General features: G+C 38.9%; 49 protein-coding genes, 4 tRNA genes and 1 riboswitch (1 of these 54 running past the window's edge). Of the genes, 14 read left to right on the top strand and 39 right to left on the bottom strand.

The genetic code is table 11. The features are described from left to right. The 24 genes from V6256_RS05715 to V6256_RS05600 all read right to left on the bottom strand — a co-directional run. Positions 1-1,453: the 5' portion of a type I secretion system permease/ATPase gene (locus V6256_RS05715; protein WP_341597112.1), read on the bottom strand. It extends 680 nt beyond the left edge of the window; 1,453 of the gene's 2,133 nt are visible here — the first part of the coding sequence; it begins with the start codon at positions 1,451-1,453; its stop codon lies off the left edge, out of view. 59 nt (positions 1,454-1,512) lie between these two features. Beyond that, on the bottom strand, positions 1,513-3,339 hold the full coding sequence (locus V6256_RS05710; RefSeq protein WP_341597111.1) for a TolC family outer membrane protein: 1,827 nt from the start codon (positions 3,337-3,339) through the stop codon (positions 1,513-1,515). A gap of 417 nt (positions 3,340-3,756) precedes the next feature. Further along, positions 3,757-4,776 (bottom strand): threonine-phosphate decarboxylase, encoded by a 1,020-nt coding sequence (locus V6256_RS05705; RefSeq protein WP_341597110.1) that lies wholly within the window; start codon positions 4,774-4,776, stop codon positions 3,757-3,759. Between the two features lie 123 nt (positions 4,777-4,899). Then, complete coding sequence (cbiB, locus tag V6256_RS05700; protein WP_341597109.1) at positions 4,900-5,817, bottom strand: adenosylcobinamide-phosphate synthase CbiB; 918 nt, start codon at positions 5,815-5,817, stop codon at positions 4,900-4,902. 5 nt (positions 5,818-5,822) lie between these two features. Beyond that, positions 5,823-6,431 (bottom strand): histidine phosphatase family protein, encoded by a 609-nt coding sequence (locus V6256_RS05695; protein WP_341597108.1) that lies wholly within the window; start codon positions 6,429-6,431, stop codon positions 5,823-5,825. A 196-nt stretch (positions 6,432-6,627) separates the two neighbouring features. Further along, positions 6,628-7,794, bottom strand: a complete 1,167-nt coding sequence (locus tag V6256_RS05690; RefSeq protein WP_341597107.1) for a sirohydrochlorin chelatase — start codon at positions 7,792-7,794, stop codon at positions 6,628-6,630. A 79-nt stretch (positions 7,795-7,873) separates the two neighbouring features. After that, positions 7,874-8,533, bottom strand: a complete 660-nt coding sequence (gene bluB / locus V6256_RS05685) for a 5,6-dimethylbenzimidazole synthase (RefSeq protein ID WP_341597106.1) — start codon at positions 8,531-8,533, stop codon at positions 7,874-7,876. Next, on the bottom strand, positions 8,530-12,351 hold the full coding sequence (gene cobN / locus V6256_RS05680) for a cobaltochelatase subunit CobN (RefSeq protein WP_341597105.1): 3,822 nt from the start codon (positions 12,349-12,351) through the stop codon (positions 8,530-8,532). Before cobN ends, bluB begins: the two co-directional genes overlap by 4 nt. A gap of 6 nt (positions 12,352-12,357) precedes the next feature. Next, positions 12,358-13,449, bottom strand: a complete 1,092-nt coding sequence (gene cobW, locus V6256_RS05675; RefSeq protein WP_341597104.1) for a cobalamin biosynthesis protein CobW — start codon at positions 13,447-13,449, stop codon at positions 12,358-12,360. Then, a complete protein-coding gene (cobM, locus tag V6256_RS05670) occupies positions 13,436-14,239 on the bottom strand; it encodes a precorrin-4 C(11)-methyltransferase (RefSeq protein ID WP_341597103.1) in 804 nt (267 codons plus the stop codon). Before cobM ends, cobW begins: the two co-directional genes overlap by 14 nt. A 108-nt stretch (positions 14,240-14,347) precedes the next feature. Further along, positions 14,348-15,133 (bottom strand): precorrin-3B C(17)-methyltransferase, encoded by a 786-nt coding sequence (gene cobJ, locus V6256_RS05665; RefSeq protein WP_341597102.1) that lies wholly within the window; start codon positions 15,131-15,133, stop codon positions 14,348-14,350. A gap of 23 nt (positions 15,134-15,156) precedes the next feature. Beyond that, a complete protein-coding gene (locus tag V6256_RS05660; RefSeq protein ID WP_341597101.1) occupies positions 15,157-15,957 on the bottom strand; it encodes a cobalt-precorrin 5A hydrolase in 801 nt (266 codons plus the stop codon). After that, positions 15,954-16,691 (bottom strand): precorrin-2 C(20)-methyltransferase, encoded by a 738-nt coding sequence (cobI, locus tag V6256_RS05655; RefSeq protein ID WP_341597100.1) that lies wholly within the window; start codon positions 16,689-16,691, stop codon positions 15,954-15,956. Before cobI ends, V6256_RS05660 begins: the two co-directional genes overlap by 4 nt. Next, entirely contained in the window at positions 16,691-18,094 is a 1,404-nt protein-coding gene (cbiE, locus tag V6256_RS05650) for a precorrin-6y C5,15-methyltransferase (decarboxylating) subunit CbiE (protein ID WP_341597099.1), read from the bottom strand. Before cbiE ends, cobI begins: the two co-directional genes overlap by 1 nt. Further along, positions 18,094-18,735 (bottom strand): precorrin-8X methylmutase, encoded by a 642-nt coding sequence (locus tag V6256_RS05645; protein ID WP_341597098.1) that lies wholly within the window; start codon positions 18,733-18,735, stop codon positions 18,094-18,096. The genes cbiE and V6256_RS05645 overlap by 1 nt, the downstream gene beginning before the upstream one ends. Before the next feature lie 17 nt (positions 18,736-18,752). Next, positions 18,753-19,493 (bottom strand): precorrin-6A reductase, encoded by a 741-nt coding sequence (cobK, locus tag V6256_RS05640; protein WP_341597097.1) that lies wholly within the window; start codon positions 19,491-19,493, stop codon positions 18,753-18,755. Then, positions 19,490-20,656 carry a cobalt-precorrin-5B (C(1))-methyltransferase gene (locus V6256_RS05635; RefSeq protein ID WP_341597096.1) on the bottom strand — a complete coding sequence of 389 codons (1,167 nt, stop codon included), beginning with the start codon at positions 20,654-20,656 and terminating at the stop codon, positions 19,490-19,492. Before V6256_RS05635 ends, cobK begins: the two co-directional genes overlap by 4 nt. Positions 20,657-20,669: 13 nt before the next feature. Next, the gene (locus V6256_RS05630) at positions 20,670-22,109 is read right to left on the bottom strand and encodes a cobyrinic acid a,c-diamide synthase CobB (protein WP_341597095.1); all 1,440 of its coding nucleotides are present in this window, start codon (positions 22,107-22,109) and stop codon (positions 20,670-20,672) included. A gap of 35 nt (positions 22,110-22,144) precedes the next feature. After that, positions 22,145-23,986, bottom strand: a complete 1,842-nt coding sequence (locus tag V6256_RS05625; protein WP_341597094.1) for an AAA family ATPase — start codon at positions 23,984-23,986, stop codon at positions 22,145-22,147. A gap of 5 nt (positions 23,987-23,991) precedes the next feature. Then, positions 23,992-24,690: an energy-coupling factor ABC transporter ATP-binding protein gene (locus V6256_RS05620; protein ID WP_341597093.1), complete on the bottom strand. Its 699-nt coding sequence runs from the start codon at positions 24,688-24,690 to the stop codon at positions 23,992-23,994. Continuing rightward, the gene (gene cbiQ, locus V6256_RS05615; protein WP_341597092.1) at positions 24,677-25,468 is read right to left on the bottom strand and encodes a cobalt ECF transporter T component CbiQ; all 792 of its coding nucleotides are present in this window, start codon (positions 25,466-25,468) and stop codon (positions 24,677-24,679) included. The genes V6256_RS05620 and cbiQ overlap by 14 nt, the downstream gene beginning before the upstream one ends. Then, on the bottom strand, positions 25,468-26,067 hold the full coding sequence (locus V6256_RS05610; RefSeq protein WP_341597091.1) for a hypothetical protein: 600 nt from the start codon (positions 26,065-26,067) through the stop codon (positions 25,468-25,470). Before V6256_RS05610 ends, cbiQ begins: the two co-directional genes overlap by 1 nt. Next, complete coding sequence (cbiM, locus tag V6256_RS05605; RefSeq protein WP_341597090.1) at positions 26,067-26,675, bottom strand: cobalt transporter CbiM; 609 nt, start codon at positions 26,673-26,675, stop codon at positions 26,067-26,069. The genes V6256_RS05610 and cbiM overlap by 1 nt, the downstream gene beginning before the upstream one ends. A gap of 62 nt (positions 26,676-26,737) precedes the next feature. Further along, positions 26,738-27,574 (bottom strand): DUF4198 domain-containing protein, encoded by an 837-nt coding sequence (locus V6256_RS05600; protein ID WP_341597089.1) that lies wholly within the window; start codon positions 27,572-27,574, stop codon positions 26,738-26,740. Between the two features lie 128 nt (positions 27,575-27,702). Continuing rightward, positions 27,703-27,842: riboswitch (cobalamin riboswitch) on the bottom strand. Positions 27,843-28,023: 181 nt separating this feature from the next. On the opposite strand from V6256_RS05600, the gene V6256_RS05595 reads away from it, so the two are divergent. Genes V6256_RS05595 through V6256_RS05585 form a run of 3 tightly spaced genes read left to right on the top strand, consistent with a single transcriptional unit; the run spans position 28,024 to position 29,260 of the window. Then, on the top strand, positions 28,024-28,443 hold the full coding sequence (locus V6256_RS05595) for a VOC family protein (protein ID WP_341597088.1): 420 nt from the start codon (positions 28,024-28,026) through the stop codon (positions 28,441-28,443). A gap of 9 nt (positions 28,444-28,452) precedes the next feature. Beyond that, positions 28,453-28,770: an antibiotic biosynthesis monooxygenase family protein gene (locus V6256_RS05590; protein WP_341597087.1), complete on the top strand. Its 318-nt coding sequence runs from the start codon at positions 28,453-28,455 to the stop codon at positions 28,768-28,770. After that, entirely contained in the window at positions 28,760-29,260 is a 501-nt protein-coding gene (locus tag V6256_RS05585; protein WP_341597086.1) for an HAD family hydrolase, read from the top strand. Before V6256_RS05590 ends, V6256_RS05585 begins: the two co-directional genes overlap by 11 nt. A gap of 141 nt (positions 29,261-29,401) precedes the next feature. On the opposite strand, the gene rpsO is transcribed toward V6256_RS05585, so the two are convergent. The 3 genes from rpsO to V6256_RS05570 form a co-directional block, all read right to left on the bottom strand. Continuing rightward, entirely contained in the window at positions 29,402-29,671 is a 270-nt protein-coding gene (gene rpsO / locus V6256_RS05580) for a 30S ribosomal protein S15 (RefSeq protein ID WP_028870486.1), read from the bottom strand. A 237-nt stretch (positions 29,672-29,908) separates the two neighbouring features. Then, positions 29,909-32,323 (bottom strand): ABC transporter permease, encoded by a 2,415-nt coding sequence (locus V6256_RS05575; RefSeq protein WP_341597085.1) that lies wholly within the window; start codon positions 32,321-32,323, stop codon positions 29,909-29,911. Beyond that, on the bottom strand, positions 32,323-33,006 hold the full coding sequence (locus V6256_RS05570; RefSeq protein ID WP_341597084.1) for an ABC transporter ATP-binding protein: 684 nt from the start codon (positions 33,004-33,006) through the stop codon (positions 32,323-32,325). Before V6256_RS05570 ends, V6256_RS05575 begins: the two co-directional genes overlap by 1 nt. Here V6256_RS05570 and V6256_RS05565 point away from each other — a divergent pair. Together V6256_RS05565 and V6256_RS05560 are read left to right on the top strand one after the other, a co-directional pair. Then, the gene (locus tag V6256_RS05565) at positions 33,005-33,610 is read left to right on the top strand and encodes an arylesterase (protein ID WP_341597083.1); all 606 of its coding nucleotides are present in this window, start codon (positions 33,005-33,007) and stop codon (positions 33,608-33,610) included. The two genes, V6256_RS05570 and V6256_RS05565, sit on opposite strands and share 2 nt — an antisense overlap. Before the next feature lie 189 nt (positions 33,611-33,799). Further along, positions 33,800-34,675 carry a DMT family transporter gene (locus tag V6256_RS05560; protein ID WP_341597082.1) on the top strand — a complete coding sequence of 292 codons (876 nt, stop codon included), beginning with the start codon at positions 33,800-33,802 and terminating at the stop codon, positions 34,673-34,675. A gap of 239 nt (positions 34,676-34,914) precedes the next feature. Here the strand turns inward: V6256_RS05560 and V6256_RS05555 are convergent. From V6256_RS05555 to grpE, 9 genes are all read right to left on the bottom strand, one after another. Further along, a tRNA-Leu gene (locus tag V6256_RS05555) sits at positions 34,915-35,000 on the bottom strand. Between the two features lie 10 nt (positions 35,001-35,010). Further along, positions 35,011-35,084, bottom strand: a tRNA-Cys gene (locus V6256_RS05550). Between the two features lie 8 nt (positions 35,085-35,092). Continuing rightward, positions 35,093-35,168, bottom strand: a tRNA-Gly gene (locus V6256_RS05545). Between the two features lie 185 nt (positions 35,169-35,353). Further along, the gene (pgsA, locus tag V6256_RS05540) at positions 35,354-35,905 is read right to left on the bottom strand and encodes a CDP-diacylglycerol--glycerol-3-phosphate 3-phosphatidyltransferase (protein ID WP_341597081.1); all 552 of its coding nucleotides are present in this window, start codon (positions 35,903-35,905) and stop codon (positions 35,354-35,356) included. A 183-nt stretch (positions 35,906-36,088) separates the two neighbouring features. Beyond that, a complete protein-coding gene (gene uvrC / locus V6256_RS05535; protein WP_341597080.1) occupies positions 36,089-37,921 on the bottom strand; it encodes an excinuclease ABC subunit UvrC in 1,833 nt (610 codons plus the stop codon). A 91-nt stretch (positions 37,922-38,012) separates the two neighbouring features. Beyond that, a complete protein-coding gene (uvrY, locus tag V6256_RS05530; protein ID WP_341597079.1) occupies positions 38,013-38,657 on the bottom strand; it encodes a UvrY/SirA/GacA family response regulator transcription factor in 645 nt (214 codons plus the stop codon). A gap of 567 nt (positions 38,658-39,224) precedes the next feature. Then, the gene (gene dnaJ / locus V6256_RS05525; RefSeq protein WP_341597078.1) at positions 39,225-40,349 is read right to left on the bottom strand and encodes a molecular chaperone DnaJ; all 1,125 of its coding nucleotides are present in this window, start codon (positions 40,347-40,349) and stop codon (positions 39,225-39,227) included. Positions 40,350-40,494: 145 nt separating this feature from the next. Then, positions 40,495-42,402 (bottom strand): molecular chaperone DnaK, encoded by a 1,908-nt coding sequence (dnaK, locus tag V6256_RS05520; RefSeq protein WP_341597077.1) that lies wholly within the window; start codon positions 42,400-42,402, stop codon positions 40,495-40,497. A 297-nt stretch (positions 42,403-42,699) separates the two neighbouring features. Then, positions 42,700-43,284 carry a nucleotide exchange factor GrpE gene (gene grpE, locus V6256_RS05515; RefSeq protein ID WP_341597076.1) on the bottom strand — a complete coding sequence of 195 codons (585 nt, stop codon included), beginning with the start codon at positions 43,282-43,284 and terminating at the stop codon, positions 42,700-42,702. Between the two features lie 140 nt (positions 43,285-43,424). Here grpE and nadK point away from each other — a divergent pair, with 140 nt between their 5' ends. The 8 genes from nadK to ychF all read left to right on the top strand — a co-directional run bounded on the left by nadK (position 43,425) and on the right by ychF (position 51,415). After that, the gene (gene nadK / locus V6256_RS05510; protein WP_341597075.1) at positions 43,425-44,324 is read left to right on the top strand and encodes an NAD(+) kinase; all 900 of its coding nucleotides are present in this window, start codon (positions 43,425-43,427) and stop codon (positions 44,322-44,324) included. A 143-nt stretch (positions 44,325-44,467) separates the two neighbouring features. Next, complete coding sequence (gene recN, locus V6256_RS05505) at positions 44,468-46,147, top strand: DNA repair protein RecN (protein ID WP_341597074.1); 1,680 nt, start codon at positions 44,468-44,470, stop codon at positions 46,145-46,147. Between the two features lie 194 nt (positions 46,148-46,341). After that, positions 46,342-46,950, top strand: coding sequence for a lipoprotein insertase outer membrane protein LolB (lolB, locus tag V6256_RS05500; protein WP_341597073.1), 609 nt, complete (start codon positions 46,342-46,344; stop codon positions 46,948-46,950). A gap of 10 nt (positions 46,951-46,960) precedes the next feature. Beyond that, positions 46,961-47,815 carry a 4-(cytidine 5'-diphospho)-2-C-methyl-D-erythritol kinase gene (ispE, locus tag V6256_RS05495; protein ID WP_341597072.1) on the top strand — a complete coding sequence of 285 codons (855 nt, stop codon included), beginning with the start codon at positions 46,961-46,963 and terminating at the stop codon, positions 47,813-47,815. 80 nt (positions 47,816-47,895) lie between these two features. Then, positions 47,896-48,843 (top strand): ribose-phosphate pyrophosphokinase, encoded by a 948-nt coding sequence (locus tag V6256_RS05490; protein WP_341597071.1) that lies wholly within the window; start codon positions 47,896-47,898, stop codon positions 48,841-48,843. Between the two features lie 231 nt (positions 48,844-49,074). Continuing rightward, positions 49,075-49,707 (top strand): 50S ribosomal protein L25/general stress protein Ctc, encoded by a 633-nt coding sequence (locus V6256_RS05485; RefSeq protein WP_341597070.1) that lies wholly within the window; start codon positions 49,075-49,077, stop codon positions 49,705-49,707. A gap of 2 nt (positions 49,708-49,709) precedes the next feature. Then, entirely contained in the window at positions 49,710-50,300 is a 591-nt protein-coding gene (gene pth / locus V6256_RS05480) for an aminoacyl-tRNA hydrolase (protein ID WP_341597069.1), read from the top strand. 23 nt (positions 50,301-50,323) lie between these two features. Beyond that, positions 50,324-51,415: a redox-regulated ATPase YchF gene (gene ychF / locus V6256_RS05475; RefSeq protein WP_341597068.1), complete on the top strand. Its 1,092-nt coding sequence runs from the start codon at positions 50,324-50,326 to the stop codon at positions 51,413-51,415. 69 nt (positions 51,416-51,484) lie between these two features. Here the strand turns inward: ychF and V6256_RS05470 are convergent, their stop codons facing one another. The 3 genes from V6256_RS05470 to sbcD all read right to left on the bottom strand — a co-directional run bounded on the left by V6256_RS05470 (position 51,485) and on the right by sbcD (position 57,285). Then, positions 51,485-52,249 carry a DeoR/GlpR family DNA-binding transcription regulator gene (locus tag V6256_RS05470; RefSeq protein ID WP_341597067.1) on the bottom strand — a complete coding sequence of 255 codons (765 nt, stop codon included), beginning with the start codon at positions 52,247-52,249 and terminating at the stop codon, positions 51,485-51,487. A gap of 105 nt (positions 52,250-52,354) precedes the next feature. Beyond that, entirely contained in the window at positions 52,355-56,062 is a 3,708-nt protein-coding gene (locus tag V6256_RS05465; RefSeq protein WP_341597066.1) for an AAA family ATPase, read from the bottom strand. After that, the gene (gene sbcD / locus V6256_RS05460; protein ID WP_341597065.1) at positions 56,059-57,285 is read right to left on the bottom strand and encodes an exonuclease subunit SbcD; all 1,227 of its coding nucleotides are present in this window, start codon (positions 57,283-57,285) and stop codon (positions 56,059-56,061) included. The genes V6256_RS05465 and sbcD overlap by 4 nt, the downstream gene beginning before the upstream one ends. 246 nt (positions 57,286-57,531) lie before the next feature. Here sbcD and V6256_RS05455 point away from each other — a divergent pair. Further along, positions 57,532-57,608: transfer RNA gene (locus V6256_RS05455), tRNA-Met, on the top strand. Positions 57,609-57,671 lie beyond the last annotated feature (63 nt).

The following is a 57,671-nucleotide window of genomic DNA, read 5'->3' as shown; positions in this document are numbered from 1 at the left end:
CTGGATAAGTAAAGCTCACGCCTTTAAATTCAATATCTCCACGAATAACTGAGTGACTAACAATTTGCTTTTCAGTATCGCGTTCTTGCTCATTTTCCATAATAGTTTGCAAAGAATCTAGCGCCGTGGCAGCTTGATGATATTGCGTTAAAAGAGAAGCAACTTGAGAGACAGGAGCCAATGCGCGAGACGATAACATGTAAGCAGCGATCAACGCTCCTTGACTCATATTACCGTTTATAATTTCATAGACACCGATGATAATCATCAAGATCGCGACTGTTTGTTGTACCCAAGAAGCGGCAACGCCAACAGAACCACCAAGTAAACGTTGTTTACCAGAACATCCAGATAAATAAACGGTTGCCTGCTCCCATAAAGCCTGCATTCTTCCTGTTGCATTAAAACTTTTTAATGTTTGTGCTGTAGATAAGCTTTCAATCAATCCAGAGTTACGTTGAGAGCTAGCTTGGCTTGAAAGATCGGCCAACTCCTTCATACGCCCATGTACAGAAAGCGCATAGATTAAAACAACAATTGCACCAACCAATACCGGTATGGCCATATAAACAGAAATGATGGAGATAATTAAAATAAACAATAAAAAGAAAGGTAAATCAATCAAGGAAACTACAATCATAGAACCAATAAATGATCTAACAGATTCAAAGGATTGAACATTTGAAGCAAAAGATCCAATTGAACCAGGCGCTTTTTCCATTCTCATGCCTAAGATATGTTCCATAATATCTGCAGACATAATGGTATCGGCTCTTTGAGCAGCTAACTCAACAAACCAACTACGTAAAACACGTAAGGCTAAATCAGCACAAACAATAGTAAAAGCACCAACAGCAAGTGCCCATAATGTATCCGTAGCAAAGTTTGGCACAACCCTATCATAAACATTCATCACAAATAGCGGCATTGTCATGGCTAATATATTAATGAATAAAGCAGCGATCAAAACATCACGATAGACGCGTCGATTAGCAAAAATAACGCCCCAAAACCAATGCTTATTATTACGAGTTTTATCTTCTGTTTCTTTAGATGAATTAACTTTAAATTCTAAAGAGCAAAAAATAGCTGTTCCAATGAAATTAGCATTTAACTCTTCTAAAGAAACTTCCTGCAGCTCCATCCCCAATTCAGGGATACGAACAAATGCTTTTTTTGCACTCAGATCAACTTTTTCAAGTAAACAAGCACTGTTATTATTCTGCAACAAAATGCAGGGTAAAAGACTTTCATTTACCCTGTTCAAGGATTTGTGCATGATATTGGCATTAATACCAATACGCTTTGCAGCTCTTTTTATTAAAGCAGGCGTTAACTTATTATCGACTAAAGGTAAACCATCTAATAATGCATCTCGACTTGTTGCAATACCATGAGAGTCAGCTATATATAATAAACAACTACTCAGTGGATCATCTAAGTTAATCTCCATACGATTAATTTACCCTTTAATCTATTTTTAGCCTATCCTGCATTAATTACAGAGCGTTTTTATTTACGTTTAATATCTAGCTTAATTTCTACACGTCTATTCTGACTTCTTCCTTGAGCTGTATTATTGGAGGCAATAGGTTGGTTTGCTCCAACGCCCATTGCACTAATTATTTTACTTTCGATACCAGAATCAATGAACAAATCTTTAACGACTGTTGCACGATCCATTGATAGAGAACGATTAAACTCATCACTACCTGTTGAATCAGTATGCCCAGTAATATAAATAGCATTAACATTCGCTTGGTTTAATAATATTTTATCAGTTAACTGCTTGATTTGACTGTAAGCAGTCCCCTTAAGCTCTGAACTAGAAACATCAAATAAAGCATCACCAGATAAAATTATCGGTTTAGATAATTCAGCTGGTTGAGTATATTTAACTAGATCCAATTCGCTCTTAGGATCAATTGCACAATAGATACTTTTATCTTCGATTGTTTGTTCAGAGAAAGCATCGTCTAAATTAGGAATTTTTTCCGTTGATTCAGATAAACTAGACAGTAATAATCCCATGCTTTCTAACGTTTCAAGCTTAGCGACCTCTAAATCAAATTGCGCATTAACATAAGATCTCTCTGATTGATAAGCTTCATTTTCCGAATCTAATACATCTAATAAAGCACGACGTCCGATAGTGTATTGTTGATAATAAGCTTCTAATACCTCATTTGAAGATAGGTAATGTTTATACAAAGAGTTAATGCGTGTAGAAACATTGATTATGTCAGTGTAAGCAATAGTTGCGGTTTGACGTAAATTAACACAAACATTATCTCTGATACTTTTTGCTTGATCGATACGATCATATGCTGCTTTTTCACCAGCTCGATCGCTACCGCCATTATATAAGTTATAATTCATTCTTAACTCAATAACGCTTTCTTTACCGTAATCTCGTGGGTCGGTACGCTCATCAAAACTATTATCATTTTTATAAATAGCATGGCTAGCCCCCAACTCTATTGTTGGATAACGGTTGGCCTTGCTTGCATCAAATGATGCTTTTGCAGAGTGGATACTTTCATATGCAGAATATAATTCAGGATTATTATCGTAAGTCGTACTTAATACATACTCTAAGTTTTCAGGAAAAAGGTTATTTGGTAACTTAAATTCAGCCATTTCATCAAGTGGTAGCCTGCCAACCAATCTTAAGAATCGAGAAGTTACACTTTGAAGATTTGCTGCTTCTGTTATCAAGTTTGATTGAGCAAGTGCGACACGCCCATCAACTTGTTCCTTATCAGCTCCATTACCAACACCGCTAGCAGTTCTCTGGCTAACAAGTTTTTGAATTTCAATTGTTTTCGCTAGGTTTTTCTTACCAAGCTCGACCATCTTTCTATAACGTAATACATCTAGGTAAGCTAAACTAGACTCAAGAGCTTTGTCTTCAGCTTCGGCTAAAACATCATAGTACAAGGCTCTACTTTCGTGCTCAGCCTTTCTTAGGTTATTTCGGACACTAAAGCCATCGAACAACATTTGTGTTAGCGAGATTTCAGCACTATTTCTATCATAACTACCTCGGCTGTCGAACTCTCTATCAGCGATACCAACAGCACCAGTTAAATCTAATGAAGGTAAATACCCACCAAAAACCGCTCTTGCATCATCTTGAGATGCTAAAAATGCTTTTAATTGACTATTGATTGCAGGATTCGTATCTAATGCTTGTTTGACAGCCGCTCTTAAAGTATCAGTTTCAGCAATCGCGTTACTGGCATAACCAAACATTAAAAAAGAAGATGCAACTCCTACCAATAGGTCTCGTTTAATTAAACCAATAAATTTAGTTTTAAAAATAGAACGCTTTTCCATGCAAATTAACTCCATACAAATTTTATTAATAACAAGCAAACCTCAAAACCTACTTAAATAGCAAAGTAGATAATCGAAGTTAATTTAATTGACAATAATTTACCTAGCTTTCCTGTCCTAACTAATTCAACTAACTAGAACAATATTATTGACTGCATAAACTTAATTAGATGTTAAATAAAAGCGAATACTTCAGCCAACTTATTGTTTCTATTATATAATTAGACTCTTTTTAATACGAGCCTTTATTTCCCTGACATTTATTTGTCACAAAAATACCCCTAAGTAGATAGCTACAAATCAATTGTGCGATATGAATCACAAAATATTCAGTATTATAATAAATAATATTGATATTAATTTAATAATTGCAGTTTTTAAGGCAGCACCTTGCATCAGGAAAATAGCAATTTAAAGTCACAAACTGATAATTAAAATACTTTTTAGTTCTATAAATTGCTTAGGCTCGGCAATACCAATACGCAATGCATCTTGTTCATCAGTCAAGCGAACATAGACAGCACTTTCACAAAGTCGTTGGTAGATTTGCTTAGCATTTTCCATGAATACAGTTACAAATAAGGCATTGGTTTTGATACGAGCGGTAGGGAAATAGGTTAATAATAGTTGATGCATTTTTTCACTTTGGCTTTGTAATCTATCCTTTTGTAGGATTTGCCAACTTATATCCTGTAAGGCTTGCTCGGCAATAAATAATGCAGGGCCATTAATTGACCAAGGGCCAATACTTTCTTTAATGATATCTCGCCATATTTCAGTGGTGCATACAAAGCCAATACGGATCCCAGCTAAACCAAAGAACTTACCAAAGGAACGAAGTACGATCAGATCCTCATATTCATTGTTAATATGAGGAATAAAACTAAACTCAGGAGGGAAAATATCAGCAAAGGCTTCATCAATAATCAGTAATGCTTGCTGCTGCTGACAATGTTTTCTTAATTGAGTTAATTGCTGAATAGAAAAAGTATCAGTAAGTGGATTATTTGGATTAATCACTACTACAACACTATTTTTTTCGATGTTATCTGGTAATACACCTTGATAAAAATGTAATTGATACCCGGCTAGAGACCAAGCTCGTTGATGCTCTTTATAACCGACTTTAGGCAAGTAAGCATGCTTTACTTGAGCTGATTTAATCGCACTATTTTTGTCATTCCAAAGTGAAGGTAGTTTTTCGATTAATTGTTGACTGCCAGCAACCGGCCAGCAGAATTCGGCTTGGTAATAACCTTGTGCAGCAGTGATCAAAGACGGTGAAATAGTAGGAAGGTCTTGCCATATTTTTTCTGGAATTTCAGGAATAGTGTAACTAAATGGCGCTATCCCTGTTGAAAGGTCTAACCATTCTTGTTCAGGAATTCCGAACTGCTTTGCGACTTTACTTAGTTGCCCCCCATGGATAATTGCCATTCTTTCAATCAACCTTATATACGTATTTTATGTCATATTAATCAGGATAATTAACTGATCTATTTTACTGGTTAAAATAACTTATTTCTTCGTTGTAATTTTCACAAATAGAACAAGTATAAATCACACTAAACATAGCCACAAAGCAACAACCACTAGCCAAAGCAATACAGCTTGCTTCACTAAGGTTAGACTCAATGCGATATGTTTACCTTGCACAACTTCACCTTCACCTAGCTGAGGAGAAACCACTGTTTTACCAAAATAAACCGCACTGCCGCCTAAACAAACTTGTAAAACTGTTGCACCTGCCGCCATCACCCAACCACCGTTATGGCTTTTATAGTCTCGACTCTGTTGATAAGCGTTATTTAATGCCTGTCGTGCAGTCCCATTAAATAACCCTATGATGACGAATAATAAGGCTGTGATTTTAGCGCTAATAAAACCTAATAAATCGTCAATACGCGCACTGCATTTACCAAAGTAGTTAAACTGTTCATTTCGGTATCCCCACATTGCATCAAGCGTGTTACTTAAACGATGCACAATAACCAATGGCGCTCCGCCTAATACAAAATAAATTAAGGTAGCCGTTACCCCATCATGTCCATTTTCTAACATGGATTCAGTGGTTGCTCGGCTAATCGCTTGAGCGTCAAGTTCGCTGGTATCACGACTTACAATGTAAGAGCAAAAATGCTGTGCTTGTGGTAGATCACCTTGACTTAAAGGAAAGTATATTTGCATACCGTGCTGGTTCAAACTATTTAATGCCACGGCCCAATACACAATATAAATATTAATCAGAAATATCAGATAAACCGGTAAAGTCCAGATTAAAATAAAGTAAATGAACGGCACGGGTAAGACTAATATCGCCCATCCAAGTATGCCTTTGATAAAACGTTGTTTTGAGGTGCCTTTATTTAATTTTTTCTCAATTAAATTTGCTAAATTACCAAATAATATTAATGGATGATAACGATTAGGTTCACCAATAAAGTGATCGATAAGCAAAGCCATTATCAGTGTAGACAACACGCTCATAAGCTTGAAAAAGTACCTGATTCTGGATCGTAACTTAATGCAATAAGCTCTGCATTTTTGTAGTCATAGCCAGTGCTTGCGATCTCTTGAGACTGTGAATTTGGAGTGAGGCTAGGAACAAATTGTGCCATGAAACAACGTAAAATATCACCATGAATAATAATTAAACTAACGTCTTTCGCTGCGCTTGTTAGTTCTTTTCTTAATGTGTTCTCAAAGCGCGCTAATAGCTGCTTTGAGCTTTCGCCTTGTTGCGGCTTACAGTCAGTAATCTGAGAAGTGATCTCATTATAATCACTTAACGTGTTGACCTGATAGGTGTATTTACCTTGCCAATCACCAAAATGGCGTTCTTCGAAGCCTTTTATTTGTATCGGTGACAGCTGTAAAATTTGCCCACAAATATCAGCAGTTTGTACTGCTCTGCCTAATGGAGAAGTTAAGATTTGTGTGATATTTAATGTACGGCATTGCTCAGCTAATAATCTAGCTTGTTGTTTACCTTGAGCTGTAAGAAGACTGTCTAGTTGACCTTGAATACGCTTTGCAACATTCCATTCAGTCTGTCCATGACGGGCAAGATAAAAAATAGTTTTGTTATTCAATGTGAACTCTTATATTGATAAAGGTAAAAGGTTGAGACAATTATAATGGTATTTAATTCAACGAGCTTAGCAAATATAAGCTGTTAAAATAAGAGCATAATATACATGGCTTATTGAGGAGTAAACAGTTATCAAAAATTGTTGATAACTGTTTATTATTAAGCGTAAGTGGTGACTCAATTATTTATTGAGGCCACTACTTGCGATGTGCTAATGCTTCACCTTTAAAGCCATTTTCGATACGCTCTTTTTCCTCATCTAATAACTCTTGAGGGAATTGGCTCATAAAGCAATTACAAATACCTTCACCGATCATCGTTCTTGGGCCTAAAGGATGAGCAATGTGCTTATACACGCCATGGCTATGTGGTTCTGCATGACTGTGACCATGTGCATGGCCGTGATCATGTGAATGGCTATGGTCATGTGCATGACTGTGATCGTGCGAATGACTATGGTCATGTGAATGCTCATGGTTGTGCGCTTCAGGATCTTGGTACTCAGCATGGTGATGATGAACATCCACTTCGCCTGCCGCTAAACGACGCTTGAAGGTTGCCATTAAGTCTTCACCCTGTACTTGTTGTTTTTCCATAATATTACGTACACGAACCTCAAAGGCATCAATCACTTTATCGTGATCACGTAGGTACGGTGTGTTAATGAATTCAACTTCTGGGTTTTCTTTAGCTACTTTATCAATATATCCAGAAATACGTTTAATTAAACGCCCCGTGAACAAGAAGTAAGGCGCAACAACAATACGCTTAAAGCCAAGTTTTAATAGCTTCTCAAGCCCAACACCTACTGATGGATAAGTCACACCAGAGTAAACGGTATCAGCCCAACCAAAGCCCATGTTTTCACTAACAATACGCGTTAATTTAGCCGCTTCTGCATTTGCTTCAGTATCTGAAGTACCACGTCCCACAACCACCAGCATCGTATCGTAAAGTTCTTTAGGTGGATTATCTGCATCCAATCCTAATGACTCATAAATACGCGCTTGAAAGGCATTGATCATAGGTTGTTGTAAACCTAACTCTTGACCGTAGGTTACTTGTAAACCCGCATTTTTTTCTTCAAAAGTGGTTAATACAGATGGAATGTCATTTTTAGCATGAGTCGCCGCAAATAACATACCTGGTACTGCGTATATATGGTTAACACCTTGCGCGATTAGACTATTTAATCCCATGTGGATATTGGGTGCTGAATACTCTAAAAAACCATATTCAATAGGCATATCAGGAAAACGTTTTTTTAACCCTTCTGCGACTAATGAAAATTCAACTTCAGCATCTTTATCACGACTACCGTGACCACATACCATAATACCTTTTTTAACTACTTGTTCATTCATTTTACATCTCTTTTCTTGTCTATATTTATGCTGAGCTGATTCGGCTGCCATGGTACCAATAGCCATAAAAACAGCAACGTTAACTTTTACTTTTTTCTTGCCATTTATTTTCAAATAAAAAGCTTTCTATTGGCGCTGCTTCACCCCATTTTTGTTCAATTAGCATTGGTTTTTCATAAAACTTTTCAACATGTCCGATACACAAAATTGCAATCGGTCGGCTGTCGCCAGGCATATCTAATAAATTGGCTAATTGAACTGGTTCAAATAAAGAAACCCAACCCAAACCAATGCCTTCTGCTCGAGCGGCTAACCACATATTTTGAATGGCACATGATACCGATGCTAAATCCATATCTGGCATGGTGCGTCGTCCAAACACATGCTTTTCACGGCCGTCAGGTAATGCAACAACAATCAATTCTGCACATTCAGCAATTCCTTCTACTTTTAACTTTAAGAATTCACTTTTGCGGTCATCTAATAAGTCAGCAGTAGCAGTTCGCTCTGCGGCTACCAGTTGTTGAATATCAGTTTTTAGCGCAGCGTTAGTCACACGTATAAAACGCCACGGCTGCATTAAGCCGACACTCGGGGCTTGATTTGCGACGGTTAATAAACGTAACAATAAGCCTTCTTCCAATGGTTCTGGGCTAAAGTGACGCATATCACGGCGTTCTTTGATTACTTTATAAATTGCCTGCTTTTCACTTTCTTGATAACTGTGCTGGCTCTTCATGACTTACTCTCTTGCATTTCATCACACTGTAACAATAAGTCTTGTAGCTTTTCTTGATACTCATCAGGTGCTTGCCATAAACCACGTTGCGCCGCTTCCATTAACCTTTCTGCCATTTCTTCCATTATTTGTGGATTATTATCTTTCAAAAACTGTTGGTTCTCTTGATCCATCAATAGCGTATCGGTCACTTGCTGATATTGATAATCGGCTATCAAATCAGTAGTAGCATCGTAAGCGAACAAATAATCGACTGTTGCCCCCATCTCGAAAGCACCTTTATAACCATGCTCTCGCATTGCCTCAATCCATTTCGGGTTCAATACGCGTGAACGTAACACTCGGTTTAATTCTTCTTTTAAAGTACGAATAATCGGCTTACTTGGGTTGCTATGATCACTGTGATAAATAGTTGGCGCTTTGCCAGAATAAACTTGAGCTGCGTTACTCATACCGCCTTGAAATTGATAATAATCATCAGAGTCGAGTAGATCGTGTTCGCGGTTATCTTGGTTTTGTACCACCACTTCAATATTGCTTAGCCTATCTAAAAAGGCTTCTTTGGCCTGCACGCCATCTTTATCGCTGTTGCCATAGGCGTAACCGCCCCAGTTTAAATATGCTTCTGCTAGGTCACTTTTTTCTTCCCAGCAACGCTCATCAATTAAACCTTGTAAACCGGCACCATAAGCACCTGGTTTAGAGCCAAAGACACGATAACTTGCTTGTCGCTTTGCTTGTTCAACAGCCATGCCGTCAGCAATTAATTGTGCTTCACGCTGTTGAATATTATGCTGAATTAAGTTGCCATTACCCGGCTCTTTAAGTTCACTAATCGCTACTACAGCAGCATCAAAAAGTGCCATGACATTGGCAAAGGCATCACGGAAAAACCCAGAGACACGTAAGGTTACGTCAACGCGAGGTCGGCTCAGTAATTGGAAGGGAATGATTTCAAAATCTACCACGCGATGGCTCCCTTCAGCCCAGATCGGTTTAACCCCCATTAGCGCAAAGGCTTGCGCGATATCATCACCACCAGTGCGCATTGTTGCCGTTCCCCACACCGATAACCCCAGTTGTTTAGGATAATCACCTTCTTCTTGTAAGTGACGATTAATCAGTGCTTGTGCTGATTGTTGGCCTAATATCCAAGCCGCTTTTGACGGAATGGCTCGGTTATCCACTGAGTAAAAATTACGTCCTGTCGGTAAGGTGTCTAATCGGCCACGAGTAGGTGCGCCACTTGGGCCAGCTTCAATAAACTTACCGTCAAGTCCATCTATAATCGCACTCAATTCATTTTCAACACTTTGTTGTAAGGCTTTATGGATAGTTTGCTGCGCATAAGTGAGTAAGGCATGCGTTGCGGGAAACTCAATTAACTCAGCGAGATCATTATCTGCTAATAAATTGTCTGTTAATAAACTATCTGCTAATAAGTATTGTTGTACCCACTTCAAAGCCAGCAGTTCTAAACGCTCGCGGGTATCAGCCGTGCTTCGCCATAATGAATCACAGACAGTCGCCAATAAATCAGGCTTAGGGCCAGTCCAATTTTCACGACCTGCGCTTAATGGGTCAAACAATTCTCCATCAAGCAACAATGAAAAATCACTGACTAAACAGTGTAAAATACCTTGGTTAATGTGCCCTTCCCCACGTGGTAAACGTAATAAGGCAATTAAGGTATTTGCGATTTTATGGTTCTCGGGTAATTCCCCTAAAATATGCAAGCCATGGCGAATTTGTGACTCTTTAATATCACACAAATAAGTATCTAATTCTTCTAATACTTGGTTATCATCACCACGTGCTGCTTCATTTAATTCATCTAAGATATTGGTGCTTTGTACTTTCTCTAAAATTTGTTCTCTAAGCCATACTTCACGTCGAGTATCTAATCCTTGCGCTTGATAATATTCATCCACCAAGCCTTCTAATTCTGCCATGTCACCATAGGTTTCGGCACGTGCCATCGGCGGCATAAGGTGATCGACAATTACAGCTTGCGTACGACGTTTAGCTTGCGCCCCTTCCCCGGGATCATTGACGATAAATGGATAGAAATGTGGCATTGGACCTAATACCGCATCTGGCCAACACTCGTTAGACAATGCTAAGCCTTTACCGGGTAACCATTCTAAATTACCGTGTTTTCCCACATGAATAACTGCATTCACTTGGTAAGTAAAACGTAACCAAAAGTAGAAGGCTAAGTAGTTATGCGGCGGAACTAAATCAGGATCGTGATAGTTGGCTAATAAGTCGATATTAAAACCACGCGCAGGTTGAATACCTATAAAGGTTTCACCTAAACGGATACCGGCGATCATTAATCGCCCATCACGACATTTAAGATCATCTTCTGGTTGCCCCCAACGTTCGGTAATCGCTTGTTGGCTGGCTAACGGTAGTTCAGCAAAATACTTTTTGTATTCGAACAGAGAGAGGCTTTGCCAACAGGCCAAATGATGTAAGGTATTTGGGTTATTTGTAACGGATTGTAATAGTTGTTCAATCAGTTTATTTCCGTTCTCAGGCACCTCGCTAATCGGATAACCTGCTGTTTTTAAATTGGTTAATATATTAACTGTTGAATTCGGGGTATCTAACCCTACGCCATTGCCTATTCGCCCATCTTTTGTGGGGTAGTTTGCTAAAATTAAAGCAATGCGTTTATCTTGATTAGCCGTTTGAGATAACTGAATATATTTTTTAGCTAGCTCAATTACAAATAGCGCACGCTCTTGATGTAATTGATATTGCACTAAGGAGATCTGTGTTTTTTCATCATAAAATGCTTCACTTTTGAAGCTAATCGCACGTGTTAATACTTTACCATCCATTTCCGGTAAAACCACTTGCATGGCGATATCACGACTGCGTAAACCTTGTTTATAATCTTGCCAATCTTCTAAAGTACTACTTGATAACACTACCTGCAGAATAGGAATATCAAGGTCAAATATACGTGTAAAGCTATTTGGCTGAGAACTTAATCCGGGTGTGCTTACTGTGTTTGATGCAAACCCTGTAGAGTTTAAAATCAGACGACAATCATGCTCAACCAACAACGTATTAACGACTTTCATGGCCTGTGGATCTTTTAGTGAGCTGATCACGATTGGGAGCGGATTTAAGCCCTTTTCTGACATTAATTCGATCAATTGATCGAACATTTTACAGTTTGCAGACTGTAAGTGACTACGATAAAACAGTAATGCGGTAACTTGTTGCCCCGCTTTCCATTGTATCTTTTGTTGATTGTAAAATTGCGCGACAGGTAAAAAATCTGCTTCTGAAGATACGACCGATAAATCAAAAAACTGCTGATTTAAAAAGGTAAATAATTGCGCACTATTTTCAATGCCACCCGCTCGACAGTATCGCCAAACCTGATGTTGAACTTGTCCTGACACAGTTGATAATTCGATTAACTCGGGATCGATATTATCGTCGCCAGGCACTAAAATAAGATGGCGATTAGGTGCTTCTTTTGACCAACGAATAAGCCCTTCCACACCGTATTGCCAATAAGCTTTGCCACCTAATAGCGACACCACCACCACCTGCGTTTGCCCAAGGACTTTATCTTCATAAAGGTCGAAGGCTGCTGGCTTTAATAAGTTAGTCCAATTCACTAAACGCGTTTCTACTAAAGCATGAGCTTCAGTCGCTGTTTGGTATCCAGCAGAAAGAGCAGTTAATTGACTATCGGCGGCGCTGAACACCACTAAAGGCGCTGGAGATTGTGCTAAATCGACAATCCCCTCTTGTTCAACAAACCCACCTGGTTGTGCTGCTAATAGGTGCATTAACGATTAAACCTCAGCGCTTTTTAGAATAGCTGTTACAGTCGCTTCATCTAAGCCTTTACCGATTAATACTAATTCTGTTTTTGGCGTTTCTGCTGCTTCCCATAAGCGGTCAAAATGCACATCTAAACGTTTACCAACCGCTTGTAACACTTGACGCATTGGTTTATTTTCAACGGCTGCAAAACCTTTAATGCGAAATAGATTAAATTCATTTAACAGCCTTTCTACGTTAGCTTTCAGTTTGTCAGCATCCACTTTACCCAAGCTGATCACCATTGAGTCAAAGTGATCATGCGCGTGGTCATGATGTGCTCCGTGAGCATGGTGATGATCGTGGTGATTATGTACTTTATCGATGTTCTTCTCAGAGCCAGCATTGATACCGATTAATACTTCTAATGGCACGTCACCGTTATTGATGTAAGCCGTTTTTACTGAGCTTGGTAGACGTTTTTGTACAACGTCTTTTACACGTGCTTGCTCTTCTTCATTTAATAGGTCACTTTTACTCACAACAACCAGATCTGCAGAGTTTAACTGATCATCTAATAGCTCTTGTAAACTTGGATCGTGATCTAGGCTTTCATCCATTGCACGTTGTTTTAATACTTTCTCTTCGTCAGCAGCAAAGCGTCCTGCAGCAATAGCCGGGCCATCTACCACAGTGATAACGGCATCCACTGTGCAGTGCTCTTTAATACCCGGCCAGTTAAAGGCTTGTACTAATGGTTTTGGTAAGGCTAAACCAGACGTTTCAATCAGGATATGGTCGATTTGATCACGGCGCTCAACCAATTTTTCCATTACAGGTAAAAACTCTTCTTCTACCGTACAACAGATGCAACCATTGGCTAGTTCGTAAATACCCTCTTCACCACCAACTAATTCAGCGGCTTCATCTTCACACTCTAATGGGCAACTACGAAGCAGTTCTGAATCGATATCTAACTCACCAAATTCATTCATGATCACAGCAATACGTTTGCCTTTGGCTTTTTTAAGTAAATTAGCCAGCAGAGTCGTTTTACCGCTTCCAAGAAAACCAGTTACCACAGTCGTTGGGATTTTATTTAATGAAACATTACTTGCTGTCATCTTGAGCCTCTAATTCTTGTATTGATAATTCGCCTTTACGACGACGGAAAATATTTGGTTTGTCTTTATGGTAAAGGTAAGAGTCTTCAAAGTTAGTGGTATCTAATACATGTCCAACTAAAATTAACGCAGTTAATTTGAAACCTTTCGCTTCCACTTTTTCAGCGATATCCGCTAACGTGCCAGTCACTTTATCTTGATCTGGCCATGAGCTGCGGTAACAAACAGCAACAGGACAATCTTCACCATAGTGAGGGATCAACTCCGCCACGATTTTGCGAATTTTAGTAATGCCTAAATGGATTGCTAAAGTTGCTCCGCTTTGTGCTAATTGCGGTAAACGTTCACGCTCTGGAAAAGGTGTTTTACCTTCATAACGAGTCATAATGACTGTTTGAGATACACCAGATAAGGTTAATTCTTTACCTAAATAAGCTGCAGAAGCCGCTGTTGCACTAACGCCAGGTATCACTTCATAATCAATACCGTGTTTGTCTAAACGACGAATTTGTTCTGCGATAGCACCATATAATGCAGGATCACCACATTGTAAGCGCGCCACATCTTTGCCCGCTTTTGCAGCCTCAACAAAATAAGCTTCCATCTCATCTAGGTTGATCTTGGCAGTATCAACAATCAGTTCCGCACTGTCTTCAACATCTTGTAGTGTTTGACGTGGAATTAATGAGCCAGCGTATAGCACAACAGGACATTGCTTTAATAAACGCGCTCCTTTAATGGTCATCAACTCAGGATCACCTGGCCCTGCACCGATAAAATAAACTTTCATAGTTATTCCATATTTTTATAATTAATCTTTTAACTTTACCCAAGGCAAAAGCACCACTCCTCATTTACCGAGTGAGTACTTTCTTCTCAGAACTACCTTGGCACAGCGCTATAATTTCTTTTTATAACCACGTGGTGTATAAACCCATGATTTTTCACCATTGATAATATGACGAGACTCACTATTACCGACACTTACTAAGGTAAACATATCTACATCTTTAGCATCTAGCTCATCCAAACGGATAATACGAATAGTTTCATCTTCACGCGTTAACTGGCGACCTAGTAACACAGGGGTTGATGCTGGACGATACTTTAATAATACGTCACGCGCATGGTTAAGCTGCCAATCACGTTTTTTCGATACTGGGTTATAAAAAGAGATAACAAAATCACCTTCACCGGCACTATGAATACGCTTATCAATGGTTTCCCAAGGCGTTAACAGATCTGACAAACTAACAGTGCAGAAGTCATGCCCTAACATTGCACCAATACGACTTGCGCCAGCTTGCATCGCTGATATTCCAGGCACTACATCAATTTCAACATCTAACCATTCTGGATGGTCTTCTAAGCCTTGAAGTTGTCTATCCAATAACTCAAACACTAAAGTGGCCATTGCATAAATACCAATATCACCACTTGAAATAAGTGAAGTGGTTTTACCACTTGCCGCGAGATCTAAGGCTAAACGTGCTCGCCCAATCTCTTCTCCTAAGGGTAAATCGTGGTGTACCTTGTTATTACAAGGCTCACCTAACAAGTCTAAATACAGTCCATAAGCGACTAAATCAGTACTTTGCTCAACCGCTTTCAATGCTTTTGGCGCCACTAAATCTGCATTTCCCGGTCCCATACCGACAACAAAAAGTTGTTTTTTTAAACTCATTTTATTTCCTAGTTTTTAATGTTCTACAGGCTATAACTTCTGGCGATTGCACAGGTAGCTTGTTTGTTTTTATGTTTATTAAGTAGTAACTCACTACCATTATTGGTTAACTGTTGAGCTTGATACAATGCAGCAGACTCTGCGACACCATATACGCCAACGGTTTTTAAAATATAATCAGATTTAGTCGAAAGACGTTCTTCCATCAGACTTAAGCGCTGAGCGTTAAAAGTTAAATAAGGTTTTTGTAATGTATCAGCTAAAGCAATTAAACCCACTTCATCGCTCTTAATATCGATACTGGTAATGGCACTGATATCATCGATAGTTAGCCCAGCTTTCACTAAACATTCATTTAATAAACCTTGTAAAACTGCCTCAGGGCAATGGCGCTCACAGCCCATACCAACAACATATTTAGGTTTTAAGTAGCTATTAGCTGTGGTTAACACTAATTGATTTTGTAACAACTCGGTGACTTGTCTAGCCAACTCGTTGGCACCGCCTTCGTGCCCAGATAGCAGCGGGATCACAAACTGCCCTTGCTCATCCAAAACCAACACCGCAGGGTCGCTATATTTATCATTTATCACAGGTGCCAATGTACGAATCACGATACCAGTGGCACAGATAAAGATAAGCGTATCGCCTTGTGTAAAGTAGCTTTGTACCGTCTCCTTGAAAGGTGTTGGTTTAAAGCAAACATCACTCTTTGTAGGTGTCGATACAGGTATCGATACAGCTGTCGAACTACTATTGAAAAGGTGTTGTAAACGCCTAGCTAACTGAAGGCCAACCTCTGTTAAACAAATAATTCGAATCACGCAGTCAATTCCTCACGCGTGATCACAAATAATGAGAAATAAGGCCCAGCAACATTGTCTAACTGATTTAAATCTCGAATTACTTTTTGTTGGTCACGACTAACATATTCCAAGTAATTAGCATCATCGAAACGATTGGTCTCTTTTAACAGAGCAATTAAACGCGGACGTTCTATCCCAGCTTTCATGATTACAATGGCATCGTGCTCTAACAAAGCCGTTTTAATTTTTGCGTCGCTATGACGCCCTGTGATAACAGCAAAAGACTGCTTTAATACCGTTAATGGTAATTGCAACTCTGCAGTTGCAGCCACAAAAGCAGGTATTCCTGGAATAACTTGCGATGCAAATTGACTGTCTAAACGCTCCAGTAAATAGGTAAAAGATCCGAAAAATAACGGGTCACCTTCACATAGAAAAGCCACGGTTTTACCCTGTTCAAGCTCTTCCTGTATTTGCATAATCGCTTTATCGTAGGCAGCATTGGCAGCAACACGTTCACGTGACATAGCAAAGCGCACACCTAAATATTGCTGTGTTTTAATTGGGTCTTTTAAGGCTTCACTGGCAATCTCTAAAGCTTGTGATTGCCCTGATTCGTTCTCTAAATAACAAATCACATCCGCGGCTTGAATCGCGCGAAAAGCTTTCAATGTTAGTAACTCAGGATCACCGGGACCAACTCCCACCCCGATAAGCCTGCCTTTATCAATATTTAAAGTCGCACCACTCATTATTTATCTCGTTTGATAAAACTAAATAAAGTAACCGGCATTGCAGGACGGTAAGCAAGTTGTCCGCCTAAAGAGCCACTTTTATTGACCGCAACTTGTAACGTTTCTAATTCGCTATCTTGTAAGTTTGAACGCAATAAATAAAAGGCTAATAATTGAGACTTAGTTCTCTCCATCACCGCAGAAACAACAATCTGCCCACCATCTGGCAATTGCTCCCATAACGAAGTTAATAGCTCAGGTAACTCACCATCGCTACCACCAATAAATATTTTATTAGCAATGGGTAAGCCAGTTAATGCTGCAGGGGCTCTGCCATAATGGGTTGATAAATTGCGCACCACACCAAATTTCTTCTTATTTTGTACTAAGCAATCAAATCTTTCTTGGTTATGTTCAATCGCATGAACTGTTGCTTTAGGGCACCAGTAAGATAGCTCAACAGAAACGCCACCACAGCCTGCACCGATATCCCAAATTAAATCATCTTTACTAGGTTGTAATAATGACAAAATAGCGAGACGCACTTCACGCTTACTGATCATGCCTTTACTACCAAGCTCTCCCGTTTCAAAATCAGCATCTTTAATACCAGGGAACTCAGGTAAAAAGCCTTTATTTGGTCCACAAACCACAAAGGTAACATGTAGAGCATCAAAAGATGGGCGTTTACCTGAAGTTTCAGCTTCTACTAACTCAGCAGCACTAAAGCGCGATATTTTTTGCTCTTTATACCCAAGACGTTCACAAACAATGATCTCCGCATTTAGGAAGCCACTATCTAAACAGATACCTGCGATATGTTGAGGAAGGCTATCTTGATCAGTCAATAATAAAAGTGTTTGCTGTGCTTTTAAGTCAACTTTTAGCTTCTCTAAGGGACGACCATGTAAACTAATAACATTGACATCTTGTTGTGCAATCGACAAGCTGTGACAAGCCTGAGTGATACTTGAAACTGCAGGGAAAAAACGTACTGTTGCATCATGAAAGTTCTTACTGATCCAAGTACCGATACCATAATAAAGAGGATCACCAGAGCCCAAAACAACAACTTTTTGCTCTGTTTCAATAAGTGACTTTAATTCTTTTAGCTTTGGAATAATTTCAGTTCTTGGTGGTAAACTCGTCGCATTAGGCTCCACCGCTTGTTGCTCACCTTCCCCTAGCGCTTCTATTTTAGGCTGCACCGCTAGGTGTTTTTCTAAAGTACGTAACTGGCGTTCAGAACCAATCACTAAGTCTGCTGACTGTAAAGCTAATAAAGCTTGGTCGCTAAGCATCGCATGTTCGCTAACACCTAAACCAATGACTGCAATTTCACGAACTGATTTAGAAACTGACTTCTTTTTAACTTCATCATTAAAACCAAACTTACTTATTAACTTTTTAAATATACTCATTAATATAACTCTCCTTTGATACAACGTAATAAAGCATTACAACTAGCACTAGATACGGCACTACCGCCTTCACGCCCTAGTAAAGTGATGCATTCAACGCCTAATTTTTGATGTACTTCCCATAATGCTTGCTTAGATTCTGCAGCCCCAACAAACCCAACAGGCATACCGATAATTAACGCCGGTTTTGGTGCCCCTTGATTGATCATTTCTAATAAACGAAATAAAGCAGTAGGTGCATTACCAATCACAACAATACTGCCTTCTAGATAAGGTAACCAAGCAGTTAATGCTGCCATGGTTCTCGTTTCCCCACTTTCTTTAGCTTGTTCAGGAACCCCTTGTGCATTTAAAAAGCACAAAGGATCTGTTTTAATCATACGCTTAGTGATCCCCTGTTTCACCATTTCTACATCGCATAATATAGGTGCGCCCGCTTTTAAGGCAATAATTCCTGACTCACAGGCATTTTCACTAAAGCGAAGTTGCGATGCCACTGTTGGAATACCTATACTATGCACCACTCGCATCGCCACTTGTTGTGCTTCTATAGACAAGTGTTCAAGATCGGTTAATGCTCTTATTTGACGAAAACTTTCATTTTCTATCAGGCTTGGATCATGGATATATTCAAATTTCATTTTTAAACTCAATATTATTAGCAGCCACTAGCCGCGCTCAATTGCTTAATACAACCTGCTTGATTATCAAATTGGAACAATAAAGGGGGTAAACAAGGTCGCTTAAATTGATAAACGGGGATCCCGGCTTCGGCAGCTGCTTTAATTTTTGCATAAGTACTATTACCACCACTATTTTTACTAATGATGGCGTCGATTTTATATTCTTTAATTAGTTGCTTTTCATCTTCTAAATTAAAAGGGCCAATGGCCTTTAACCACAAAACATTAGTAGGTAATTCGACCTTAACTGGCATCGCAGTACGAATAATGATTTGTTTCGTTTGCATAGCCAAGCTATCAATCACTGACTGCGAGACTTGCCCTGCCGTGATAAACAAACATTGATAGCCTTTGATTTTTTCAATTAACTCAGGCCAGTCGTCAACTTCAACCCAATGATCTGAGGTTGTTTTTTCCCATGGCTTTCGATGAAAGCGTATTGCAGGTATTGATAAAAGCTCGCTAACTTCGGCTATGGTATCGCTCATCTTTTTTGCAAAGGGATGAGTTGCATCAACCACATGTGTAAATTGATGGTCGGTTATAAATTTTTGCAAGCCACCAAATTGAGTAAATCCACCACTAATAACCGGGCATGGCACTGTTGCTTTTCGCACTATTCCTGCAATGCTATACACCACATCAAATTGAAGCTCGTGTAATCGTGTCGCTAATTTACGCCCATCAGCTGTCCCTCCAACCACTAATATTTTCATAAATTAACCTCAGCACTACTAACGATTTTACCTTGTTGGTCGAATTTATCTTGATGGCTATTTGCCACAAATACACCTTTTCGATTGACCGCCCACACTTCTACCTCAATGGACTCATGAACAATGGTTTTAGCAAATTTTAAGGCTTCAATACAGACAACAGTCGCGATATCTAAGCCTGCCTGTTTAGTCATATTAAGCACTTGAATCGTGGTATTAGCGGTTAAAATTTGTTGCTGTAGTTCAGCACTAGCACCTAATTTTTTTGCGATATTGGCTAATTGCTCAAAGTCGATACTTGATTGGCGGCTATTGAGGTCTAAATGCCCATTTGCTAACTTGGTTAACTTACCAAAGCCGGCACTAATACTCAGCTTCTGGATACGGTTACCTGATTTGGGATCGATTTTTTCACGACGTAAATACTTCATCATCGCCCCTACAAAATCGCCCATCTCTATTAAGCTGATTTCATCCATTTGATAGTATTCTTTAATGGCATGTTCGCTAGCAATACCCGTGGAAGCGGCTAGATGTGTAATACCATTGACTCGAGCGACATCAATACCTTGGTGAATAGAGGCAATATAAGCAGCACATGAATAAGGGCGAACAATGCCTGTTGTCCCAAGAATCGACAATCCACCAATAATACCTAAACGGCTATTCATGGTATTGGTTGCTATTTTCTCTCCGTTTACAATACCTACTGACACCTCAAAGCCGCCTTGATATTGGTACGCTTGAGCATAATGTTCAAGGTGGCTTATCATCATTTTTCGGGGTACAGGATTAATAGCAGGCTCACCAATAGCCAAGACTAAACCTTCGCGAGTTACTGTTCCAACGCCTTCAGCAGCTTTAAAAGTAATGCCAGGCTCAGAAAGTAAACGCAGTTCAACAAACAAAGTTGCACCATGCGTTGCATCAGGATCATCACCGGCATCTTTAATAGTGCTAGTACGTATCCCTTTTGCAAGTGGTTGATAATCGATGATATCGAGATTAACTACTTCACCACGCGGCAAAGTAATTTCAACACTGGCCGGTTGCTTATTGGCTAATAACGCACGTGCAGCAGCCACACAGCAAGCTGTTGCACAACTTCCTGTGGTTAAACCATTACGTAATGGTTGCTCTGTTTCGCTTGTTTCCGGCCACATAGTTCAGCAGTACCTATTGTTGTGCTTGCATTGCTGCTTGCTGTAGAGTCGAAGTGCTAACAGGACTGTTTATAGGTTGGTTATTGTAATTTTCCCAAGCCATTAACTTCTCTTGATCAACGGCTTGTAATTTCCCCATGAAAAGATCCGCAATTAATACTGGATTAGATGGGAAAAACAGATGTAAATAACTCGCCGTTAAATTCTCAGTTCGATAAATCGCTTCACCCGGTGCGGGGTGGCGTTGGCGCTGACCGTAACCGATTGGTTGCATTTCCATAATGGCACGCGACCTATGGTGGGCATGTCCGTGAATTTCACCTTCAGGTAAAATAGCTTTTTGCATCCCCTGACAGCCACGCTTACCAGACATACTGCCGTAGCCATCTAATAACCCAAGCATTTGATGGTGTTTTTCATCTAAATCCACCAGCTCATTAAGGCAATATAAAAAACCACCACATTCCGCTAGGATAGGTTTTCCGGCTTTATTAAATTCATTAATTTGTGCTTGTAATTCTGTATTTTTAGCCAATTGAGCTGCATACAACTCAGGGTAACCTCCGGGTAACCATAGGGCATCAACTTCAGGTAATGCATCTCCTTTTAACGGAGAGAAATAGTGTAATGTTGCCCCCATCTCTTCTAACAAGCGCGTGTTGGCTTGATAGATAAAACTAAACGCAAGATCCTGTGCGATTGCGATCTGTTTACCTGCTAATAATGGTTGTACTTTAGGTTGCTCAGCAGAGTAAAAATTCACACTTTTCGGTAAACTTAACAGTGGGCTATTAGTCCCTGCGCGTTGTACCCCATCTAATAACCATTCACAGCCTAAGGCGAACTTCGTTTCTAACTCATCAAAGACTTCACTGGCTTGCACTAATCCTAAATGGCGTTCAGGTAGTGCCACTTCAGGGTCTTTTTTCAAGCAAGCTAATAAAGGTAATTGTTCACCTAAAGCATCACGAATTAATTGCGCATGACGTTCGCTGCTGCAGTTATTCGCAATCAAACCATAACATTGATAATCATCACGAAAATTAGCTAAGCCGATGGCAACAGCGGCGGCAGTTTGTGCCATGCCTTTTACATCCATCACAATCGCAACGGGAATATTAAAGCGTGCGGCTAAATCTGCACTTGAAGGCTCACCGTCAAATAACCCCATCGCACCTTCAACTAAAATTAAATCTGCTTGTTGCGCGGCTTCAAACAGTTTCTGCTGACAATATGCTTCGCCTGCCATCCACATATCTAATTGTTCAACGTGTTTTTTTGAGGCTTGCGCTAAAATTTGTGGATCAAGGTAATCCGGGCCTGTTTTAAATACACGGACAACTTTACCCTGCTCAGTAAAGTAGCGAGCAATGGCCGATGTAATGGTTGTTTTACCTTGTCCTGATGCGGGTGCCGCTAAAAATAGTGCAGGACAGCTTGCTTTATTAGTCATTTGATTCCTTTAATTGCGCGATATTAAGACGAAAGTTAAGACGAAAGCGAAAAATATTGAGCATCTAATTGTGCCGCTAAAGTTACGCCTCGACCACGCTTTATTGCTGCTTTTTCAATATCAACTAATAACGTTGGTATCGATAACTTTAAGTCATCAATATCTGCGCGACTGCGACCATCGGTTATCAAATAACAAAACAGTGCAAGGTCTGGTGTTTGTACTTTAAGTTGTTTAATACTTTGTAGGGCTTTTTCCAGCACTTGGCGTAATGGCGTCCCGCCAACGGCATTAATATCATCTAATAGTGATTGTACTTTTTTAGGTGCTTTACCTGCTTTAATTAAGGTTTCAACTTGATTATTACCAAACCCTAGTAAGCTTATTTTTTCACGTTGTAAATAAGCACTATCGACGATATTCATCACCACTGACTTTGCTAATGAGGATAAACTATCACCCAATGTTGAAGCCGATGTATCTAATAAAATAAGGTGATGCTTAGCTTGCCCCGTTTTCGCTTTTTTAAAGCTAAATTGCTTAGGGGGCCACTTACCTAGATTCTTTGATAAGGTATTAAACCAATCTGGTTTATGGCTATCATAGCTTGATGACCTTAATCCTTTTGCCGTTTTCCCTAGTGCATTTTGCTGTTTCTCCCCTTGTAATACCTGTTCATTAATGACTTCTGTTAATGAAGTATATCGTAACTCTGGAAGTTGAATATTTTTCGCTAAGGTTTTTTGCTGCTCGCCAGATTGTGGCGGCATTGCACCCCATTCACCAGCAGAGTCAGAATCATTACCTTGCTCACTGTTCGATGAGTTTTCCTGATCTGGTTTATGCTCAGGCGTTGGTGACTCAGATGTATTTGATTGAGGTGGTTTCGGACGCGAGAAACCACCCTTCTTATTGTCATTAGTCGATTGGTTATTAGGCTTCTGATTTTGTTGATCCGATGAGGAGGAGCCTGGTGGTGTACCCGGTGATTGCGAACGATGTAATAACACCAATGGCGCCACAGCATCGATATCTTCAGCCGTCACCTTGTCTCTGCCACACCAAGCTGCATGTGTTAGACTGGCACGATGTAAAATAATATCTGCGCGTAACCCTTCTACGTTGGCTTGTTGGCAACGTGTTGCGATATCAATAAAACACTCATCATCACAGGTAACTTCGGGCAATAAAAGTTGCGCATCATTAATACTTTGTTGTAGCAATATCTGTTGTGCTTGATAGCTATCAATAAAAGCATACTTATCTTGCTCGAAAGCTTGTCGCGTCTTAATAATATTAATACGTTGTTCAATGCTGTAAGCATTATCTAAAGCGACCATTAATCCAAAACGATCTTTAAGTTGAGGACGTAACTCGCCTTCATCTGGGTTCATTGTACCAATTAGAGTAAAGCGAGCATCGTGTTTATAACTCACACCATCGCGCTCTACAACATTGACACCGCTGCTTGCTACATCAAGTAACTGATCAACTAAATGATCTGGTAGCAGGTTAACCTCATCAACATATAGCACCCCTTTGTGTGCTTTTTGCAATAGCCCAGGAGAAAACTTAACCTGTTTATCTTTTAATACACTATCAAGATCCAAGGTGCCAATTAACATCTCTTCACTTGCCCCTAATGGCAGGGTTACAAATTGAGATGTAACGGCTTCAGTGACGGGTAAAAGATCCGAGACTGCGCGCGCTAAAGTAGATTTTGCACACCCTCGAGGTCCAGAAATAAGTACCCCACCAATTAATGGGTTGACCGTGGTCAATAGCAATGCAAGCTTAAATAACTCTTGCCCTTGCACCGCACTAAAAGGGAAGATAATGTCATGCTCATGCCGATTCATGTTATCTAATTTTTGCATATGCTTTACACAACCTCTTTATGCTGTTGACCTGTATTTGTTTGCTCGGTTAAAAAACCATTCTCTAGATTCATATTACGCGTTGCAAGCTGCGCTGAGAATAACTTATCGTGTGAAATAATAATCATCGCTTGAGGCAGTGCTAATAACACATTCAGTAACCGGGCTTTTGCTTTCTCATCAAGCGCATTAGTTGGCTCATCTAAAATTAACACTTGTGGTTCCATCACTAGTACCGTAGCTAAGGTTACCATGCGTTTTTCACCACCCGATAATTGATGAGTGATCCGAGACTCGAACCCTTCCATCCCTAATTTTTTTAATATTTTTATCGATTTATCAATGGCCTGCTGCTTATTAAAGCCTAAGTTTAAGGGACCAAACATGACATCTTCTAGTACAGTAGGACAAAATAATTGATCATCCGGGTCTTGAAATAATAACCCTGCTTTAGCACGTAATTGATTAAACTCTTTTTCCGAATGACAGGCTTGACCAAAACCAAACACTTGGCCTCTCTTCGCTTTTTTAAGGCCAACAATAAGGTGTAATAAAGTGGTTTTACCGGCTCCATTATCGCCATTAATAACGACTCTTTCACCTTCGTATAACGCAAAGTTAACCGCGTTTAATACATTGCCTCGCCTTGGGTAAGCATAGTGAAGATCTTCTATCTTAATCAGTGGTTGATTAGAATAAGCCATTGATATTAAGCCCTATTAGCAGTATTAAAAAAGATAAAAACACGATAGCAAAAACCCAATCCATTGAACGTATTTTCATCTCATCGTTTAGATAATAACGCCCACAAAAACCGCGGCATTTCATCGCATCTGAAATACGTTCAGCACGTTCTACTGAGCGAATTAACAACATACCAAACAGATAACCAATACTTTTCCAAGTATGTCGATTAGTTCGTAGTACAAAGGCGCGAGCCTGCATTGCTCGGCGCATTTTTTTATACTCTTGGCTAATCACATCCAAATAACGCACCATAAATAACAATAGATGCACCAACTTATCTGGTACCTTAAGGTGTGCAAGTGCATGCCCTAGTGTTGAGGCGCTCATCGTCGCCACTAATGAGAACAAGACCAATAATACCGCATTGGCTTTCACTGTAATAAGTAAAGCATGCAGTAAACCCTGCCAGCTGGCGGTTAATCCCATGACAGTAAAGATTGCATCACCTGGGGTGGTAAAAGGTAAAACACAGATTAATGTCAACATGAATAAATCCATCGCCACCACACGACGTAGCGTTCGTTTAATATTCAGTTTGCTGGCTTTCACCAACATAAAAGCACACAACAGACCTAATAAGGTCGGTGTAAAAAATTGACTCGATACCACGACTAATGCAAACAAAGCAGAGCAAACTACGCGTACACGAGCATCAATATCATCAATCCACGACGCTTTATGTTTAAGCGCTTGGCCTGACCAAGATGTTAAGCTGTGCTCTAAGCTTTGCGACATTACGATTTAGCCTTTTGTTTACGCTCACGTAAAAAAGCCACTAAGCCGAGTAGACCAAAAATATAACCAATACCGCCAATAATATCGCGCAATCCTGACTTCTCTTTGAGTTCTTGTATTTCACGCCTTAACGGTTTGAGTTGTTTTGCGATCGCTTTTTCTAAGAGTAAGGTATTTACTGCTTGTGCGTTTTTTGAGGTTTTCTGATCAGCAGCTTGCTTAGTATCATTTGTAACAGCGTTGTTGATACTAGTACTGGTCAAATCATCGCTTGCATTGTCCGGCAACTCTTCCGCGGGCAACTGCATTTTTAATACATGCCCAGCGCCCATATTAATCTCAAAATGATGCGTGATATGTTTTTTAGCCGTAAAAACAAAGGCGCCCTCTTCGTCGGTTAACACTTCACCTAAGCTATTGCCAGCATCGTCAGTGACTTTCACTACTGTGCCAGGGTTTGCCATTGCCCCATTGGAAAAACCTGCTTCGCCTTCAATTTCAAAGCCTTCTGCATAAACACCACCCATTACATTGTGAGCAATAGCGTGACAAGAGATAGATAAACTTAAAACAGTAACAACAGGAATCAGCCACTTCATTAATTTGTACCTTTACTAATAAATTCTGGTTTAACGGTATGGATTAAATACATTGCAGCATAGGAGACAAAGCCTTCAATCAACATAATTGGAATATGTGCAGGCACCACGGCTTTTGCAGCTAAAACAAAAGATTCTCCAGATAAGGCTAATGAAAATGCCACCATCAGTGCAGTAATCAAAATAGCAGCTGCACCACCTATTGCCGCCCATATTGCAGCAACTTTAGGGCTATCATGACGAACGCCTTGATAACAAAGGTAATAAATTATCACCGCAGGAAGTGCAATATTCAGGGTATTGGCACCTAACACCAGTAACCCACCAAACCCAAAGAAGATCACCTGTAACAACAATGCCACTAATAAAGCCGGAAAGGCCACCCAACCCAGTATAATACCTAATAACCCATTCATGATTAAATGCACACTAGAAAAACCTAGCGGTAGGTGAATATAAGATGCAATAAAAAAAACAGAAGCTAATACACCAATTAAAGGTAAACGTTCATAATCCATTTTTTTAAGGCCAATGAATACCCCTATTGCACTCAATACTGCTCCACTGATTAACACCGGTGAAGACAACGCACCATCAACTATATGCATAATTTGCCTTTTATTCTTTAATCATAAAGATACTCACAACGCTTAGTGAGTATCGGTTTTATCTAAGGTAGTTTAGTTGCTTCAACCCAGATCACTGCATCCTGAGATAACGCTTTGTCTTTATAAGTTTTCTGCTCACCTACACCTAGTGCAGCAAATCCCCATTGCCCAGCTTTAGGCAAGACATAATTAAAGGTGCCATTTGCATCAGCATAAATAGTTTGGGTAATAAACACATCAGCTGCAGGTGTCATTAATGGCGTTTTTGCAAAGCGATTATGTTCCATTTCAGGGACATAATTCACAAACTCTACTTCAATCTCGGCAAAAGGTACCGCTTGACCTCGTGATTTAACAACGCCAGTAAAAATTCCTCCCTCATAAATAGCATAAGGTTTGGTTAATGGCACAATTTCCGCAGCTAAGCCAAAGTCTTCATTCCAATCTGTTGGTAGACCACCAACATTAACAATCGTTTTAGTTATCTGTTGAATGTAAAAACCTTCTTCAGCTTCAAAGTAAGGAGATGGTTGTGAGATAAACACATAGTCGCCTAATCCACGTAATTTCACATTAGCTTGATAAGCATGGCCTGTATCAACGGCACTTTCCCATTCAATCTCAGATACCGTATCCAGTAAATCTGTTTTCTTACCTTTTTTAATCATGTAGAAAGCTTCTGGCTTATCCAGTTTCATAACATGGCCACTTGCTGCAGGATGAGTAAAAGGCATTTTGAGGGTCATATTCCCGCCTTTATCACGCAATAATTCCGGGGTATAAATCATTTGAAAATGAGCACTGGCGTAAGTAGGTAACGTACAACCAATGGCGAGTACAACAGGAGCAATAAAACGCTTTAAGTTAATGCTCGGTGTTAATTTTGTAAAGTTTAGCAAAGGAAAATCTCCGTCTGATTAAATAACAGGCGAAGTTGTGGAGGAGGCGGTATTCTTAATCTCTAAATAAATTTAAATAAGAAATACCATCCGGTGAAGCCCTCCGCAACACCACGGTACTTGTAGCATACAAGTATCATCCTAAGGTTTGGTATCCGGGCTTAACAAACATAATTTGTTCTACCGTTGCGGGGGCAGCCTTGGTATTTGACCAAGTTCCCAAACAACTCATACTTACCTAATTATAAGATGAGGTGCATAGTTTTAAGACTATATCCTAAGGAGGCAGAACAATAGCTTGTTAAAGGGGTAACAGTCAACGTAAAGCATCTGTTAATATTATCTTTTTGTATTTGATCTGCGTGACTTAAACACACTATCAAGATAATTTAAAAGCCGCTTATTCTACTCACTAATATAAAAACAACTTATTTAAAGGGATATTAAATATGACAAAAATAGAGCACTTAAATATTACCGTACCTGATATTGATGAAGCCATAAAGTTTATCAAAATTGTCGCCCCTGACTTTAAGGTTAGAAGAGATCAATCACCAGAAAATAGTTATCGTTGGGCACATATAGGAAATGACCACTATTATTTTGCATTACAGGAGCCTCATTTAGAGGCGACACCAGCGTTTCCTTTAAAAACTTATAAAAACCATGGTATTAATCATATCGCTCTCATTGTTGAAGACTTAGCAAGAATTGAAGCTGACTTAATCAAAGCTGGGTACCAAGCGAGTATTGATACACCTGTTGAACAGCATAGAAAACGATTATATTTTTTCGATGCTTTTGGTTTTGAATGGGAATTAATTGAATATTCTAGCGATATTCCTGAAGAAAAGTTTTTATATGAATAAAGGAAGCACATGTCATTAATATCAAAAACACCGCAACCTCCTTATTTTGCCGTTATTTTTACATCAATTCGTACTGATAATGATCTTGGGTATACACAAACAGCAGACAGAATGGTGAAACTTGCACAACAACAAACTGGCTTCTTAGGGATAGAGTCAGCAAGGGAAGAAATTGGCATAACTGTCTCCTATTGGGCTGACCTAGAATCGATTAAAAACTGGAAAGCTAATACAGAGCACTTACTAGCGCAAAAGAATGGCCGTAAAACTTGGTACCAACATTTTAAAGTACGGATATCAAAAGTAGAGCGTGATTATGAACTCTAATATCTTTAATAAAAAACCACAATCTCAAGTTTACCTGTTTGACTGGGGAGATACTTTAATGGTTGATTTCCCTGATTACTCAGGAAAGATGTATCAATGGCCAAAAATTCAAGTGTTAGCCAATGCAGAAATAATGTTAGCTACCTTAGCAAAAACAGCAACTATATTTGTTGCAACAGGCGCTGCAGACTCTACTGAGCAAGAAATCAAACTGGCTTTTGAGCGTGCTAATCTAAACCAGTATATTAGCGGTTATTTTTGCAAGGAAAATCTAGGTGTAGATAAAAAATCCTTAGCATTTTTCCCAAGGATTATTGAGAAGTTAAATGTACCTGCCTCGCAAATTGTTATGGTTGGTGATTATTATCAAAATGATATTCAGCCCGCTATCATAGCAGGTATTACTGCTATCTGGCTTACCTCAAAAGATAACATTTCAACGGCGAATGAGTTCAAAACGATCACAGACTTAAGTGAGCTTATCAGTTAATCGCAAAGCAACTTCTATAACCCACCAAGCACGTCAATAACAGCAACCATTCCACACTCGTATCTCAAATTACGTATCTCAAATTATAGATACAAAAAAAGAGCCCTTAGGCTCTTTTTGATATTCAAGTTTAAGTCGAAATTAACGACGTAGACCTAATTCTGCGATTAATGCTGTGTAAGCAGCAACATTTTTACGCTTTAAGTAGTCAAGTAATTTACGACGTTGACTAACCATGCGTAATAGACCACGACGGCTGTGGTGATCATGGATGTGCTCTTTAAAGTGGCCTTGAAGGTGGTTGATTTGTACTGTGTACAATGCAACTTGAACTTCAGGTGAACCAGTATCGCCTTCTGCGCGACCAAATTTTGCTACAATCTCAGCTTTCTGTTCTGCACTTAGTGACATAACGTACTCCGATATATGATTGGTTATGTGAATAACCTATTTTAATTATTATCGCCGATCACTAATTCAGCGATAAAGTGAAGGCCGAATATTACGGCCTTTTTGTTTACTGTGCAACCACAAAGTTGACTAATTTCAAGTTATTTTGAATCGCTAGCTTCACTGTTCAAATGCGTTTAATCAGCCATAAAAATAATTTGATTTAATTCAACCAACTCAAGTCATTAGTATCGCCATTTATCTAAGTGGTTTTAATAACTGCTTAATCACAGAACCTAAACTAACAAAGACAATGAAAACCGCCAATACAGGTAACACCAACCACATACTCGGATGTAACTGCACAGGAAGATCAAATCCCCATGTCATTAAACTCGCTAGAATTATTTCAGCAGCAATAGCAGCAACGAATCCAGCACTTAAACCAAGTAAGCCATATTCAGCCCATAAGGTATGACTGATACGTTTTTTACTCGCGCCTAAGGTTCGATATAAGGTTATTTCTCGTTTACGTTCACTTAAACTCAAGCGTAATAAAGTAAAGATCAATAAAACACCAGCAACAACCCCTAATGCTGCCAAACCTGTTAATGACCAAGATATTTGCCTTAACAATGCCTGTACTTTATCCGCCATGGTACGTAAATCTAATAGCGTTACCGTTGGGTATGCACGAGCGAGTTGATTAACTAATGGCGTTTGATCTTGCGTCGCTCTAAAACTAACCATCCAAGTCGATGGTAAATCAGCAACCGCATCTTCGCTAAAAATAAACACAAAGTTAGGCTTTAGACTCTGCCACTCCACCGCCCTAAATGAATTAATGGTTGCGCTGAAAACTTGACTGTTCACTTCAAAAGTTAATTTATCTCCTAGTTTTAACCCGAGTTCATTAGCGATTTCTTGCTCTACTGAAACGGTTTTCTCGCCGCTCCACTCACCAGCAACCACTTCGTTATAAACCGGTAACTCTTTTAACCAAGTAAAATTAACTTCTCGTTTTAAAACCCGAGTCTCTGCCGTTTCATAAACATCAAGATCTGTTGTTTTTTGATCATTTATTGCCGTGACTCGACCACGCATAATCGCAAATGCATCGCTGTGTGGTAGCGCTAAGGTATTAAGTTTCTGTAAATACCCCTGCTGCTGTTCAGGACTAATATTAATTGAAAATACATTCGGAGCATCAGGAGAAAGTGTTTGTTGCCAGTCACCTAATAAGTCACTTTTAATCAACCAAATCAATGCCACCAGCATCAGCGAGCCAGATAATGCCGCTAATTGCATCATACTATTTTTAGGAGAACGGTTTATTCGGCTTAATGCGAGACTCAGCGCAGCTCCCCATTTAAATTTAGCCACTGCTTTTAGTAAGCCATAACTTAATCCTGCTAACACAACAAACAACACTAATAAGCCAACTAATACCATCCACACCAATTTATTCGCACCATAAAAAACAATTAACGCGGTAAATGGTAATAAAATTAACCACCAGCTTGTTTTTGAATATGTGACTTGCTGCTTCTGAATAACGTTAATGGCAGGAGCATCTAACAATCTTGTTAATGGAATCAACAAGGCAGGTAGGCCAATGCAAAGTGCAACACCTAGTGCAAAAAAGAAAGGTTGAAAACCAACGTCTGGTAAGGTTTCAGGTAAGATCCCTGCTAGAGGAATCCTTAATAAATACTCTAAACAAAGCCCTATTACGCTACCTAACACTAAGGCAACCACAAACATGATCATTACTTGAGTGCTTAACCAAACGCGTACCCACCCCCTACTTGCGCCCATACTTTTTAACATGGATACCGTTTCACTACGACTGCGCGCATAATGTAAACAGGTCAGAACCAAGGTGACAGCAGCCATCAGAATCACCAATAAAATAGTTAGCGATAAGTACTGCTTAGCTTTATCCATTAAACGTACAGCACGGCTTTCTCTATTCTGATCGAGCCAACGCTCACCGGCTTGCAAATCATAATCGGCTTGAAATGACGCTAATGAAGCAAGATCTCCATTAATAAATAAACGATAACGAACTCGACTACCTATTTGCACGGCACCTGTTTTATCAAGATCGGCATCGTGAATGAATAAGTTAGGAATAGTATTAAAGGGGTTATAGGCAATTTCAGGCTCATCAATAATCAGCCCGCTAATGTTTAGCTCAGCATCGCCAATGGCCACTGTCTCACCTACTTTAGCTTCTAGCAACGAAAGCAACCGCGGTGATACCCAAACCTCTCCTGGCTGTACTTGGTGCTTAATTTGTTGCGCTTCATCTTGAAGATTAAAGTCGCCCCTTAACGGGTAATTACTTTGTACACTTTTTACCGTGACCAACTGCATGTTGAGGTCACTAAATGCCATTGTCTGAAAACGACTTTGTAAGGAAACGGTTAGCCCAGCTTGTTTTGCTTTAGCAATTAAACTAGGCGATATTGGGTTGGAAGATCTTAGTACCAGATCTGCAGCTAATAAATTTTTACCTTGCGCTGTCATTATTTTTTCAACGCGTAATGCCAAGGTAGATAGAGCAACAACGCAGGCAATAATAAGTGTAAGTGCGACCATTACTGGCCATAATTGGCCAGACCAAATCTCTCGCCAGCTCCAGTTCATTATCATTTTATTTGCTTTCATTATCTTTCCTGACATTGGCCTGCATTAATAATAAGCGTGCGTTGACAACGCTTAGCGAGTTCCGGATCGTGTGTCACTAAGACCAACGTAGTACCTTGTTCTTTATTCATCTCAAATAACAACTCAATAACATGTTGCGCTGTTTTTTGATCTAAGTTCCCGGTAGGTTCATCAGCGAACAATATTTTAGGACGAGTCACAAAAGCACGCGCTAAAGCCACACGCTGTTGCTCACCGCCAGAGAGTTGTGTCGGTAAATGCGTTTCTCGTCCAGCTAAGCCAACTTCCTTTAAAAGCGCTTTGGCTTTTTCATTATTACTGGCTTCATCTTCATTACTGCGTAAGACCATTGGTAAAGTGACATTTTGTAAGGCATTTAAAGAAGGGATAAGTAAGAAATTTTGGAAAACAAAACCAATCGACTCACCGCGCATTTTCGCGCGTTGTTCGTCATCCATTTCAGAAATCACCTCACCGAGTAGTGAAATAGATCCTGACGTTGGTTGGTCTAAACCTGCCAGTAAACTCATCAATGTCGACTTCCCCGCACCAGAGGTTCCCATAATAGCAACAGACTCCCCCTCATTGATGTTAAAAGAAATCCCCTTTAGGATAGATAATTCGTTATCATTACTTAGCACTGACTTAGTGATATTCTCAACATTTATAATGGACTGACTCATGATTAAATTCGTTTCCTTATTATTTTCGCTGCTACTATTTTCACCTGTCGTTAACAGTACCACGTTACTTATTGTGGGCGATAGTTTAAGCGCGGGCTACAATATCCGCGCAGAAAAAAGCTGGCCTGTCTTATTACCAGCAGAATTAACAAAACAACAGCAACAGCTAACGGTTATTAACGCCAGTATTTCAGGTGATACCAGCGGTAATGGACTACAGCGCATACCCGGTTTATTAACTCAACATAAACCTGATTATGTGCTCGTAGAATTAGGCGCAAATGATGGCTTACGTGGTTTTTCACCGAAAATCATTAGCGATAACCTAAGTAAAATGATTGACCTTATTGAAGCGCAAGACGCGCAAACAATATTAATGCAAATCCGTGTTCCAACTAATTATGGAAAACGTTATGGAGATGCATTTGCCTCTATTTATCCTACGTTAAGCGAACAAAAAAAGATCCCTTTAATGCCATTTTACTTAAAGCAAGTGATCGTCAAACCTGAGTGGATGCAACAAGATGGCTTACACCCAAATGAAAAAGCACAAGCTTGGATTGCAGAATTCATCGCCACTGAATTAGGCAAAATCATAAACTAAAGATCAGCGCTTATTTAACCAAAAATATCACTGTTATTGTTAATGCCAATAACATTGATATTGCTACTGCTTATTAAGTAGAAAGGCTATAAAAGAAATTTATTTCAAATAAAACAATAACAGGGTATAAAAACACTTCAGGATAAACTTCAATTTATATTTTCAACACTATATAGCAGGGTATTGATTATGATAAAAAACCAAAAAACTGCCACTGCCTTTGCATTATTAGCTGTATTGATGTGGTCGACGGTCGCAACTGCTTTTAAAATAACCCTAACGCATTTCAGTGCATTACAAATGCTATTAGTCTCTAGCCTAGTCAGTTGCTTAGTCTTAATTTTTATCTGTTACCATCAAAAAAAATTAACATTGCTCAAAGATAACTTTCTAAAAAAGCCCTCTTTTTATTTATTAATGGGCGCTATCAACCCCTTTTTATATTACCTATTGCTTTTTCAAGCCTATGATCTTTTACCTGCACAGCAGGCACAATCTCTTAATTACACCTGGGCCATTACCTTATCGCTACTAGCCGTACCGGTTTTAGGACATAAGCTACGCAGGAATGACATTATTGCTATTTTATTGGGTTATTTAGGTGCTTTAATTATAGCGACTAAGGGGGATTTACTTACCTTAAGCTTTGATAATCCAATTGGTGTACTATTAGCCTTATTAAGCACCCTACTTTGGGCTTGTTATTGGATTTTTAATAGTAAAAATGATGCGGAGCCAATTACTTCTTTATTACTTTGTTTTTTATGTAGCTTGCCGATGATTCTAATGACAGTGGTGATCTTTGATGATATTGCCATGACATCTTGGAAGGGTTGGTTAGGCGCAGCTTATATCGGCTTATTTGAAATGGGCTTAGCCTTTGTTGCTTGGTTAACAGCGCTTAAGTATGCAGAGAGTACCAGTAAAATAAGTAACCTAATTTTTATCTCACCTTTTGTCTCCTTATTACTGCTTAGTCAGATCATTGGAGAAAGTATTTATCCTGCAACTATCATTGGCTTAATTCTGATTATATTAGGCTTGTTGATTCAGAAGATAAAATAAGTCCCTTTCGTAATCTCTTAAGGCTGTTCTGAGCATTGTATGCTTACAACAGCCTCAGATAACCTTAAACCAAGTAAACACACAGAATAACCTCATACTTTATGATCGTGGCTAAAAGCAGATATCGTTAAAAAATAAAATTAGATTAGTTTTATTAGTAAGTGAGAAAATGATTTTGATAAGTGAGGGTAAATTTTAGATATAAAAAAACCAGCTATAAGCTGGTTTATTTATAGAATTGGTGCCCGGAGCCAGACTTGAACTGGCACGCCTATTAAGCGACGGATTTTAAATCCGTTGTGTCTACCGATTTCACCACCCGGGCAATTCTATAATGGAGGCGGAACCCGGAGTCGAACCGAGGTAGATGGATTTGCAATCCACTGCATGGCCACTCTGCCATTCCGCCAAAACATTTGGAGCGGTACACGAGACTCGAACTCGTGACCCCAACCTTGGCAAGGTTGTGCTCTACCAACTGAGCTAGTACCGCATCACTATGTTTATCTCAAGAAGAACTAGTTAGTAACTGTTTCCCCTCTCGATGTGTGCGCATTCTAATGATTCCTGACAATGAGTCAATAGAAATTATCGACTTTTTTACATCTTTTAACTTGTTCGACGCTTTTTTAGACGAAGCGCCTAGATATCAAACAATTATTCGCTTTTAATTGCTTTTTACTTACTATTTTTTTTCAATAACGGCCAAGCAGCTTTTAAATAAATAAACATCGACCATAGCGTTAAGGCAGTTGCAATATACAATGCAATAAACCCAACCCACTCCATTGCCACTGAGTATTGCCAAATTAACAATAATAGAGCGGCCATTTGAGCTGTTGTTTTAACTTTACCGATAAATGACACGGCAACACTTGAGCGCTCACCTAATTCAGCCATCCACTCTCGTAATGCCGAAATAATAATTTCTCTACAGATCATGACCATCGCAGGAATGGTTACCCAAATATTGGCATAATGTTCAACCACCATCACCAGTGAAACTGCCACCATAATTTTATCAGCAACCGGATCCAAAAAAGCACCAAAAGGGGTTTGTTGGTTTAATCGGCGGGCTAAATAGCCATCAAGCCAATCCGTCGCCCCTGCCAGCATAAAAATAAATGCAGCAAATGGAGCAGCCCATGAAAATGGTAAGTAAAAAATAACAACAAAAATAGGAATTAAAATAATTCTAAAGCCGGTAAGCATATTGGGAATGTTAAACATTAATTTATCCTTTAGGGTAAGCCTGCTTATTTTGGCATTTTATGCTTTACTTTGGCAAACCCTTAACAGATAAAATAAACAATTAACTTATTCTAATCACGACTTATTGTTATCTGGGAGGGAAAATACACTGAAATGAAAAAACATAAGTTAATAAAGTTTTGAGTCCAGCTAACATTTACCTTAATGGTGCAAAGCTTCATGAATTGTTTCGGCTAAACTGATGCTAATCCCATTTAACTTACTCAATTCATCGATACTTGCAGATTTCACACCTTGTAGCCCACCAAAGTGATTCAGTAACATCTGACGACGTTTAGCACCGACACCAGGAATACCTTCTAATGTACTTGTTCGACGCACTTTATCGCGCTGCTGTCTGTGTCCCATAATCGCAAAACGGTGTGATTCATCACGAATTTGTTGAATTAAATGTAATGCAGGTGAATCACTACTCATTTCAACAATCTCATGGCTATCAGCCAATATTAAGGTTTCTTCACCGGCTTTACGCTCAACGCCTTTTGCAATCCCAATTAATAGTGGGTATTTACCAGGAAAATGAGCTTCAAGAGAGCTAATGATCGTTTCCGCTTGACTTAACTGTCCTAATCCACCATCAATAAAGATGATATCTGGTGTAGTTTCTGGGCTTTGCACTTCTTTAAAACGGCGTGCTAATACTTGCCCCATAGCCGCATAATCATCCCCAGGCGTAATCCCTGTAATATTAAAGCGGCGATAATCTGATTTCTTAGCCCCTTCACGATTAAAGACCACGCAAGACGCAACGGTTTTCTCTCCCATCATATGAGAAATATCGTAACACTCCATGCGTTGAATAGGCTCGGTTAACTCTAGCTTTTCTTCGAGTAAACTATAACGCTGTAAAATAGATTTTTGCTGACTCAAGTGTGTACTCAATGCCACATTAGCATTGGTTTTGGCTAACTTAACAAAACGAAGCCGTTCACCACGCATGACTACCTTTAATTTTGTTTTGTAACCACTGTGTGCAGAAAACAGCTCTTCAAAAACAGCACGATCAGCAAAGTCATCGCTTAATAAAATCTCTCTAGGTACGGCACGACCATTTTGTCCAGAAAGATAGAACTGGCTTAAGAAACTACTAAGGATTTCTTCTTTGGCACTGTTTTTAGGCACCTTAGGAAAATAGTTACGACTTCCTAATACTCGCCCCTGTCGAACAAATAACATATGGATACTGGCAACACCATGTTGATAGCTAAATCCAAGCACATCTAACTGCTCAACTTCACCACTCACCCATTGCTGCTCTTGGACTTTTTTTAATGATTGAATTTGATCTCGTCTAACCGCTGCTTTTTCAAACTCAAGAGATTCACTCGCAGATTCCATTTCTGTCACTAACTCTTCGATGACAGGCTGGCTCTTCCCTTGTAAGAATGCTGTCGCTAATTCAACTTGGTGTTGGTACTCCTGCTCTGGCATTGCTTTAACACAAGGGCCTAAACATCGTTTTAATTGATACTGTAAACAAGGACGAGAACGGTTCTTATAATAACTATCTTCACACTGGCGAATAGGAAACAACTTTTGCATTAGATGTAAGCTTTCACGCACCGCGCCACCGCTTGGATAAGGACCAAAATAAGTCCCTTTACGCTTTTTATTCTGTGAACGAACAAGCGTTAGCTGTGGATGCTTATGATCACTTAAAAATAAATAGGGATAAGATTTATCATCACGTAACAACACATTGTATTTCGGCTTATGCTGTTTAATGAAGTTATGCTCTAGGATCAGCGCTTCAGTTTCCGTATGAGTGATGGTGACTTCAATACGTACGATATGACTCACTAAAGCCAAGGTTTTAGGGTGTTTTTGAGTCAAACTAAAATAACTACTTAAACGTTTCTTAAGGTTTTTTGCTTTACCGATATAAATAATCTGATCTTTATCGTCGAACATCCGATAAACACCAGGTTCAGTAGTAACCGTTTTTAAAAAAGCATCTGAGTCAAATTTAGCCATGGGACCTATTCATTATTTAAATATTTAATTGAGCACCAATAAAAAAGCACCTACGAGAGGTGCTTAATATAGCATTTAAACGTCATTATGTTTAAAGCGTATCCGCGTCTAACATTCCGTAACGTATAGCCAAGTGAGTTAGTTCAACATCACCTTGTACACCTAATTTATCGAATAAGCGATAACGGTAACTATTCACGGTTTTAGAGCTTAAGCTCAATTGCTCAGAGATATCTACAACACGTTGACCTTTAGTGATCATAATCATGATTTGTAACTCTCTTTCCGATAATACTCGGAACGGATCTTCATTACTTGGCGCTAATTGTGATAACGCCATTTGTTGTGCAATTTCAGGTGCCAGGTATCGCTGCCCAGCATTAACAGCTCTGATTGCGTTTAATACTTCATCAGGACATGCTGCTTTACTTAAATAGCCAGCAGCACCTGCTTGCATTACTTTGGTTGGGAATGGGTTTTCAGTATGCATAGTTAGCATAATAATTTTAATATCTTCATTGATACGCAAAATTTTATTCATCGCATCAAGCCCACCAATACCAGGCATATTAATATCCATTAATATAACATCTGGTTCATTATTACGGCACCACTTAACGGCTTCTTCTCCGCTTTCAGCTTCGCCAATTACTTTCATGCCTCGAACATCATCAATGATACGGCTTATCCCTGTACGAACTAATTCATGGTCATCGACCAGCAGGATATTTATCACTAAACTTCTCCGTATGAGTTAAATAAACTCATAAATTAAACAGGTTAATACTAATTTTTCAGGGGAAACATCGGCAAGCACCATCATTGTGTTAAGTAAACATCAATGTGTTAACACTTGTTAATATTTTATAACCTCCATTTTTCGAGCGATTACTCTACATAATTATTAACAGGTCTTATAGAGCCAATGTGCGCTATTCCTCACTTTATTGCTATTTATACCAATCACACTAATTAACTGATCTATTTTACTTGCTAAAATAACTTATTTCTTCGTTGTAATTTTCGCAAATAGAACAACTATTTAACTCAAATTACGCCTTAAACTAAGTCATTTTTTCTGCGCAAAATTTAGATCGCTTATTTAATATAATTGGTATTATTTACCGACTTTCATTCAAGTGGATAAATATCATACAATATATATTTTGATTTTCACTTCTCTTTTTAGCATACCCAATGGTATGACAAAAACGACGGACATCATAACAAACTATTCAATATATAAAATATTTAAGATATAAAAAAGGCCACTTAAAAGTGGCCTTGTCGATATTTTTAATAATTATTTAGCAATATCATCAAAGAATGTTTTTAAACTATTTAAAAAACCTTCTGATTTCGGTTTATGCTTTTTACTGCTGCTTGAACATAAAGAATTTTCAAATTCTTTTAGTAACTCTCTCTGTTTACTTGATAATTTCACCGGCGTTTCAACGGTTACTTTACACATCAAATCACCAGTAGAGTGGCTGCGTACTGACTTAACACCTTTATTACGCATACGGAACATACGTCCTGTTTGCGTCTCTGCAGGGATTTTAAGTTTAACACGACCATCTAGTGTAGGAACTTCAATTTCTCCACCTAGTGCCGCTTCAGTAAAGCTAATTGGTACTTCACAATATAAGTCATTACCATCACGCTCAAATACATCATGCGGAAGTACATTCATTTGAACATATAAATCACCCGCCGGTGCACCTTGCTCTCCTGCTTCACCTTCACCGCTTAAGCGGATACGATCGCCAGTATCAACACCAGCTGGAATTTTAACTGATAATGTTTTACTGCGCTCGTAACGTCCTTCACCATGGCACTTATTACATGGGTCAGTAATGATCTTGCCTTTACCACGACAAGTAGGACATGTTTGGTTAACAGCAAAGAAACCTTGGCGCATTTGCACTTGGCCTTGTCCATGACAAGTACCACAAGTTTTAGTATCAGTGCCTTTCTTCGCACCAGAACCATTACATTGCTCACAATGAACTAATGTAGGAATTTGGATCTCTTTAGAGATACCTTTAACAGCTTCTTCTAATGTCAGCTCCATATTGTAGCGTAAATCAGAACCTTGCTGCGCGCGTTGTTGACCACCACGGCGGCCCCCACCAAAGATATCTCCGAATATATCGTCGAAACCACCGCCACCAAAACCACCGTGACCGCCTTGGCTTTGTTGATTAACACCATCATGACCGTATTGATCAAATGCCGCTTTTTTCTGCGGATCACTCAGTATTTCGTAAGCTTCTTTTACTTCTTTGAATTTCTCTTCTAACGAGGCATCACCTTTAGTACGATCAGGATGAAACTTCATCGCCAAGCGTTTATAAGCTTTTTTTATCTCTTTTTCTGTCGCATCTCGGCCGACACCAAGTACTTCATAACAATCGCGTTTAGACATGATTAGTTCTCAAACCTTTGTTGTTAACAATCCCAATCAATTAAAACTATGATTCAGATTTATATTGTTTAAAACAAACACGCGGATTATAGATAAATCCATAACCCGCGAGCTTAAACGATACTTCTTATTTAGGGTTACCTAATTATTTTTTCTCGTCTTTTACTTCTTCAAACTCAGCATCTACGATGTCATCGTCTTGCTTAGTTTCAGCTTCAGGTTGTTCACCACCAGCTTGTGCTTTTTGTTGAGCAATTTCCATTAGCTTTTGAGAAGCTTCTGCAAGCGCTTGAGTTTTCGCTTCGATTTCATCTTTATCTTCGCCTTTGCTTGCTGTTTCTACTTCAGCAATTGCAGCTTCAATTTTTTCTTTCTCATCAGCTGGTAATGCATCGCCTGCTTCTTCAATTTGTTTCTTAGTACCGTGAACCATTGCATCAGCTTGGTTACGTGCCGTTACTACTTCTTCAAATTGCTTATCTGCATCAGCATTTGCTTCAGCGTCATTTACCATTTTTTCAATCTCTTCGTCAGATAGACCTGAGCTTGATTTAATCGTGATTTTTTGTTCTTGGTTAGTATCTTTATCTTTAGCAGATACATGTAAGATACCGTCCGCATCCATATCGAAAGTTACTTCGATTTGTGGTGTACCACGAGTCGCAGCACGAATACCTTCTAGGTTAAATTGACCTAGAGATTTGTTGTCTGCAGCACGCTTACGCTCACCTTGAAGAATGTGGATTGTTACCGCACTTTGGTTATCTTCAGCCGTTGAGAACGTTTGAGACTGTTTAGTTGGGATTGTTGTGTTTTTATCGATAACTTTCGTTAATACACCACCCATTGTTTCGATACCTAAAGATAACGGTGTAACGTCTAATAATAGTACGTCTGTTTTGTCACCAGAAAGTACAGCACCTTGGATTGCAGCACCCATTGCAACTGCTTCATCAGGGTTAACATCTTTACGAGCTGCTTTACCAAAGAACTCAGCAACAACTGATTGAACTAGAGGCATACGAGTTTGACCACCAACAAGGATAACATCGTCGATTTCGCCAACTGATAAATCAGCATCTTTAAGTGCTAGACGTAATGGTTCTAATGTTGCTTTAACCATGTCTTCAACTAGAGACTCTAATTTAGAGCGTGTAATTTTAACATTTAAATGCTTAGGACCTGTTGCATCAGCAGTGATGTAAGGCAGGTTGATATCTGTTTGTTGTGAAGAAGAAAGCTCGATTTTTGCTTTTTCTGCTGCTTCTTTAACACGTTGCATCGCTAGTGGATCTTTAGTTAGATCAAAGCTTTGCTCTTTTTCAAATTCTTTAACGATGTAGTTGATTAGACGGTTATCGAAATCTTCACCACCTAAGTGTGTATCACCATTTGTAGCTAGTACTTCAAATGTTTTCTCGCCATCTACTTCATCGATTTCAATGATTGAGATATCGAAAGTACCACCACCTAAATCGTATACAGCAACCGTGCTGTCACCTTTAGAGTTATTAACACCGTAAGCGAAAGCAGCCGCTGTTGGCTCATTGATGATACGTTTAACATCAAGACCAGCGATACGACCAGCATCTTTAGTTGCTTGACGTTGTGCATCATTAAAGTAAGCAGGTACTGTGATTACTGCACCAGATACTTTTTCACCTAGGTAATCTTCAGCTGTTTTTTTCATTTTTTTCAAAACTTCAGCAGAGATTTGTGGCGGTGCCATTTTATTACCGTGAGCTTCAACCCATGCATCACCATTATCAGCTTTGATAATGTTGTAAGGCATGATTTTAATATCACGTTGTACTTCTTCATCTTCAAAACGACGACCGATAAGACGTTTGATTGCAAATAAAGTATTTGTTGGGTTAGTTACAGACTGACGCTTAGCAGGTTGACCAACTAACGTTTCACCATCTGTGTAAGCAATGATTGAAGGAGTAGTACGCTCGCCTTCTGCGTTTTCAATGATTTTAGCTACATCACCATCCAGTACAGAAACACATGAATTTGTAGTACCTAAATCAATACCGATAATTTTGCCCATTTTACTTTCTCCACACATATTAATATTGTTATTTGTTTAGTTGACTCTCTGCGTATTCGCAGTGTCCGTTTCATACTTTCATATATAAGGGGCTATTTTCTTGTTTCAAGGGTAACTGATAAAAAAATTGAATTATTTTTAAAAAAATTAAAAATAATGTTCTTAGGCTGGTCACTGCAAGCAATTATCAGCAGAAAAATAAATAAAAGGCAGCAACAAACAGATCGGTTTAGCAACAAAACAAAAAAGGTGCCGAAGCACCTTTTATAATATAGAAGTAATTAATACTTAATCAGATTATTCAGCTGCTTTAGAAACAACAACCATAGCAGGACGAATAACTTGGCCGCCCGATAACTCATAACCTTTTTGCATAACAGCAACAACTTGGTTTGGTTCAACACCTTCAACAACTTGCATGCTCATCGCTTGATGTTTTTCTGGGTTTAATGCTTCACCGATTGGATCGATTTGTTGAATGCCAATGCTAGAAATCGCTTTTAACAATTCAGTTAGTGTCATTTCAACACCATCTAACATAGGTTTAATTGCTTCATTTTCTTTATCAGCGTGTTGAATCGCTAATTCTAAATGATCCACAACCGGTGTTAAGGCATTAGCAAAGTTTTTTAATACAGATTTACGACGACTCTCTGCATCAATACCTGCTTTACGAATTTCATTTTGAGCAAAAGCTTGTGCACGAATCACTTTATCTTTCTGTTCTTTTATCTCTTCTTCAGCAGCAGCTAATTTTTGAGTTAACTCTTCAATCAACGCCGCATCAGTATCAATTGACTCTGTTACATCAGCTTCAACATTTTCATCACCCAGTACAGATTCAATTGTTTCATCTACTGTTTGTTTTTGTTCTTCACTCATAATTTAATCCTACTTGATTTTGTTTAGGTCACTTTTATAGCCTCTATTATGGGGATAGTAATAATAGTTTCAAGCCTGTTAATAAAAACATTTTTACAGGGTATACTAAAAACCTCTCAATTTTAGTTAACAGGCATTTTATGAGTCGCGACAATAAACAACAAGGTGAGTTCAAAACCATTGGTTTAATTGGCAAACCTAAACATAGTGAAGCATTACAGACCTTAACTAGCTTATATCAATTTTTACAAGCTAGAGGCCATAATATTGTTGTTGATGTACGTCTAAGAGGTGATTTTGAAGAAGCCAATATCAACTATGAAAATTTAGTTGGAATTGGCCAAAAATGTGATTTAGCAATCGTTGTCGGAGGCGACGGTTATATGCTCGGCGCAGCTCGCGTCTTAGCACGATTTGATATTTCAGTTATCGGAGTGAACCGAGGTAATCTAGGATTCTTAACAGACTTAGATCCTGATGATTTTGAGCAACCACTAACAGAAGTACTTGAAGGTAATTATCAAACTGAAAACCGTTTTTTACTCGAGGCTCAGGTTTATAGTCATGGCCATTTAAAAAGCAGCAGTACCGCAGTTAATGAAGCGGTATTACACCCAGATAAAATAGCCCACATGATTGAGTTTGAAATATATGTAAATGATAACTTTATGATCAACCAACGTGCAGATGGCTTAATACTATCAACACCAACCGGTTCAACAGCTTATTCTTTATCGGGAGGCGGTACTATTTTAACCCCTAAATTAGATGCCATTAGCTTGCTACCGATGTTTCCTCATACCCTCAATAGTAGACCTGTAGTGATTGATGCTAATAGTGTTGTCCGTTTAAAACCGGCATTAAGTAATACTACCGAAATGCAAATTAGCTGTGATAGCCACGTTAATCTTTCAGTTTTACCTGGTGATGAAGTTATTATTAAAAAAACACAGCATCAACTAAAATTAGTACACCCTCAAAACTATAACTACTTCCATGTTTTACACACTAAATTTGGATGGGGACACAAGCTTTACTAGATAACATTACACTGCATTAAAAATGTATATTTAGCATAAAATTGGCAAACAACACTTTACTGTTTAAAAAAACAGTACTAAACTGTGTTTTTAAACAGTAGTTTATTATAGTTGTTGTAATATCATCATAGGATGCCAATTTTATGCTAAGCCAATTAACTGTTCAGCACTTCGCCATCGTAAAATTTTTAGAGCTTGATTTTCACCAGGGAATGACCACTATCACCGGTGAAACAGGCGCAGGTAAATCAATTGCCATTGATGCATTGGGTTTATGTCTAGGAGCAAGAGCCGATGCCAGTATGATCCGTCAAGGCACAGATAAAGCAGAAGTCAGCGCACGTTTTAACCTTAGTGATACACCTAATGCATTAGTCTGGTTAAAAAGTAATGATCTTGAAAATAGCCTAAGTGACAATCCCAATGAATGTTTATTACGCAGAGTGATCACCAAAGAAGGACGCTCACGCGCTTACATAAATGCCATCCCAGTGCCTTTATCTCAACTAAAAAGTTTAGGGCAATTATTGGTTAATATTCATGGTCAACATGCGCATCAAAGTTTATTACGCAGCGATATACAGCTTTCTATTATTGATGATTACGCAAACCACCAACAATTATTACAAAAAGTAAAAGATACCTACCAAGGTTGTCACTTTCTTCAAAAGCAATTACAACAGCAGCAATTAAGCCAACAAGAAAAGCAAGCCCGCAAACAACTGCTTGAATATCAAATTATTGAATTAGACGAATTTGCACTAGGTGAGGGCGAGTTCACTGAAATTGAAACTGAACATAAAAAATTAGCAAATAGCGGCGCATTACTTGAAACAACACAAGTCAGCTTAAACTTATTAGCAGATTCTGATGAAGTAGATGCACTGACATTATTACAAAAAAGTATTTCTTTGCTGGAGTCTCAAGTACAACACGATAGTCAACTAGAAGGCATAGTCACTTCATTACAAGAAGCGGTGATACAAGTTGAAGAAGCAGGCTATGAATTGCGTCAATATAGTGAAAAACTAGAATTAGACCCTGAGCAGTTTGAACAACTTGAATCTCGCTTAAGCCAAGCGATGACACTATCTAGAAAACATCAAGTTCAACCTGAGATGTTGTACGATTTCCACCAAAAGTTAAGTAAAGAATATAAACAGCTTAATAATAGTGAAGCTCAAATTGAACAGTTAACGCTAGAGTTAGAAACAGCGAAACAAGATTATGCAAAACACGCTCAAAAACTTAGCCAAAGCCGCCAACGTTATGCTAAAGAGCTCAGCAAAAAAATCACTAAGAGCATTCAAAAATTAAACATGGAAGATGGACAGTTTGAAGTCGCCATGACACAACATAGCGCTGATAGTTTGAGCCCATTGGGGATTGATGGCATCGAATTTCAAGTCGCAGCGAATGCTGGTCAAGGATTACAAAATCTAGGAAAAGTGGCTTCAGGTGGTGAGTTGTCGCGCATCAGCCTAGCTATTCAAGTTATCATTAGTCAACGCGTAGCAACCCCTACCCTCATTTTTGATGAAGTTGATGTGGGGATCAGTGGTGCAACTGCAGCAGTTGTAGGTAATTTATTACGTCAACTAGGTGAGAGTACACAGATATTCTGTGTAACACATTTACCACAAGTCGCCGGTAACGGACATCAACAGATGATCGTTAACAAGCACAGTGATGGCAAAACAACTAATACCAATATGCAATTATTAGATGAAACACAGCGTGTAGAGGAATTAGCAAGACTACTAGGTGGAGATAGTATTACCGAACATACTTTAGCGAATGCCAAAGAGTTGTTAATTAATTAAACAACTATGCCTTGAATCAGCAACCTATTGCTTGGTTATGGATAATCAAAACAGATTGACCTAAAACATTTTTTTATTAAATCCTTGCCTATCGGTGAGGATTTTTTTGTTTTATCAAGCAAGTGAATAAGAACAAAGAGTTCAGTAAAATAATTTGTTATATTAAAAGTCTCTATTAAAATTGGCTGAACACAATGAAAAAAATCTTACTCACACTAGCAGTATTAACGCTCTCTGGTTGTTCTTTAATGCAACCAACTGAAGATCAGGCCACTGACAGCAATTTAAGTTGGGAGCAACAACAAACAAAGCTACAGCAATTAGACAACTGGACTCTCACCGGTAAGCTCGCCATTTTCACAGAAGATGATCGACAAAGCGCTAATTTATACTGGCAGCAAAAATCTAATAATTACGATATCCAACTCTCTACTTTTATCGGCACTCGAGTATTACAAGTCAATAAAGATGGACCACAAGTTAAGATTATTAACAGTGATGATCAAACCTTTGTAGGAGAAGATGCCAATACACTGATACAACAAATTGTCCCTGGATTAGACCTGCCTATCGCATCATTACAACAATGGATAAAAGCAAATCCAATGGATGCCTCATACCAGTTAAATGATCAACAACAGGTAAGCGAACTATTAGGTTACGACGAAAGTGGACACAGTTGGGAAGTAAAATACCAAAACTACCAAGCTTATTCAGGTTACTACCTACCTAAAAATATAGAGCTTAAGCGAGACTCAATTCGCTTGAAAATAGCCGTTAGTCAATGGAATATCACGCCTTAAAGAGTTACTTATGTTATCAAACCCAATACGCTGGCCTGCGCCGGCAAAACTAAATTTATTTTTATACATCACCGGACAGCGTGCTGATGGCTATCATAACTTACAAACATTATTTCAATTTATAGACCGCTGTGATTACCTCACAATCACGCCTAATAAAACAGGCAAAATAACCCTTAGCCCAGCACTCCCTGACGTGCCCCTTGAAAGTAACCTTATTTATAAGGCAGCCATGTTATTAAAAGAGCATGCTGGTTGTGATTTAGGTGCACATATCGAACTAGAAAAAAATCTCCCGATGGGTGGAGGACTGGGTGGCGGTTCATCAGATGCAGCAACCACCTTAGTCGCCTTAAATTATCATTGGCAACTAAATCTAGATAAAGCAGTGCTGTGCAAACTAGGGGTAACATTAGGTGCTGACGTGCCTATTTTCATTCATGGAAAAGCCGCAATTGCAGAAGGTGTTGGCGAAGTCCTTACCTCTGTACAGCCAAAACCCGCTTACTATTTAGTAGCGATTCCAAGCTGCCATATATCAACCCCTAGCGTATTTAAAAATCCTGATTTAAAAAGAGATACAAAAAAGCTTTCACATGAACAACTTATGAGCAATAAATGGACAAATGATTGCCAGCCATGTGTTAAAAAAATGTATCCTGAGGTTGCTAATACCATCGACTGGTTGTTAGAATACGCCCCGACTCAGATGACAGGGACGGGAGCATGTGTTTTTAGCACATTTGACCATGCAAGTAATGCTGAGTTATTAGCTAAAAAAACGCCAAAGTGGTTGAATTGTTTCACTACTAAAGGCTTAAACATTTCACCTCTAAGTGAATTATTAACCACCAAAACAGACTAATTAATTGCCTATCAATTAATTACACTCGTTAATGTCTATATGCCATTAGCCAAATCAACAGGATGAAAGAGGTCCTCACAGTGCCAAACATGAAATTATTTGCAGGTAACGCAACACCTAATCTAGCTAAAAAAATTGCTGATCGCCTTTTTATAAAACTAGGAAGTGCAGACGTAGGTCGTTTTAGCGATGGCGAAATCCATGTACAAATTAATGAGAATGTTCGTGGTGATGATATTTTCATCGTGCAATCAACATGTGCCCCAACCAATGACAACTTAATGGAATTGATTGTAATGATCGATGCCCTACGTCGAGCGTCAGCTGGTCGTATTACAGCGGTAATCCCATACTTTGGTTATGCTCGTCAAGATCGTCGAGTTCGTTCAAGCCGTGTTCCAATCACAGCAAAAGTAGTTGCAGACTTCCTTTCTAACGTCGGTGTTGACCGTGTCATGACTGTTGACTTACATGCTGAACAAATCCAAGGCTTCTTTGATGTGCCTGTTGATAATGTTTTCGGTAGCTCTGTGTTACTTGAAGATATGTTAGAGAAGAAGCTAGATAACCCTATGATTGTTTCTCCTGATATCGGTGGTGTTGTTCGTGCACGTGCACACGCAAAACTATTAGATGATGCAGATTTAGCAATCATCGATAAACGTCGTCCAAAAGCAAATGTTGCACAAGTAATGCATTTGATTGGTGATGTTGAAGGTCGTAACTGTATTATCGTAGATGATATGATTGATACTGGTGGCACACTGTGTCAAGCAGCTGCAGCACTTAAAGAACGCGGAGCATTATCTGTTTATGCTTACGCAACACATGCTGTATTCTCAGGCTCTGCTGCTGAAAACATTAAAAACTCTGTCATTGATGAATTTATCGTAACTGATTCAATTCCATTATCTGCTGAAGTTATTGCAACAGGTAAAGTAAAACAGTTAACATTAAGTGGTATGCTAGCTGAAGCAATCCGCCGTGTAAGTAATGAAGAATCTATCTCTGCGATGTTTCATTACTAAAAAATCAATGAGATAAATCGTCTCTTTGTAGGATCAGTTTATAGAAGCGCTTATTTGTAATAAATAAGCGCTTTTTTTTCGTATTTAATTTGTACAAAAGCCTTTACTGAGTTACTATAGCGCGCCTTTTTTATACGCCCGTTTGGGGAGAAAGGCGGTTATCGCTGGTCGCAAACGATAATCTATTTTAATTTGAAAAGGCATATTGTCTTTTCACAATGGAGTTTTACCATGTCAACAATTACATTAGTAGCTACAAACCGTACAGACTTAGGGAAAGGTGCGAGCCGCCGCCTACGTCATTCAGACCAAACACCTGGTGTTGTATACGGTGCAGGAAAAGAGCCTGTTTCTCTAACTTTCGAACACAAAGAATTAATGAAAGTTGAAAAAGTTGAAGCATTTTACTCTTCAGTATTAAACCTAGAAATCGACGGTGTTGCTGAGCAAGTATTGCTTAAAGATATTCAACGTCATGCTTTCAAAGAGCGCATCCAACATTTAGATCTTTTACGTGTTGATGCTAGCCAAGCAATCACTACAACTGTACCTCTTCATTACTTAAACGAAGAAACTGCAGAAGCTGTTAAAAACGGTGGTGTTATCGCTCACTTAGCAAATGAATTAGAAGTAACTTGTTTACCTGCTGATTTACCTGCATTTATCGAAGTTGATATTGCAAACGTTGAAATTGGCGAAACAATTCATATTTCTAACGTTGTTCTTCCAAAAGGTGTTGAATCTGCTGAGCTTATCAAAGGCGAAGAGCATGATTTACCACTTCTAGCAATCACTGCTAAAAAAGCAGTAGTTGAAGAAGATGAAGCTGAAGAAGCAGCTGCAGAAGCAGACGCTGCTGAGTAATCGTGTCAACTACGATTAAATTGCTTGTGGGCCTGGCTAATCCAGGCCCCGAATATGCAAATACTCGACATAATGCCGGGCAATGGTACATACAACAACTCGCCTCTCTAGAAAATATCCAATTAAAACCTGAAGCTAAGTTTTTTGGACATACCGGACGCATTCAAATTGCCGGTAATGATATTCGTTTATTAGTTCCAACCACTTTCATGAACCTCAGTGGAAAAGCTGTCAGTGCAATGGCGAAGTTTTATCAAATCAAACCAGAAGAAATTTTAGTCGCTCACGATGAGTTAGACATGCCTCCAGGTATCGCAAAGTTTAAACTGGGTGGTGGTCATGGTGGACATAATGGTTTACGTGATATCATTTCCAAATTAGGCAACAATAAAAATTTTTACCGTTTACGTATTGGTATCGGCCACCCTGGCGATAAAAGTCGTGTTAGCGGTTATGTACTTGGTAAAGCAACAAGTGCAGAACAAAATTTGATCGAGCAAAGTATCGATGAAGCGGCACGCTGCACCCCTATTTTAGGTGCAGATGGAATAGAAAAAGCGATGAATCGCTTACATAGCTTCAAAGCACAATAACAAATAATCAATAGGATAAAATCATGGGTTTTAAATGTGGTATTGTCGGTTTACCTAACGTTGGTAAATCTACCCTTTTTAATGCGTTAACTAAAGCAGGCATTGAAGCGGCTAACTTTCCTTTTTGTACAATCGAGCCAAATACGGGCATCGTTCCTGTACCTGATCCACGTTTAGATAAACTTGCTGCTATTGTTAATCCGCAGAAAGTACTACCTACTACAATGGAATTTGTTGATATCGCCGGCCTAGTTGAAGGCGCATCAAAAGGTGAAGGTTTAGGTAATAAGTTTTTAGCGAATATCCGTGAAACAGATGCCATCGGCCATGTTGTTCGTTGTTTCCAAGATGAAAACATCGTTCACGTTGCTGGTAAAATCGATCCTCAAGAAGATATTGACACTATCAATACAGAATTAGCACTTGCCGATTTAGAAAGCTGTGAACGTTCTATCCTGCGCTTAACTAAAAAAGCAAAAGGTGGCGATAAAGATGCAAAATTTGAACTGCCTATTTTAGAAAAAATTAAAACGCATTTAGAAGCTGATGGCATGGTGCGTAGCCTAGATCTTGATAAAGAAGAACTAGCAGCCATTCAATACCAAAGCTTTTTAACATTAAAGCCAACAATGTACATTGCTAACGTCGCTGAAGATGGATTTGAAGATAACCCATATTTAGACATCGTACGTGATATCGCTAAGAAAGAAGGCGCAGTGGTTGTTCCTGTGTGTGCTTCTATTGAATCAGAAATCGCTGAATTAGATGATGAAGACAAAGCTGAGTTCTTAGAAGGTATTGGTCAAGATGAGCCAGGTTTAAACCGTGTAATCTATAGTGGTTATGAACTATTACACCTACAAACTTACTTCACTGCTGGCGTTAAAGAAGTACGTGCATGGACAGTTCCAGTAGGTGCAACAGCGCCACAAGCTGCTGGTAAAATTCATACCGATTTTGAGCGTGGTTTTATCCGTGCTGAAATTATTGGTTTTGATGATTTCATTGCTTGTAATGGTGAAGCTGGTGCAAAAGAAGCCGGTAAATGGCGTCTAGAAGGTAAGTCATACATTACTAAAGACGGTGATGTGATCCACTTCCGCTTTAACGTTTAATAGCGATAGTAAAAAATAATATCCTAAAAAATGGCAACTTCGGTTGCCATTTTTATATATATAACTAGCCTATCTATCAGCACAAATCTTAATATCAATCCCTTGCTCTGCAAATAAACTTAACAATTTAGGATCTGAATTCGAATCAGTCACTAAATAATCAATCTTACGTGCAGAACAAATTTTATGGGTGCTCATCTTTCCTAGTTTCAAGTATGAAGCTAAGGTAATAACTTGCTCAGACTGCTCAATGATAGAGGCTAATGTCTCTGCTTCATCAATATGACCGATACTTAACCCCTGGCTTGGATGCAAAGCACAAACACCCAGAAAACAACTATCAAAATGAATTTTTCTTATCATCGCATTCGTTGTTGCCCCCAACGCCATTACCGCTGGCTTAAACACTTTTCCACCGAGCATAATTAATTCAATATTATTATGGTGGATTAATTGAGTCGCTACTAGTGGGCTAGGTGTCACAACGGTAAAATTAAAATCCGTAGGTAAATTCATGGCTAATTGTAAACAGGTACTGCCTGAGTCAATGAGAATCGTTTGCCCTTCTTTTATTAAAGGGATTGCAGCCAATGCGACACGTTGCTTTAATGGATCAACTTCTTCATGTCGCTCTCGATACTCTTGATTTTCATGTTGTAACGGTAAAGCGCCACCGTGCACACGCCTTAATTGCTTTTGCTCATCCAGCAACTTTAAATCACGTCTTACCGTATCTTCAGAAACCCCTAACTGCACACTTAATTCGGCAGCGTAGACACGCCCTACTTGGCTTAATAATGCGAGTATTTTACTGTGCCTTTCTGGTTGTAACATAACTATCCCTGCTGTTTTTTCTGTGATTTTACTTAATAATGCAGGAATATCCAGTCATCAACGCCTGACTTTTGCACGGAAACGCGTTAATCAATAATGACAACACTATTTACTCTCCTTCTTGAATTGATATTCTGAAGATAATTGACTAAATCCTGCTGATGCCCCCTTGGTCACATGAATTTGATGATTAATACGCTCTTTTAAAGCATCAACATGAGAAATAATACCGATCAATTTACCTGAGGCATTGAGCCGCTCAAGCGCTTCTAGTGCAACTTCCAGTGTATTAGCATCTAAGGTGCCAAAACCTTCATCTAAAAATAATGATTCTATCTGTGTTTTATGGCTCACTAAGTTAGATAGCGCTAATGCTAAACCCAAGCTCACCAAAAAGCTTTCTCCACCTGATAAGGTTTTCACATCACGCACTGCATTTGCTTGCCATAAATCAATCACCTGTAATGCTAAAGGTTGCTTGATATTACGTTGCAATTGATAGCGTTGATGTAGATTCGCCATTTCTTTATTAGCGAGATACACTAGGTTATCCAAAGTCACTCCCTGTGCGAAGGTTCTAAACTTAGCGCCATCAGCTGACCCAATCAGCTTATTAAGCATCTCCCATTGCTCCGCCGTTTGTTGTTTCAACTGTTGCTGCTTAACAATCCCCTGTTGCTTTAATTTATTTGCCTGATTAGATTGTAATAAACCAAATTTAGTCGCATAAGTGGTTTGATGTGCTTGGATTTGTTGCTGCAACGCTACGATCTCATCTTCAACTTGCTGTAATGACTTGTCCGTCAATTTAATGGCTTTCAACTCAGTTTGTTGATTCAATAAGGTTTCTAGACGTGTATTTTCTTTTAGCAGGTCATCTTGAAGTTGTTGGCGTTGAGAGAGTAATGATTGCATCTCTTCAGGTGCTAATCGTGCTTTAAGGAAGGCAGCTTGATCAACAAATGCCGAGTCTATTAAAGCCTGTTCAAACTGCGCAGACTTTGTTTCACTTTCAGTCAAATACCGCTGTTCTGAAGCGGTTATTTGTAAGATCTCCCCTTTTACCGCCTGTGCAACATCTAACTCAGTTTGTAATGCTTTATTAATTTTTTCAAGCTGCGCTTGGCTCGTTGCTAATTTCGCATTGCTATGGTCACGTAATTGTTGCTCGCTTTGTTCACCGAATTGCTGTGTTCTTGTTAATTGCAGTTGCTCAATCTCTTCCATTAATGTTTTTGCTTTATCATTAACTTCAGCTAATACTTGTTTTTGTTGTTGTAAAGCCTGATCTTGCAGTTGTACTTGTTGTGTTAACTCGGTGAGCTCTGCTGTTATCTTTTGTTCATATTGTAATTGAGTCTTATATTGCTCCACTTGCTCTGTCGCTTGCTTAACCCATTGTTGTGGTGCGTCAAACAATAATTTACTCAATTCCTGATGGTGAATAATCTGCTCAGGTAAAGCATCCGTTACCCTTGAATGTAATATTTCAACTTTCTGTTTCGCTTCAGCCAATTCTTCCTGTAATGAAGCTATTTTCTCCACCAGCCTTTTTTCTTCATAGCTATTTTGTTGCTGCTTTAAAGACAATTGATGTTGTTGTTCTGAAACACTTTGTAACTGCTTTTCTAAACCAGCATGATCTTGTTGTAGTGCTCTTAGTATTTCCACCTGCTGCTGAATCAGGTTTCGCTTACTTTCAACTTCTTCGCTTAACTGAATTAACTCCGCACTACTGGTTGCCTCATAGGAACGGTTTTTCAAATACCCATGATTTAACCAAAGCTGTTGTTTTTCCTTTTTATCAGTTAACAGTGATTGTTGGGATGCTTGTAACTCCCTGAACTGCTCAACCTTAGATTTTAACTGACCGTTTAATTCACTATAAGCGGATCTCGCTTTATCTAATGCCTTTTGCAATTGCTGTAAACGTAATTGATGCTCGGGTACATCAATCTTTTGATAATTCACTAAAGCTGGATGCGACAGTGAACCACATAAAGGACAGGGTCTATCCTCTTGTACCTTTAATTGCAACTCAGCTAAGCTTTGAATAATTTGCTCTTGCTCTAATAGTTTTTCAGTGTTGGTGACATCAACAACTAGTTGCTTGCCTTGTTCCTTTAGATTGTGTAACTGAGTTTGATCATCATTAATACTACTATCTAAACGAGTTAACTCCCCCTGTTTTTTAAATAACTCTGCTTCAATAAAATCTAATTTTTCTGAGATAGGCAAGCCAGAATGAATTTCTTTTAATTCACTTTGCAATAAGGTTAATTGTTGATTTGCACCATCTAAAGAGCCCTCCGGCAACACCTTATTTGCACTATTTATCTCATCAGTTAACTGTTTTAACTTAGCCTGTAAAGGGCTCATACTGGTCAGCAAAACTTGTAACTCTTGATTTACTTGCTCGGTACTTGATAAAAATAACTGCTTTTTCTGTTCTGCTTCGCTTAAAGACTGCGATACGTTAAGGGCTTTTGCTTTTGTCTCATCCAACTGTGTTAGTTGTAATGTCACACTAGAAAGAGCATCACTCAGTGCCGGCACATAATCTTGCTCTTGTAACAAAGCTTGGCTTTCTTTGAGCTGTGCTTGGTAACCTTCAGATTTCTGTTGCATTAGCGTTAGCTCGCTTTGACTTACATCGACTTGCTTTTGTTTGCTTGCTAACTCTTCTCGTAAGCTGTTTTTCTGTGTTGTTTTATCACGAATCGCAATATCTAAAGGCACTAATACTTTATTAATTTCATCAATAACTTGTGTCGTTTCTTGCTGTTGAAGTGACACATTATTGTCTTGTTGTAACTGCTGTTTTTGTAAAGATTCAATTGCAACACGGTTGGCTTTTTCTTTTTCGATAATATTGCTTAATTGCACCTTAACTTTGTTATGCAACTGTAGCGCGTATTGCCATGATTCATAGATAGGTCTAAGTTTCTCAGCCTTCTCGGCATTAACTAAGCTGGTTTCTTGGCTTTTAAAAGCAGTTTTTTTCTGCTCAAGACTTTCAATCTTACTTTTTTGCTCTGCAATCGTTTTATCGTACTTAGCGTTTTCCTGTAGCCAACTTACCGCTTTATCCAATGTCTGCGCTTGCTTTGTAAAGCTTTTTTGTTGTATTTCAAGTTGCTTAACCTCTTCAACTAAAGCTTCTTCCTCTGTTTCATCTAAAATACTTAATACTTTGGCTTGTTCCGTTAACACTGTTAGTTCAGCTTGTATCTGTTTATTTTGCTGATAAACATATTGCGCTATTTCACAATAAATCTCAGTTCCTGTTAGTTCCTCTAATAATTCAGCGCGTTCACCACTTGAAGCATTAAGAAACGCTGCAAAGCCACCTTGAGCCAATAACATCGATTTAGTAAAACGAGAAAAGTCTAACCCTGTTAGTTCCGTGACTTGTTTTAATACCTCACTACTTTTTGTCGCTAATACTTGTCCAGCAATTTCACTTAACTCACATAAAGGAGCCTGTAAATTACCATCGGCATTATTACGAGCACGCTTTTGCGACCAATACACGCGATAGGCTTTATTTTTAACCGCAAATTCCACTTCCGCTAAACAATCACCTGTACCGCGTGTCATTAACTCATTTTTGCTTTGTGTTAACTTATCTAAACGTGGGGTTTGTTGATATAAAGCCAAACATATCGCATCTAAAATAGTGCTTTTTCCAGCGCCGGTTTGTCCGGTGATTACAAACAATGCATTATCTTGAAAGGCTTGATCTTGGAAATCTATTTTCCACTCACCTTTTAAAGAGTTTAAATTTTTAAAACGTAACGATAATATTTTCATGATTGATGCTCCACAGCCGATAGAACTTCAGCAAATAGCCCTTTGAGTTGTTTTTTCTGTTCATCACTTATATTGTCTTCAATATCTAAACGATGCTCAAACAACTGCACAGGCGTGACATTCTCTAGGCTTTTTTTATCATTTTCCTGCCATTGATTGGTTTCATTAATTTGTGGGCTGCTAACTTTTAAAATATCAATGCTCGTCCCTTCTACCAACTGGCTTAGGTAAGTGTGCAAATCTGACATATATTGTGCTTGCTTTAATTTCACTTCCACCCAAATCGTTTCACCTTTTAACGAGTCTTTAAGGGTATTAATTTGCTCTGTAATGGCATCTAGGTCGCCACTGATAATATGTAATTCTTGAAAGCGAGGAATATCAAACTCATTCACCTGTAAATCATGTTTATCGCTAAACTCTATAATATTGACTTTTTTAGTCTGTTTACTTTCATCAAAACTTAATGGAATCGGTGAACCACAGTAGCGAATTACCTCAGATTTCTGTACGCGTTGTGCCTTATGCAGGTGACCTAATGCAATATAATCAAATGCAGGAAATAAAGCGGCAGGAAAAGCCGTTAAGGTACCAATATAAATTTCACGTACCGAGTCAGAAACAGAGCACCCCACTGTCGTTAAATGGCCACTGGCGATGATTGCAGTATCAGCAGGTAACTTTTGTTCGTTAATTTTATTTTTCGCTAAATCATAAAGTGATTGATACGTAGTGGAAATACCTTGCTGTAAGGACAACTGCTTTTGTTCCGCAGAGTTACCTTGCTCGCTAAGCATCACATCATTAGCTCGTAAAAAAGGTAGTGCGCACATCAAGGCCTGTTGTTCACCCGTTTTATCTTTTAAGTGAATTAAATGATCTGACAAATCATCACTTAACCCTGCGAGTACAGATACATTTAATGCACTTAACAAGGATTTGCTTTCATTAAGTACCGCCACACTATCGTGATTACCTGACACAATGACTAACTGCGAACAAAAACTTTGTTGTAATTGCACAACAAAATCAGCATATAACTTACGTGCATAAGATGCAGGTGACGCACTATCGAAAATATCACCAGCAACGATCACTGCATCAACTTGTTGTGCATTAACTAGATCAATTAACCAAGATAAAAAAGCTTGATGTTCATTTTCACGTGTTTTCATCATAAAATACTGGCCAAGGTGCCAATCTGAGGTGTGTAATATTTTCATGTACCACTAATCCTAAGTTTAATTCCCTTCAGTTTAACTTTTTCAATAGCAGAAAGCTTAATTCAGGGTTGTTTTCTAATATGTTTGCACAAAATAAAAACAACTTGTTTATCAATTAACCAAACAAACAAAAAAATAGTTTTTTTATTAAAAAGTAGTTGACGATGTAGTTCGATATCCGCATAATGCGCCCCATCGAAACGACGCACTGTTTAACAGAGCCAAGTTGAGATTAAAGTAAAAAATGGCTACATAGCTCAGCTGGTTAGAGCACATCACTCATAATGATGGGGTCCCAGGTTCAAATCCCGGTGTAGCCACCATTTACTTTACGCGGAAGTGGCGGAATTGGTAGACGCGCTAGATTTAGGTTCTAGTATCGCAAG

It is taken from the genome of Psychromonas aquatilis (assembly GCF_038155185.1).
Lineage (GTDB): Bacteria > Pseudomonadota > Gammaproteobacteria > Enterobacterales > Psychromonadaceae > Psychromonas > Psychromonas aquatilis.
Note: the sequence above shows the minus strand (reverse complement) of the source record. Positions and strands in the feature narration are given on the sequence as shown.

Excerpts from the sequence above, each read along its gene's own strand:
- dnaK (WP_341597077.1), bottom strand. The coding sequence starts at position 42,402 with ATGGGCAAAATTATCGGTATTGATTTAGGTACTACAAATTCATGTGTT.
- V6256_RS05595 (WP_341597088.1), top strand. The coding sequence starts at position 28,024 with ATGACAAAAATAGAGCACTTAAATATTACCGTACCTGATATTGATGAA.
- lolB (WP_341597073.1), top strand. The coding sequence starts at position 46,342 with ATGAAAAAAATCTTACTCACACTAGCAGTATTAACGCTCTCTGGTTGT.
- V6256_RS05625 (WP_341597094.1), bottom strand. The coding sequence starts at position 23,986 with ATGCAAAAATTAGATAACATGAATCGGCATGAGCATGACATTATCTTC.
- V6256_RS05590 (WP_341597087.1), top strand. The coding sequence starts at position 28,453 with ATGTCATTAATATCAAAAACACCGCAACCTCCTTATTTTGCCGTTATT.
- V6256_RS05610 (WP_341597091.1), bottom strand. The coding sequence starts at position 26,067 with ATGAAGTGGCTGATTCCTGTTGTTACTGTTTTAAGTTTATCTATCTCT.
- V6256_RS05485 (WP_341597070.1), top strand. The coding sequence starts at position 49,075 with ATGTCAACAATTACATTAGTAGCTACAAACCGTACAGACTTAGGGAAA.
- bluB (WP_341597106.1), bottom strand. The coding sequence starts at position 8,533 with ATGAAGAGCCAGCACAGTTATCAAGAAAGTGAAAAGCAGGCAATTTAT.
- rpsO (WP_028870486.1), bottom strand. The coding sequence starts at position 29,671 with ATGTCACTAAGTGCAGAACAGAAAGCTGAGATTGTAGCAAAATTTGGT.
- cobK (WP_341597097.1), bottom strand. The coding sequence starts at position 19,493 with ATGAAAATATTAGTGGTTGGAGGGACAGCTGATGGGCGTAAATTAGCG.
- cobN (WP_341597105.1), bottom strand. The coding sequence starts at position 12,351 with ATGCACCTATTAGCAGCACAACCAGGTGGGTTTGTTGAACAAGAGGGG.
- cbiE (WP_341597099.1), bottom strand. The coding sequence starts at position 18,094 with ATGAGTATATTTAAAAAGTTAATAAGTAAGTTTGGTTTTAATGATGAA.
- ychF (WP_341597068.1), top strand. The coding sequence starts at position 50,324 with ATGGGTTTTAAATGTGGTATTGTCGGTTTACCTAACGTTGGTAAATCT.
- sbcD (WP_341597065.1), bottom strand. The coding sequence starts at position 57,285 with ATGAAAATATTACACACCTCAGATTGGCACCTTGGCCAGTATTTTATG.
- cobW (WP_341597104.1), bottom strand. The coding sequence starts at position 13,449 with ATGACAGCAAGTAATGTTTCATTAAATAAAATCCCAACGACTGTGGTA.
- cbiQ (WP_341597092.1), bottom strand. The coding sequence starts at position 25,468 with ATGTCGCAAAGCTTAGAGCACAGCTTAACATCTTGGTCAGGCCAAGCG.
- ispE (WP_341597072.1), top strand. The coding sequence starts at position 46,961 with ATGTTATCAAACCCAATACGCTGGCCTGCGCCGGCAAAACTAAATTTA.
- nadK (WP_341597075.1), top strand. The coding sequence starts at position 43,425 with ATGAGTCGCGACAATAAACAACAAGGTGAGTTCAAAACCATTGGTTTA.
- cobM (WP_341597103.1), bottom strand. The coding sequence starts at position 14,239 with ATGAAAGTTTATTTTATCGGTGCAGGGCCAGGTGATCCTGAGTTGATG.
- recN (WP_341597074.1), top strand. The coding sequence starts at position 44,468 with ATGCTAAGCCAATTAACTGTTCAGCACTTCGCCATCGTAAAATTTTTA.
- grpE (WP_341597076.1), bottom strand. The coding sequence starts at position 43,284 with ATGAGTGAAGAACAAAAACAAACAGTAGATGAAACAATTGAATCTGTA.
- V6256_RS05620 (WP_341597093.1), bottom strand. The coding sequence starts at position 24,690 with ATGGCTTATTCTAATCAACCACTGATTAAGATAGAAGATCTTCACTAT.
- V6256_RS05645 (WP_341597098.1), bottom strand. The coding sequence starts at position 18,735 with ATGAAATTTGAATATATCCATGATCCAAGCCTGATAGAAAATGAAAGT.
- cbiM (WP_341597090.1), bottom strand. The coding sequence starts at position 26,675 with ATGCATATAGTTGATGGTGCGTTGTCTTCACCGGTGTTAATCAGTGGA.
- V6256_RS05465 (WP_341597066.1), bottom strand. The coding sequence starts at position 56,062 with ATGAAAATATTATCGTTACGTTTTAAAAATTTAAACTCTTTAAAAGGT.
- V6256_RS05565 (WP_341597083.1), top strand. The coding sequence starts at position 33,005 with ATGATTAAATTCGTTTCCTTATTATTTTCGCTGCTACTATTTTCACCT.
- cobI (WP_341597100.1), bottom strand. The coding sequence starts at position 16,691 with ATGAGTGGTGCGACTTTAAATATTGATAAAGGCAGGCTTATCGGGGTG.
- pgsA (WP_341597081.1), bottom strand. The coding sequence starts at position 35,905 with ATGTTTAACATTCCCAATATGCTTACCGGCTTTAGAATTATTTTAATT.
- V6256_RS05585 (WP_341597086.1), top strand. The coding sequence starts at position 28,760 with ATGAACTCTAATATCTTTAATAAAAAACCACAATCTCAAGTTTACCTG.
- V6256_RS05690 (WP_341597107.1), bottom strand. The coding sequence starts at position 7,794 with ATGAATGAACAAGTAGTTAAAAAAGGTATTATGGTATGTGGTCACGGT.
- V6256_RS05630 (WP_341597095.1), bottom strand. The coding sequence starts at position 22,109 with ATGACTAATAAAGCAAGCTGTCCTGCACTATTTTTAGCGGCACCCGCA.
- V6256_RS05570 (WP_341597084.1), bottom strand. The coding sequence starts at position 33,006 with ATGAGTCAGTCCATTATAAATGTTGAGAATATCACTAAGTCAGTGCTA.
- V6256_RS05575 (WP_341597085.1), bottom strand. The coding sequence starts at position 32,323 with ATGAAAGCAAATAAAATGATAATGAACTGGAGCTGGCGAGAGATTTGG.
- V6256_RS05705 (WP_341597110.1), bottom strand. The coding sequence starts at position 4,776 with ATGGCAATTATCCATGGGGGGCAACTAAGTAAAGTCGCAAAGCAGTTC.
- V6256_RS05710 (WP_341597111.1), bottom strand. The coding sequence starts at position 3,339 with ATGGAAAAGCGTTCTATTTTTAAAACTAAATTTATTGGTTTAATTAAA.
- dnaJ (WP_341597078.1), bottom strand. The coding sequence starts at position 40,349 with ATGTCTAAACGCGATTGTTATGAAGTACTTGGTGTCGGCCGAGATGCG.
- cobJ (WP_341597102.1), bottom strand. The coding sequence starts at position 15,133 with ATGAGTTTAAAAAAACAACTTTTTGTTGTCGGTATGGGACCGGGAAAT.
- V6256_RS05560 (WP_341597082.1), top strand. The coding sequence starts at position 33,800 with ATGATAAAAAACCAAAAAACTGCCACTGCCTTTGCATTATTAGCTGTA.
- V6256_RS05470 (WP_341597067.1), bottom strand. The coding sequence starts at position 52,249 with ATGTTACAACCAGAAAGGCACAGTAAAATACTCGCATTATTAAGCCAA.
- uvrC (WP_341597080.1), bottom strand. The coding sequence starts at position 37,921 with ATGGCTAAATTTGACTCAGATGCTTTTTTAAAAACGGTTACTACTGAA.
- V6256_RS05635 (WP_341597096.1), bottom strand. The coding sequence starts at position 20,656 with ATGTGGCCGGAAACAAGCGAAACAGAGCAACCATTACGTAATGGTTTA.